At 40.9% G+C, this 43,265-nt stretch carries 45 protein-coding genes and 1 riboswitch (1 of these 46 running past the window's edge); of the genes, 19 read left to right on the top strand and 26 right to left on the bottom strand.

Features of this window, described 5'->3' with window-relative positions; genetic code table 11:
- From B1K52_RS06445 to B1K52_RS06410, 8 genes are all read right to left on the bottom strand, one after another.
- A partial coding sequence (locus B1K52_RS06445) for a LamB/YcsF family protein (RefSeq protein ID WP_077306494.1) occupies positions 1-691 on the bottom strand: 691 nt, incomplete at its 3' end.
- Between the two features lie 12 nt (positions 692-703).
- Positions 704-1,426, bottom strand: a complete 723-nt coding sequence (gene pxpB / locus B1K52_RS06440; RefSeq protein ID WP_077306492.1) for a 5-oxoprolinase subunit PxpB — start codon at positions 1,424-1,426, stop codon at positions 704-706.
- Positions 1,427-1,447: 21 nt separating this feature from the next.
- Entirely contained in the window at positions 1,448-2,674 is a 1,227-nt protein-coding gene (locus B1K52_RS06435; protein WP_077306490.1) for an NRAMP family divalent metal transporter, read from the bottom strand.
- Positions 2,675-2,866: 192 nt separating this feature from the next.
- Entirely contained in the window at positions 2,867-4,396 is a 1,530-nt protein-coding gene (locus B1K52_RS06430) for a glycoside hydrolase family 32 protein (protein WP_077310522.1), read from the bottom strand.
- A 107-nt stretch (positions 4,397-4,503) separates the two neighbouring features.
- The gene (locus tag B1K52_RS06425; RefSeq protein ID WP_077306488.1) at positions 4,504-5,979 is read right to left on the bottom strand and encodes a glycoside hydrolase family 68 protein; all 1,476 of its coding nucleotides are present in this window, start codon (positions 5,977-5,979) and stop codon (positions 4,504-4,506) included.
- 174 nt (positions 5,980-6,153) lie between these two features.
- The gene (locus tag B1K52_RS06420) at positions 6,154-7,413 is read right to left on the bottom strand and encodes an ABC transporter substrate-binding protein (RefSeq protein WP_077306486.1); all 1,260 of its coding nucleotides are present in this window, start codon (positions 7,411-7,413) and stop codon (positions 6,154-6,156) included.
- Positions 7,413-8,579: a response regulator gene (locus B1K52_RS06415; protein ID WP_077306484.1), complete on the bottom strand. Its 1,167-nt coding sequence runs from the start codon at positions 8,577-8,579 to the stop codon at positions 7,413-7,415. The genes B1K52_RS06420 and B1K52_RS06415 overlap by 1 nt, the downstream gene beginning before the upstream one ends.
- A gap of 12 nt (positions 8,580-8,591) precedes the next feature.
- Positions 8,592-10,301, bottom strand: coding sequence for a cache domain-containing sensor histidine kinase (locus B1K52_RS06410; protein WP_077306482.1), 1,710 nt, complete (start codon positions 10,299-10,301; stop codon positions 8,592-8,594).
- A 252-nt stretch (positions 10,302-10,553) separates the two neighbouring features.
- Here B1K52_RS06410 and B1K52_RS06405 point away from each other — a divergent pair, with 252 nt between their 5' ends.
- Positions 10,554-11,447 (top strand): fructose bisphosphate aldolase, encoded by an 894-nt coding sequence (locus tag B1K52_RS06405; protein WP_077306480.1) that lies wholly within the window; start codon positions 10,554-10,556, stop codon positions 11,445-11,447.
- Between the two features lie 263 nt (positions 11,448-11,710).
- Positions 11,711-12,757, top strand: coding sequence for a hypothetical protein (locus B1K52_RS06400; RefSeq protein ID WP_077306478.1), 1,047 nt, complete (start codon positions 11,711-11,713; stop codon positions 12,755-12,757).
- A gap of 22 nt (positions 12,758-12,779) precedes the next feature.
- Here the strand turns inward: B1K52_RS06400 and B1K52_RS06395 are convergent, their stop codons facing one another.
- Complete coding sequence (locus B1K52_RS06395) at positions 12,780-13,385, bottom strand: Bax inhibitor-1/YccA family protein (protein WP_143588917.1); 606 nt, start codon at positions 13,383-13,385, stop codon at positions 12,780-12,782.
- A gap of 299 nt (positions 13,386-13,684) precedes the next feature.
- On the opposite strand from B1K52_RS06395, the gene B1K52_RS06390 reads away from it, so the two are divergent.
- The gene (locus B1K52_RS06390) at positions 13,685-13,999 is read left to right on the top strand and encodes a hypothetical protein (protein WP_077306474.1); all 315 of its coding nucleotides are present in this window, start codon (positions 13,685-13,687) and stop codon (positions 13,997-13,999) included.
- 74 nt (positions 14,000-14,073) lie between these two features.
- On the opposite strand, the gene B1K52_RS06385 is transcribed toward B1K52_RS06390, so the two are convergent.
- The 3 genes from B1K52_RS06385 to B1K52_RS06375 all read right to left on the bottom strand — a co-directional run bounded on the left by B1K52_RS06385 (position 14,074) and on the right by B1K52_RS06375 (position 15,357).
- Positions 14,074-14,346, bottom strand: coding sequence for a YwqI/YxiC family protein (locus B1K52_RS06385; RefSeq protein ID WP_077306472.1), 273 nt, complete (start codon positions 14,344-14,346; stop codon positions 14,074-14,076).
- Positions 14,339-14,758: a YwqH-like family protein gene (locus tag B1K52_RS06380; RefSeq protein WP_077306470.1), complete on the bottom strand. Its 420-nt coding sequence runs from the start codon at positions 14,756-14,758 to the stop codon at positions 14,339-14,341. The genes B1K52_RS06385 and B1K52_RS06380 overlap by 8 nt, the downstream gene beginning before the upstream one ends.
- Positions 14,759-14,913: 155 nt before the next feature.
- Complete coding sequence (locus tag B1K52_RS06375) at positions 14,914-15,357, bottom strand: hypothetical protein (RefSeq protein WP_077306468.1); 444 nt, start codon at positions 15,355-15,357, stop codon at positions 14,914-14,916.
- A gap of 316 nt (positions 15,358-15,673) precedes the next feature.
- On the opposite strand from B1K52_RS06375, the gene B1K52_RS06370 reads away from it, so the two are divergent.
- The 10 genes from B1K52_RS06370 (at position 15,674) to B1K52_RS06325 (ending at position 22,535) form a co-directional block, all read left to right on the top strand.
- Positions 15,674-15,952, top strand: coding sequence for a YwqI/YxiC family protein (locus B1K52_RS06370; RefSeq protein ID WP_077306466.1), 279 nt, complete (start codon positions 15,674-15,676; stop codon positions 15,950-15,952).
- Positions 15,953-15,971: 19 nt separating this feature from the next.
- Positions 15,972-17,567: an LXG domain-containing protein gene (locus tag B1K52_RS06365; protein ID WP_179106484.1), complete on the top strand. Its 1,596-nt coding sequence runs from the start codon at positions 15,972-15,974 to the stop codon at positions 17,565-17,567.
- Positions 17,568-17,569: 2 nt separating this feature from the next.
- Positions 17,570-18,217: a DUF443 family protein gene (locus B1K52_RS06360; protein ID WP_077306462.1), complete on the top strand. Its 648-nt coding sequence runs from the start codon at positions 17,570-17,572 to the stop codon at positions 18,215-18,217.
- A 54-nt stretch (positions 18,218-18,271) separates the two neighbouring features.
- Positions 18,272-18,568, top strand: coding sequence for a DUF4176 domain-containing protein (locus B1K52_RS06355; RefSeq protein ID WP_077306460.1), 297 nt, complete (start codon positions 18,272-18,274; stop codon positions 18,566-18,568).
- A 123-nt stretch (positions 18,569-18,691) separates the two neighbouring features.
- Positions 18,692-19,477, top strand: a complete 786-nt coding sequence (locus tag B1K52_RS06350) for an LXG domain-containing protein (RefSeq protein WP_077306458.1) — start codon at positions 18,692-18,694, stop codon at positions 19,475-19,477.
- A 91-nt stretch (positions 19,478-19,568) separates the two neighbouring features.
- Positions 19,569-20,177: a hypothetical protein gene (locus B1K52_RS06345; protein WP_077306456.1), complete on the top strand. Its 609-nt coding sequence runs from the start codon at positions 19,569-19,571 to the stop codon at positions 20,175-20,177.
- Positions 20,178-20,180: 3 nt separating this feature from the next.
- Positions 20,181-20,744, top strand: coding sequence for a DUF443 family protein (locus B1K52_RS06340; RefSeq protein ID WP_077306454.1), 564 nt, complete (start codon positions 20,181-20,183; stop codon positions 20,742-20,744).
- Positions 20,737-20,928 (top strand): DUF4176 domain-containing protein, encoded by a 192-nt coding sequence (locus tag B1K52_RS06335; RefSeq protein WP_077306452.1) that lies wholly within the window; start codon positions 20,737-20,739, stop codon positions 20,926-20,928. The genes B1K52_RS06340 and B1K52_RS06335 overlap by 8 nt, the downstream gene beginning before the upstream one ends.
- 138 nt (positions 20,929-21,066) lie before the next feature.
- Positions 21,067-21,717, top strand: coding sequence for a DUF443 family protein (locus B1K52_RS06330; RefSeq protein WP_077306450.1), 651 nt, complete (start codon positions 21,067-21,069; stop codon positions 21,715-21,717).
- Between the two features lie 167 nt (positions 21,718-21,884).
- Positions 21,885-22,535, top strand: a complete 651-nt coding sequence (locus B1K52_RS06325) for a DUF443 family protein (protein ID WP_077306448.1) — start codon at positions 21,885-21,887, stop codon at positions 22,533-22,535.
- Positions 22,536-22,628: 93 nt separating this feature from the next.
- Here B1K52_RS06325 and B1K52_RS06320 read toward each other — a convergent pair whose 3' ends face one another.
- From B1K52_RS06320 to codB, 7 genes are all read right to left on the bottom strand, one after another.
- On the bottom strand, positions 22,629-23,474 hold the full coding sequence (locus B1K52_RS06320) for a chitosanase (RefSeq protein WP_179106483.1): 846 nt from the start codon (positions 23,472-23,474) through the stop codon (positions 22,629-22,631).
- A 113-nt stretch (positions 23,475-23,587) separates the two neighbouring features.
- Positions 23,588-24,277: an ABC transporter permease gene (locus tag B1K52_RS06315; protein WP_077306444.1), complete on the bottom strand. Its 690-nt coding sequence runs from the start codon at positions 24,275-24,277 to the stop codon at positions 23,588-23,590.
- Positions 24,270-25,196 (bottom strand): ABC transporter ATP-binding protein, encoded by a 927-nt coding sequence (locus B1K52_RS06310; RefSeq protein WP_077306442.1) that lies wholly within the window; start codon positions 25,194-25,196, stop codon positions 24,270-24,272. The genes B1K52_RS06315 and B1K52_RS06310 overlap by 8 nt, the downstream gene beginning before the upstream one ends.
- Before the next feature lie 57 nt (positions 25,197-25,253).
- Positions 25,254-26,228: a sensor histidine kinase gene (locus tag B1K52_RS06305; RefSeq protein ID WP_077306440.1), complete on the bottom strand. Its 975-nt coding sequence runs from the start codon at positions 26,226-26,228 to the stop codon at positions 25,254-25,256.
- Complete coding sequence (locus tag B1K52_RS06300) at positions 26,225-26,923, bottom strand: response regulator transcription factor (protein ID WP_077310521.1); 699 nt, start codon at positions 26,921-26,923, stop codon at positions 26,225-26,227. Before B1K52_RS06300 ends, B1K52_RS06305 begins: the two co-directional genes overlap by 4 nt.
- Before the next feature lie 156 nt (positions 26,924-27,079).
- Entirely contained in the window at positions 27,080-28,348 is a 1,269-nt protein-coding gene (locus B1K52_RS06295) for a cytosine deaminase (protein ID WP_077306438.1), read from the bottom strand.
- Complete coding sequence (gene codB, locus B1K52_RS06290; RefSeq protein ID WP_077306436.1) at positions 28,345-29,619, bottom strand: cytosine permease; 1,275 nt, start codon at positions 29,617-29,619, stop codon at positions 28,345-28,347. Before codB ends, B1K52_RS06295 begins: the two co-directional genes overlap by 4 nt.
- Positions 29,620-29,952: 333 nt before the next feature.
- On the opposite strand from codB, the gene B1K52_RS06285 reads away from it, so the two are divergent.
- Both B1K52_RS06285 and B1K52_RS06280 read left to right on the top strand, forming a co-directional pair.
- Positions 29,953-30,492: a sigma-70 family RNA polymerase sigma factor gene (locus tag B1K52_RS06285; RefSeq protein WP_077306434.1), complete on the top strand. Its 540-nt coding sequence runs from the start codon at positions 29,953-29,955 to the stop codon at positions 30,490-30,492.
- A complete protein-coding gene (locus tag B1K52_RS06280) occupies positions 30,470-31,882 on the top strand; it encodes a DUF4179 domain-containing protein (RefSeq protein WP_077306432.1) in 1,413 nt (470 codons plus the stop codon). The genes B1K52_RS06285 and B1K52_RS06280 overlap by 23 nt, the downstream gene beginning before the upstream one ends.
- 118 nt (positions 31,883-32,000) lie before the next feature.
- Here B1K52_RS06280 and B1K52_RS06275 read toward each other — a convergent pair whose 3' ends face one another.
- From B1K52_RS06275 to B1K52_RS06260, 4 genes are all read right to left on the bottom strand, one after another.
- Positions 32,001-32,588: a serine hydrolase domain-containing protein gene (locus B1K52_RS06275; RefSeq protein WP_077306430.1), complete on the bottom strand. Its 588-nt coding sequence runs from the start codon at positions 32,586-32,588 to the stop codon at positions 32,001-32,003.
- An 850-nt stretch (positions 32,589-33,438) separates the two neighbouring features.
- Positions 33,439-34,590 (bottom strand): glycerate kinase, encoded by a 1,152-nt coding sequence (locus B1K52_RS06270; protein ID WP_077306428.1) that lies wholly within the window; start codon positions 34,588-34,590, stop codon positions 33,439-33,441.
- A gap of 63 nt (positions 34,591-34,653) precedes the next feature.
- Positions 34,654-35,922, bottom strand: a complete 1,269-nt coding sequence (locus tag B1K52_RS06265) for a GntP family permease (RefSeq protein WP_077306426.1) — start codon at positions 35,920-35,922, stop codon at positions 34,654-34,656.
- 126 nt (positions 35,923-36,048) lie between these two features.
- Positions 36,049-37,158: a CdaR family transcriptional regulator gene (locus B1K52_RS06260; RefSeq protein WP_077306424.1), complete on the bottom strand. Its 1,110-nt coding sequence runs from the start codon at positions 37,156-37,158 to the stop codon at positions 36,049-36,051.
- A 201-nt stretch (positions 37,159-37,359) separates the two neighbouring features.
- Here B1K52_RS06260 and B1K52_RS06255 point away from each other — a divergent pair, with 201 nt between their 5' ends.
- Positions 37,360-37,668, top strand: coding sequence for a hypothetical protein (locus tag B1K52_RS06255; protein ID WP_077306422.1), 309 nt, complete (start codon positions 37,360-37,362; stop codon positions 37,666-37,668).
- 125 nt (positions 37,669-37,793) lie between these two features.
- Here the strand turns inward: B1K52_RS06255 and B1K52_RS06250 are convergent, their stop codons facing one another.
- On the bottom strand, positions 37,794-39,143 hold the full coding sequence (locus tag B1K52_RS06250) for an amino acid permease (RefSeq protein WP_077306420.1): 1,350 nt from the start codon (positions 39,141-39,143) through the stop codon (positions 37,794-37,796).
- A 117-nt stretch (positions 39,144-39,260) separates the two neighbouring features.
- A riboswitch (glycine riboswitch) is annotated at positions 39,261-39,339 on the bottom strand.
- 300 nt (positions 39,340-39,639) lie between these two features.
- Between B1K52_RS06250 and B1K52_RS06245 the strand changes: the two genes are divergently transcribed.
- Positions 39,640-39,909, top strand: coding sequence for a hypothetical protein (locus B1K52_RS06245; protein WP_077306418.1), 270 nt, complete (start codon positions 39,640-39,642; stop codon positions 39,907-39,909).
- Between the two features lie 101 nt (positions 39,910-40,010).
- Here the strand turns inward: B1K52_RS06245 and B1K52_RS06240 are convergent, their stop codons facing one another.
- A complete protein-coding gene (locus tag B1K52_RS06240; protein WP_077306416.1) occupies positions 40,011-40,775 on the bottom strand; it encodes a DUF2268 domain-containing putative Zn-dependent protease in 765 nt (254 codons plus the stop codon).
- A gap of 139 nt (positions 40,776-40,914) precedes the next feature.
- Between B1K52_RS06240 and B1K52_RS06235 the strand changes: the two genes are divergently transcribed.
- The gene (locus B1K52_RS06235) at positions 40,915-41,625 is read left to right on the top strand and encodes a class I SAM-dependent methyltransferase (RefSeq protein ID WP_077306414.1); all 711 of its coding nucleotides are present in this window, start codon (positions 40,915-40,917) and stop codon (positions 41,623-41,625) included.
- Positions 41,626-41,798: 173 nt separating this feature from the next.
- On the opposite strand, the gene B1K52_RS06230 is transcribed toward B1K52_RS06235, so the two are convergent.
- Positions 41,799-42,182 carry an immunity 22 family protein gene (locus B1K52_RS06230; protein WP_077306412.1) on the bottom strand — a complete coding sequence of 128 codons (384 nt, stop codon included), beginning with the start codon at positions 42,180-42,182 and terminating at the stop codon, positions 41,799-41,801.
- Positions 42,183-42,701: 519 nt separating this feature from the next.
- Here B1K52_RS06230 and istA point away from each other — a divergent pair.
- Positions 42,702-43,265, top strand: partial view of an IS21 family transposase gene (gene istA, locus B1K52_RS06220; RefSeq protein WP_143588798.1) — the start only. Its footprint extends 978 nt past the window's final position; only the first 564 of its 1,542 coding nucleotides appear in the window; the start codon lies at positions 42,702-42,704; its stop codon lies off the right edge, out of view.

Here is a 43,265-nt window from a genome sequence, read left to right as displayed (position 1 = left end):
GCTTTCTTTTATACCCATCGAGTTGTGTAAAAGAGACACCCTGAAGGAAACCCCCCCCCCCACCACCCGCCGTTACTTTTCCTTCCTGAATCATACGAACAACACGATCCACCGCAATCGCCACATCATGAATCATCGCATTCGGTTGGGTACGAGGCGTTAGTGTGCCATCAGCCTGATAAGTTCTATCCGCAAATACTTCTTGCGCCACACGTAAGCCCACTTTCTCTCCTGCATGAACAAGTTGACTGCCTGCCAAACCGAAAAGTACCAACTCAGGGTCAACCGCATGCACAGCTGCAGCAATTGCTTCCGCCATCGCGGCATCCTTAGATGCCATATTGTAAAGTGCACCGTGCGGCTTCACATGCTGAACCTGCGTCCCGCAAGCTTTAGCTGCACCTTGTATAGCACCAACTTGGTAAACAACCATATTATAAATCTCTTTAGGCGAGAGATTCATATTACGACGACCAAAGCCTGCCAGATCAGGGAAGCCCGGATGCGCACCAATTCCCACTCCTAGCTCTGCTGCTGTTTTAACAGTTTCCACCATGACATTGGGGTCACCCGCGTGAAATCCGCAAGCAATATTGGCGGATGATATGTACTTCAAGACTTCTGCATCGTTTCCAATTGTATAAGCACCAAAGCTTTCGCCCAAATCACTATTCAAGTCAATTGTCTGCATATCCGTTCCTCCTTACTTTTCCTTGCTGTTTATCTTATATTCCCCGGCTCGTACTGCTTCTGCGATTGCATCGTACTCACTTTTAGAAACCGGTACAAAACGCAAATAATGTCCAGAAGACAGTAAGATTGGCTGTTTGCTTTCTGGATCATACAATTTTACCGGCGTCTTTCCGATAATTTGCCATCCGCCAGGTGATTCCAGTGAATAAATGCCTGTTTGCGAAGCTGCTATCCCAACAGACCCCGCCTCTATTTTCGCACGCGGATTTTCCCGGCGCGGTGTAGCAATCTCTTCCGGCATACCGCCTAAGTATGGAAAACCCGGAACAAATCCCATCATATAAATCAAATAATCTTGTCCCGAATGAATTCGGATTACTTCCTCTTCTGACAGACCATTATGTTCGGCAACAAAAGCCAGGTCAGCACCTGTCTCACCGCCATAATAAGTTGGAATCTCATAAACAAGAGAAGCAGCATCCGCCACTCCTCCTTGAATCCTATCATATAGTTGCTCCAGCCGCTCCTTGAGCACTTGATAGCGAATTTTCTCAGGTCGGTAGAAAATGGTTAAGGTCGTATAGGCCGGTACCCATTCGATAATGCCATCAATTTGCTCCGACTTGAGGCGCGCAGCAAACAGCCGAATATTTTGATTCGTTTCCGCTGAGATTGTCTGTCCGAAAACGAGCTGAATGCCTGTATCTCCTAAAGGATGATAAGTAAGCGTCATTTTGTGGACCTCCTTCTCGAATTAGAACAATTGCGGCACTTTATCTATAAGTGTAACAACTGCCAAGTAAGCTGTAGCAAGGAAGACAATGGCACCGAAAATGGTCAGCCATATCGGATGCTTGTAGTCATCGCCAACAACAGACTTTTTGTAAGCTCCAATTAGCAAGACACCCAAAGCAACTGGTAAAATTAAGCCGTTAACTGCACCTGCAAGCACAAGCAATGTTGCGGGTTGTCCGACTAAAACCATGATAATCGTTGAAATAACGATAAAACCGATTGTCACCAGTTTCTGATGCCGTTCGATACTTTTAGATAAAGTCTTCAGGAAGGAAACAGATGTATATGCCGCCCCAACAACAGACGTGATTCCGGCAGCCCAAAGGATAAGCCCAAACATTTTATATCCAATTGTTCCGGCAGCTTCCAAGAAAACAGACGCAGCTGGGTTATTCGCATCCAATTTCACACCAGTAACAACAACACCTAATACGGCAAGGAACAAGAAAATACGCATAATGGAAGCGATTAATATTCCAGTAACCGAGCTTCGTGTCACATACCGAAGATTCTCTTTTCCAGATATTCCAGCATCCAATAAACGGTGACCGCCGGCAAACGTAATATAACCGCCGACTGTACCACCTACAAGTGTAATAATAGCAAATAAATCAAGATCCGTTGGCGCAAATGTACGCGCTACTGCTTGTCCGACTGGCGGATCACTCTGAAAGGCTACATATATGGTGAGCGCAATCATAACAATACCAAGAATACGTGCAATCTGATCCATCGCTGCACCTGCTTCTTTGGATAGGAAGATACCAATTGCGATAATACCAGTAATAATTGCACCAATACGAGCATCCATTCCAAAGATAACATTCAGACCAAGACCAGCACCGCCGACATTTCCGATGTTAAATGCCAAGCCACCTAACGCCACAGCAAATGCCAGGAAGTAACCAAGACCAGGCAGCACTTTATTAGCGATATCCTGACCGCGCATCCTCGATACTGCGATAATTCGCCATATATTCAACTGTACGCCAATATCTAATATTATTGACATAAGAATAACAAAGCCAAAACTGGCTAATAATTGCTCTGTGAAGACAGCTGTCTGCGTCAGGAAACCTGGACCGACTGCTGATGAACCCATCAAAAAGGCTGCTCCTAACAAAACACCTAATTTTCCTTTAGAAGAAGACTGCTTCTGATGTAAGTCTTTCTCTCTTGATGCCATACAAATCCCCCTTATGTAACGATTCTTACAAATCGTTTGTAGTATGCACTGCTTCCCTTACATTATCACAAATTTTTAATAAATAATAATCATTATAACGCACGAAATTATAATAACACAAGATGTAAGTTAATCTAACATAGACAGACGGCATAAAAAGAGGATCTGTTGTAGATCCTCTTTGCTTAGCGTCTATTTTGTATACCTTCTGACTGTCACGTTTGCAAACGTTGCCTCTCCATCTTCCGCAAACAACCTAATTCCTTTGTCTGCTGGCAGTGGAAATGCCAAATTACTATGCACTACTTTACCATCATTGACGAACACTTCTGCACTCATCTTGTCAATAAGAATAGTTAAATGCACCTGTTTCTTCTTTGCATCAAAAGGTGCTCGACTTTCTTGATACATCCCATCTTGAGTAGGATTAGCTGTAAGCCTCCTATTCACATAGGAATAGCCTCCATCTGCAGCAACACCTACATCCAAGTGACGGGAGCCATCTGTTGATTCCCTTAGCCGAAAACCAACATTCGAGCTATCCGTCCAAGAGATGTCTGCGTCTATTCGATATGTCTCAGCCTCTATGTTCAGGCTTTCAGATGCATCGTTTAACGTAATATTTTTAACAGTGTCTGTTTTTTGAACAAACTGATCTAATGCAGAGACCGGCGCAGATGCAAGATAGTAACTACTCTTCCCTTGTTGCAGGGTAATTTCTCTGACAACTGAATCCATGCCATTGAATCCATCTGTTTCCACGGAAGGCGTCTCATCCGCATACGACCAATTGTTCATCCAAGCCAGTGCATATCGTTTTGTTTTTTTATCTCTAGCTAAACCATCTTCAAAAGTTACACCACCATACCAGTCAAAGCCATAATCCAGCCATTTGGGCTGTTCATTATCCGGATGGAATTCAGTGCCATCAAAGTCGCCCGTCCAATACGCATATGTCTTCGGTTCTCCATTATTTTCTCCGTTCGCACTCATTCCAAGCACATACTTGACGGTACCATCAGGCGCACGCAGCTGGAATAAATCTGGGCATTCCAGTACACCAATACCTTTTGTTTGAAAATCACCAACAAAGTTCCAGCTTTTCAAATCGTTTGATTTATAGAACCCTATTTTTTCACCTTCTGCCAGTAACATCAGCCATGCGTTATTCTTTTCATCCCAAATTACTTTTGGATCTCGAAAGTCAGGTGTTCCTGGGTTAGCAAGTACAGGCTCCTCACTTCCTACCTGAAATGTATTGCCTTCATCCGTGCTGAACCACAGATACTGCTCTTGCTGACCTGTCGAACCTGTTGGCTGAGTGACAATCGCAATAAGCGCATCCTTACCAAACCCGGCTGTATTGTTTTGATCATGCACAACAGAACCTGACCAAGGATCACCATTTTCCGTCGTGTATTTGGGAATGCTAACGCCATGGTCTTCCCAATGAATCAAATCCTCTGAAGTTGCATGCCGCCATTCTGTACCATTTCCATTGGGGTAATCTTTATTGTAGAGATAATAATAGTGGTATTTTCCTTGATAATAAATCGGTTTTTGTGGATCATTCTTCCACTTATCAGGTGAGCTAAAGTGGAAAACAGGACGGTAAGTAACTGCTTGTGCCTTCCCGGCATTATGTTGTTCTGCTGATTCCCGGTTTATTAATAGAAATACTGTAACTACTACCAAAGCGAGCAATAGGGAGATGACAAGCATCTTCGACTTTGTGTTCACAATCTTTTTCACTTTATCTTCACCACATTTTTCTAAGATGAACGAAAAGGAAATGCCATCACCCTGACATTTCCTTTTCTAGTCCTTTTTTATTCTTCTTCGTATGTGATTTGCCCTTGATCCAAGATGCCATTTTTAACGACGGAAGAACGTTTGCCATCGATATCTAGCAAGAATGAAGGAGCAAATGTAGACTTGTGATCCTGGAAGAAACCACGGTTTGTCATATAGCTTGTTACAACAAACTCATCTGATTCTTTCTGAGGAATCACATAATGCGCGTATGTCCAAGTCAGATCATTCGGATCTAGATCCTGATGAAGTACAATACCCGTCTTGTTCATCGGCTTATATGGACCAGTAAGATTGTTGGCAACATAGCCAAGCATATAAATATCTTGATCATCAATTCCATCGATTGTCATTTTAGAACCGCGTGTGCTCGTGAACAAGTAGAACTTACCATCTTTCTTGAAGATATTCGGACGCTCAATTTCATCCGTCACAGTATTGGAAACGATTAGTGGTTTCATTTCTTTTTTGATTGTGTAATCGTCATTAATTTCGATTATACCGATTGCACCATTCGCCAGTTCTGCTGTGTCTTTATTTCCGCTGTTTTGAAGCTGACTGAATTCTTCACGGAAGTAATTCATGCCATTTCCGTAGTACGCACGATTGTATAAAGATTCCTCACCAGAGTAGCCATATTCTGTACCAGTATTTGCTTCGAAGACTAGATATTTCTTCCCTTTATCTTCGATATAATGTGGGTCACGGAGTGTATGGTTGTTAGCGAAGTTGCGGTCTTCAAAGGCTTTTTCCATATTCTCATATGTCTCGCTATCGCCACCGCTGTAAATAGTTTTATGATCTTCTACCCCATCAACCTGCAATGTACCTTGGCTCTTTTCAGATACATTTACTTGTGCTGTTGTCAGGGACTGTCTGCCGAAGATACCTTCTGCTTCATTCCAGCCGCCACGGTTTGTGTAGAATAAACGTACTTCTCCGTCTTCAGTGAAGGTAGCAGAACCAGACCATTCTTCTTGCTGACCAGCTAACGTTTTATCACCTTTATACTTATCTTCATCCTCGAAAACACGCCCTGCATTTTTCCATGCATCAACAGAGCTATCGTCTGCTTTCTTATAGAAAAGGTAAATGAATGTATCACTGGCATCTTTCGGGTCACCAGCAAGACCGAATACGAGGTGATAGCCGTTGTACTCTGCTACTGTGCCGTCTGTATTTTGAAGCGGCCATGTATCCCAAACATCCATTTTAATCTCATTACCGTTTTCATCTATCTTCGTAGCTGATTCGATATTTTTAATAGAAGAAGCATCAAAACTAGGAACAGTAAACTGTTTGTTCCCGTGCTGGCCGATCATTTGCTCCATGTCCTGACGAGTAATTGGTGATGCACCATACGTCTCTTTAAACGGTTTTACATCCCCGTCTACATGTGTTTTTGCTGAAGCAACTGTCAGACTGCTTCCAATTATCAATGCTGCACTTAAAGAAGCAACACTAGCTTTTAAAACTCGTTTCTGAAATTTCATCCCGTATTCCTCCTATATATAATTGCTAATCCCATATAAGACATGCCTTGGCACGTCCGTTATAAGCTCAGTATAGGACAGCAGCGAGAAAACAGGGATGGCTTGTTTTGATCTCCTTTTCGTCTAAATTTGATATTTATTAGAATAGTCCCTTACCTCCGAGGGACTTCTTCACTATTTTGAAGAAACACGTTGCCTCCAAGCATGATCTAAGTCCTGTAATGCATCACGCTTGGACGTTTCTTCGTTCACATACTGCTTCAAAACTTGTCCAAATGCTTCTTTAAGTGGCGGAGAATAGGAAGACCAGTTGAAACTTTGCCCTTCTTGCTGTTGATACTGTTTCCACACACTTCCACTAAGTCCCGATTCGGAAGGTTGAATCGATTGGAATGCTGGTATAAAATGCAGCTGCTCTGTTTGAAATTCACGACCTTCTGCAGATTCAACCATCCAGCGCAGGAAACGCTTTGCCTCCCGTATCTCCGCTTCTCCAGATTGCTTATTCACGACCCAATAACTCGGCACACCTGCAACTAACTGTGCATCTCCATCGTCATCAAGCGGTATCGGGAACATCCCCACTTCCAGCTTGGGCACTTCATTCTCAAGCAGCGGCTCAACCCAATTCCCTTGAACAATCATTGCCGCTTTTCCATTTCGGAATGCATCCATTTCTGTATAATAATCTGCAGTCGCCGCATGCGGGTTGCCGTATGCAAGTGTCAAATCAACAAATCGTAACAGATTACGAAAACCGTCACTATCCGCAAAGCTTGTCCGATTGTCAGATAGACTTTCTATAAAAGCCTCCGGACTTGATTGTTCAGCAAATGCCAAACTCGTCAAATGGTGGCCCAGCTTCCATTCTTCATAATAGCCATTTGCAAATGGCGTAACTCCGTTCTGGTTTAGCTTTTGTGCCGCTGCTTCCAGTTCCTTAAACGTTCTTGGAGGCTGGTCCACGCCAGCTTTTTTGAATAGCTCTTTATTATAAATAATTCCAAAACCTTCAATGTTCATCGGCATCCCATATACTTTTCCTTCCAACGTCACAGGAGCAAGTGTATCTGGACGCGCATCCTCTATCCACGATTCGCCGCTCAAGTCCTCCAAATAATGCAGCCACTCATCCGTGGAAGCATAACCGACATTTGTAAAGATGTCCGGTCCCTGGCCTATTGCCATTTGTGTTTTCAAGTCAGAGAAGTCATCTGAAATCCCGCCAACTGTCTCTGTTTGAATACGAACATGCGGGTGCGACTTCTCGTATAACGAAGCCATCTTTTCAAATTGACCTGCTATTTCAACTTTTGGGTTTCTGACTGTAATTGTAACAATTTTCTCGGTATCGTTATTCACAGTCTTTTGCATCGGAAGACAGCTAGCTGACAAGCCAAGCAAGAGAAGAAATAGAAGTAATCGCTTCCCCATTATGTTGCCTCCTGCATCTTCTTTTTCACCCGATAAGCAGAAGGCGTAAGACCCGCTTCCTTCTTAAAAAGCTTCGAGAAATATTTTTCATCTTGATAGCCCAGCAATCGTGCAATGTCGTATGACGTCTTATCTGTTTGTTCCAGCCACTCCCTCGCCTGCTTCATTCGGCAGTCGGTGACGAACTTGGAAAGCGTCATCCCGGTTTCCTGCTTGAATTTACGTGATATATGCTCCTTTGTCAGGAAAAAAAGCTTGGAAAGACGTTCCAAGCTTACGTCCTCCATATAGTAATCCTTCACATAAGTGACAATATCTTGACCCCTCTGCTCCGATTCAAGCTCATCAAGTCGCTTGATTGTACGATAGCGATGTGCAGCCAGCTCACTTCTAAGCTGACTGAAAACACTTGCTATATCATCCAGTTCCTGGAGCTGCTGCTGTACCAGCCTAACTGGTATATGAAGATGCTTGCGAAGCCAATTTTCAATCTCCAGCCAATGTCCAGCCGCTGACAGCACGATATACAGATGTTCATCAGACTGCAAGCGGAATACATCTCCACATGCTGTCCTCCTAAGTTCGTCAGCTAATGTATCCATGCACGCTGCAGGCTGATGCATGTGATAAAAAGATAGTAATGTCAGGTCAAGATGCTCCACTTGCGGCAGCGCCTCCTCTAGAAGAGACAAATCTTTCGTTTCATTTTTACAAAGCGCCGTCACTAGCTGCTCAAGCCGCAGCCGCTTGGCGTCCTCCAGCATAACCGCTTCCTCTGTGTAGATATTTTTATCAGATTGCACGGCTTGCGTCACTTTCTCCAACACTTTCGTAAAGCTATCACATTCTATTGGTTTCAAAAGATAGTCGAAGCTATTGAATTGAATCGCTTTTCGCATAAATTGATAATCATCATATCCTGACACCAGAATACATTTTGCTCTATCCCCTGCCGCATGAAGCCGTTCCATTAACTGAATGCCATCCATGCGAGGCATCTTGATATCGGTAAAGACAATCTCCGGCTGCTCTGCTGCAATCAATTGCAGCGCCTCTTCTCCATTGCTTGCCTCCAAGAGCTTTGTTATGCCGTTCTCCTCCCAGTTGCCGAGCATCCTCAGCACATCACGCCCATTTCTTTCATCATCCACAAGTAGCGCCTTCATGCTGTCAACCTCCTAATTTCTAAGCGGAATGCGTATCGTTACCTCAAATCCTTCTCCATTCAAGTTATCTAAATGAAAGGCTGCCTCTCCATCGTAATGCAGCCGCAGTCGTTCGGCTATATTACGCAAGCCTGTCCCGCCTGCTTCCTGCTTTCGGAGTAACTGCAGCCTTTCTAAGTTAACTTGCACACCATAACTCCTTGCCCTAAAAACCATTTCTCCGTTAGACTCCGATCCCTTTAAGACAAATCTGCTAGCTTGCTGGACATGCTCAAAACTATGCTTAAAATAATTCTCCACAAGCGGCTGCAGCAGCATACTCGGTATGCGGAATTCTTGCATCTTCTCTTCGACTTGGATAGCAACGTCCATGCCAGAACCGAAGCGCTCTCGCTGCAGCATGACATAAGAATCTACATATGCCAACTCCTCCCGCACAGGTACAAGTTGATCGGCTTGGAGTGCATAGCGCATCATCTTAGACAATGAAACAAGCAGTTTGTATACATCCCGATCACCCGAGCGAAGTGCGACAGCTCCGATGGATTGAATCGCATTAAAAAGAAAATGCGGGTTAACTTGTGATTTGAGCATACGCAGCTGACTTTCTTTCACTTCCAGCTCCAGCTTATATTCCCGCTCAATATGAGCATCTACACGATTTAACATATCCTGGATATGTGCTGACAAATAACCAATCTCATCCTGACGATCTGTTCTGAGCTCTACATGCATTTGCCCACCTTCAATAGAACGTACTTTATCACTCAATTCGATGATAGGCTTTGTGAACACACGAGAAATAACGATTACCAGCACAACCCCCAATGCCACAACACCGACCCCGAGCATCACGCTCGTCCAAGCTGCAGCCTTTGCATTGCGGAATAATACCTCCTTTGACGTTAACTTAATTAGTCTCCAGTCAGTTAAGGGGTCTCCTAATTCTTCATTTAACACTATGTTATCCTCAGAGGATTTCAACTGCTCTTTTTGCAGTCGTTTCCCCACCTGTTTCGTCTCCTCACTGTACATAACCCTTCCGCTACCGTTGACTAGAAGTACTTGTGTACCTGCCTCTTTTGTGATGGCATCCAGAAGCGGAGCAAACGATGACAATTCTACGTCTGTAGTCAGAAATCCTAAGAATTCTCCGCTTAGAACATCGGTTATTTTATGGTTTATTGGCAATACAACGGTGTCCTCCGACGCTGGTACAATTGCTACATTATCCTCATTTTTTAGTACATGCGGCACGCCAAGCGTGTAAGCATCTTCTGCGCTATACAGAGAACGGAATATTGGATTCTCCATATAATCCGGCGCCGGCTTGGGTGCACTGACATTTGCTTTATAAATAGTTAAAGACTGTTGATCCTGCTCAAAGTAAAACCGCAACTGCCGAATATCTGGCCGTGTTGCAGCATATGTCTCGACTCTATTTTCGAAAGCCTGTATATGATCTGTACTTTCAGCAAGCAATCCATTTTCCAGTACTGTTTGCACTTCCGGCATATTAAACAAACTGTACGGAAGCTGAGTCATCCCTTCGATATACTGCTCCAGGTTCTCTCCACTTTCCCGCAAATCATCTCGGCTTTTCGCCAAGTCCCGTTCTTCAATTGCTGATTTGCTATTTTCATAAATAAAAATAACCGAAAGAAAATATGGCAGAATGATCATCACGAGCAGCATGATGAATAACCGATTACGAATACTCACTGTGCCTCTTCCTTCCGTTCCGTCCTTCACATGGTCAAAATTAACCCTATACCATGCCCCTAAACGCCGTCAATCCAACTTTAGTTCCAACAAAAAACCATATTTTCACGACAGGAAGTACAGCTGCTATAGAAAACAACAGAAATCCCTAAAAAAATCTCTATCAAGATTTGATGTTAAAAACAAAGATAAAAGGGAAAAGTGAACGTGGAACACTTTTTGAGAATAAAAAGATTAAAGGAGTGGCAGAACATGAATAACAAGCAACTCGATCTTATTAAAAACGGTAAAGGCTTCATCGCAGCACTGGACCAAAGCGGCGGCAGCACACCGAAAGCTTTGGCGGAATACGGTGTATCCGAAGATTCCTACCAGAACGAAGAGGAAATGTTCAAGCTTGTACACGATATGCGTACGCGCATCATCACTTCCCCTGCCTTTACATCTGATCAGATTTTAGGGGCGATTCTTTTCGAACAAACAATGGACCGGGATATCAAGGGAAAATATACAGCTGATTATCTATGGGAAGAAAAAGGTGTCGTACCATTTCTTAAAGTAGATAAAGGACTAGATGAAGAAAAAGATGGCGTCCAGCTTATGAAACCAATTGAGGATCTAAATGAAACACTCGGACGCGCAACAGAACGCAATATCTTTGGTACAAAAATGCGTTCCGTTATTAAGGAACCAAACGTCAGCGGTATTAAAGCAGTAGTTGACCAGCAATTTGAAATTGGCAAAAGCATCATCGCTGCAGGACTTGTACCAATCATTGAACCCGAAGTGAATATTCACAGCGAAGAAAAAGCGAAGTGTGAAGAAATTCTTCGCGATGAAATCTTCCGTCACCTGAACGACCTTTCCGAGGAAGAAAACGTCATGCTGAAGCTCTCTATTCCAACACAAGCAAATCTGTATAAAGAGCTTACAGAACACCCTCGTGTCGTACGCGTGGTCGTGTTATCCGGCGGCTACTCCCGCGACGTGGCAAATGAGAAATTGAGAGAGAATGAAGGCCTGATCGCCAGCTTCTCCAGAGCGCTCTCTGCTGACTTGAACGCAAGTCAGTCTGAGGAAGAATTCGACGCGGCTCTGAAAGATGCTGTTGATACAATTTATGATGCATCGGTAAATAAGAAGTAAGAGAAAAAGGCGAGCTTACCATAATGGAAGCTCGCCTTTATTATGTTTTGCTTACAGTACTAATGACGAAAAAGCGAAATCCTTTAAAAAACCTGTCGTTAAACGATAAATATTATTCGCACAAAACTCGAATAAAGGAGCTGATTTCTAAATATTAATCTTTAGCAGGGCTGCCCCCCTCCCCCCATAATCTACTTTGACGAAAATCCATCTATCTCTTACACTAGTTCTTGATATAAACTGGAAGTTCATAGGAGACACCAATGAAAAGAACTAAGATTATTACACTCCATTTTGCATTACCTATCCTATCTCTTGTTTGCTTAGCATTCCTTGTGAATGAATCTATCAATCTGTGTACACTCATCCATAAACACCAGACAGAAACAGAAAAGGTAACCGTTGAAGGAAAAACCATATCCAGTGATCTCTATGGCAATTTAGAGTACTACGCAGTTCTAGAAAAAGACGCCGAATCAAGGGTGACACATCTAACCGACGATGGAGACTTAACTGAAGTATCACGCCAGGAATTCAGCCAGTTGAATCAAGGAGATACCATTGATATAAACAAGAATGACTCCACCACTGAACGTACTGTTATGTATCAATCTATCGCTTTGATTGCTGTTTATATGATTGCCCCAATTTATTACATCTGTTTCCTAATTGCTCGTTACCAGAACATCAAGACTTGGAAGTGGCTCAGCTGGCCACTCCTCCGCACAGTTCAATTTGGTTTCTTCGGTATTCTAGCAGCGATTTTAATTTATGGTTATGGTTCAATGGGGAAAATAATATATAATACTTTTCAAGCATACACTGGCGGCCAATATGAAACAAAAGCTATTGTGACCGATAGAGAAGCAGATATTAACGGCGGTCGTTTCGAAAGCAATTATTACTACCTCTCTATTATGTACAGAGATCAGGACAGCAACACTATATATATGACAAAAGAAGTCAGACCAAGCGTGTATAATGACAGTCTGATAGACGCAACCATTAGCTTTCCTGAAGATAATCCATACCATATTCATGTGAAAGGCTTCTCAGGGTCGGATATACTCTTTTACTTCAACAAATTATGGCTGTATGTCATCGTAATTATTCTTACTAGTTTACTGACCTTGGTAGTAAGATTTATACTAGGAAATTCCTCTCATTGGAGACACAGAAGAAAGAGGAGAATCCAGAGCCGAAAACAAAGTCTGAGAGATAGAAAAAAACATCGCACAAAGATGAAACACAAGCGATATCAAGAAAAAGAACGCAAACGCAGAAACAAAAATAAGACCAGAGATGCTTAGTAATCTCTCTGGTCTCTTCTAGTTAGTCTTTCGACAAAATGCCGAGGAATCTCAAGATATTCAAGAACAAGTTAATGAAATCCAAGTACAAGTTCAGCGCCATCAACGGAATCATCTCTTCCGTCACTTGACTTCTTGCCATCTGATTGAAATCATACAGAATGTAAAGAGAGAATACGACAGAGCCTATTCCCGAGATACCAAGCATTGTTGCATCACTATAGGGAACAAAGATGCCGATTAAACCTGTAACGATTAATGCAATCAAAGCAATCAATAAGAATCCTCCCAGGAAAGAGAAATCCTTTTTCGATTTAACTCCTACCAGCGCCATTGCCCCGAATATAACAAACGTCGTTGTGAATGCATACAGCACGACATTCGCACCAGCAGTCGACGCATAATAAGCAACTGCCGGGTATGTCGTAATACCAGAAATGGCAGCAAAAAGATAGATGAATGTGTAGCTGACAGCCTTCTTCCTTCTAAGCCAAAATGCTGCAATCAGCATGCCCAATTCCACTATAATCAACGGCAGCATGAGCGCCGGCGGTACAAAATGACCTGCATAAATTCCGATTGACGCTATTAACAGCGTCATCAAGAAGGTCTGCAGCACCTTTTGCATGATTGTCTTTTGATTATCTATCGCGTATTCCACTTTCATCGCTCCTAAAGATTCGAAATATATTATGATGATATACGCTTTCCGTCTTTTAAAGGTTTCATATTCTTAATAAATTTATTCAATACGAACAAAACATATAAGATAAACATCGGATTCTTAATAAGTAATTTCCAAAAAAGGAAATTTTGTATCTCTTTTTTAATTATTATTGTAAAATAGTATATAGGACATAGGTCGTAGATAAATTTTCAATTTAACATCCCCTATCTCCTTAGAACAACAGAAAGGAGGTCATCAAAATGAAAGCAGTATTAAAGAACTCTGGCGGTTTAACAAAACAGGTCAAAGTTGGTTTCAGTTGGACAACATTCTTCTTCGGTTTTTTAACTCCTCTATTCCGCGGGGATTTGAAGTGGGCAATTATTCTTATTCTTATTGAAGCAGTAGTTGGTTCTTTCACATTCGGGATCGGTTCATTCGTAACTGGAATTGTCTTCTCGTTTGTCTACAACAAGATTTACATAAAAGAACTGATTGAAAAAGGCTATCAGCCGGCTGATCAGGAGTCTAGAGCTCTATTGGAAGAACAAGATATCCTATCAAGAACAGCATAAAAAAACAAAGGCCGACTGACAGTCGGCCTTTTGTAGTATGAGAAAAAGAGTAATAGCCTCTAAATAATTCACCTTCATGCACGCATCATATTGGCCACTGTTCGTTCTAAATTCTCCAAAGAATCAACTGCATCACTGCTTGCTTCTACATGCTGCAATGCCATTTTCTGATAATCTTGAATAAGGTTATTTAGAGATTCATTCAAATCGTTTATCTTTACTTGAAAATCCAGTATCTCCCGGCCGCTGCCTGAATCTGGATTATCAGCTTGGAAATCGGCTAGGGAAGCTTTAAGGTCTGTCAGTTTCTGCTGAACAAGACTTGCTTGTAATTTAATTTCACCCATTACGCATTTCCTGCTTTTTATCTGCATGCAGTCTATCCAGCGAACTTTGTTTGTAAGCGATTTGCATCTGGCAGTTATCGACCTCTGCTACAAGGAGACTCTTCGCCTGCTGCAATTCATCCAGCACACGCTCTACCTCCGTCTCCGAAACATCTCGGAAACTAGCAGCCAGCTCCCCATCTCGAAAAGCCTCAAACTTATCAGCCAGCTCCCCTTTCCACGTACTTGCCGACAGCTGTACATCTTGCCAGTGTCTTCTGCTTTCCTCATAATCTCCCTGCAGACCCTCAATCTCCGTAATTGCACGGTTAAGCCGATCAATTTCATCCTGTTTCAAACCTACCTGCGTGTTCAGGCTATTGATTGATTGCTGGGTGTTTCTGATTTGACTATTAATAGATGCTAACGACATTTTCACCACTCCTTACATTAATCCATACCGCGCTAGAACTTCGTTACTATATACAGTAAATGATTTACAGCAGAAAATCTGTAAGACTTCTGCCTTGTTTTTCCATAAAGTGACTGAATAGTAATGGTAAAAAGGTTGTGGATTCTTACAAGACTCTATTCCAGCACGTTGTTTAACCTTTCTGCTAAACCTACCGTTAAATAGTTTAGATTCTGCTCTTGGTTAGGAAGATTTTTAGGACTTCGTTTCCTTATTTGAAAAACATAATCCCCATCATTCCCTTCACTCTTTAAAGTGATTGTAGCGTTTAGCCATCCATCTTTTAACTTGAGGTGCTCTACACCCGAAAAACCGAAATACCACGCTGCAACTGCTTTGTCTGCTCTAAATAAATGCATCAGCACAACTAAAAGTCCGCCTTCTTCTACGTCCATCACACAGTTTATGGATGATTTTTCTCCGTCTGCCTTTCTTATAATCCCCATCAGAGGGTGCGTCATTTTAAAGTCAGGTATTGGTCCTGAGGTGTCATCGGAATTATGCAAAACTAATTCTCGGAATGCTTCTTTTACTATTGGTTCTGTGTATCTAAATTTCATAAAAGTGTTCCTCCTCAGGCGAGTACAGCTGTCATAAAGTCAGAATAAAGATGTGATATGCAAAGTGGCATCAAACAGTTACAAAGCTATTCCCCTTCAAAGTGAAATTTAAATCAAAATTATGTAATTATATGTAATATTAATCCAATAAAAAGGGTAATAGGTAAGCGTTCCAAGATGAATAATGAGCATATAAAACTATTTCCCTAGTTGCAGAACACAAAAGATGAGGAAAAAGGTACTTAATACTCTACAAAATGGAAAAAGGTTTCGTTAGGGTAGAATGAGCAGCTTTTATGGAAAGGAGCTCCCGTAGATGAGCGGAGAAATTAAAATCAAACAAGCCGAAGCACAAAAAGGCATTCAAGAGATGAGCGCAGCGATACAGGCATTGAAAAAAGAAATCGGCGAAACAATGGACGGCAACTACGGAATAAAAATGAGTGATGCATACAATGAAATCAAAGCCGAATACGAAGCAGTTCTCACCCAGTTCATTGCACTATTCCAAGACAATATAACAGCAACAGAAGCAGCAGTACAAGACCTGGTTGAATTAGATCAAGCGTTAGGCAATCAGATATCATTGCAATAAACAGGAAGGAGGAAATACATTGAAGGAACTCGCGGTAAAAGAAATTCACAAAGGTACCGAAACATCCAAAATAGATTTAGATACTATCTTTGAACAGCTATCTACCCTCCAACAAAAAGTCCGCAATTTTAACAATATGGAGGATGCTTTAAAAGGCAAAACCGGTAAAGCAATTCGCTCCTTTTACAACGAAATACATACCCCTTTCCTCACTTTCCTGCTGCAATCAATGGAAGATTACAAAGGCAGACTGGAAGACATGAAGAACGACGTACAATCCTTTGAATCCAGCCATCAAGGATTTATAAGTGAAAGCTTCCTAAGAGACGAACTAACACTTGGATTGGATAATGCGAAATTAAAAGCCGGAATCGTCACAGATAAAGCAAATCAGACTTTATCCAGCGTAGCAGATATCGTATCTGTCAAAAATATTAATCAATCAGACTTCGAAGCTGGCATAGACAAAGGCAACCGCCAAATAGCCACTGTCGTGAACAATTTGAATGAGCTTGACAGCAAACACGCGGCAAAGCTAGAAGAAACACAAAGCGACTTGCAAACGCTGAAAAAGTACCTGTCTGAAATGACTACTGGATTAAATAGCGGGGCTATATCGATAAGTGACTTTGATGCAGCATCCCTGGAGGATATCGACGCTTATCAAAATGTCATTCAGAAGAGTTATGGGAACAAAAATGGGGATATCGAGGTTACCGAGGAAAATGTTGAGCATCTTCCTATGGCAGCCATTGCTGCTGCCACAAAGAAAGCGGAAAAAGGGATGGATGAGGGGCCTCTCACTATCTTACAGCATGCTTACAAGAGCCTTGAGAAAGGTGATATAACTAGAAAAGAATATAATGCAATTCTTTCTACAGCTACCAATAAGGATGAGCCAGATTTAGAGAAGACCGATACTTTTATAGATTACACCAACAAAAATTGGGATAAAATTGGACTTGATGCTGCAAAGGATGGTATAGCCAATGGATTTGAACAACTTGGTATATACATTAGACAATCTGCGCTCTCTGATGGCATAGAATTAGTTAGAGATATCACAGCAGGCTCATTAGCAGCGGGCTCTAGAACTGCTAGGGGTAGAGCTGATAGAATTAACAGGAAGTTCACTTTAAGTGGTAAGCTTGCTCGCGGTGGCTCAGCTTTAGGAAAGGCGCTACCATACTTAAATGCTAGTTATGGTTTTGTTGATGATTTCTGGATAAAAAAAGATAAGACTGTTGGTGAAGCCCTTACTCATAATGTCTCTTCTTTGGCTTTTGGTATGGGGGCCGGTGCTGCAGGCACGGCTATTACAACTGGAGCATTAACATTTCTAGGAGTTTCGAATCCTGCAGGTTGGGCTGTCTTAGGCACTATAGCTGTCGGCGCGGCAGCAGGACACTTTTTCAATTGGGCCTATGATGAAAACTTTATGGGATTACAGGATGGATTAGATTATGTCGGAAATAAAATAGACGATGGTTTTGATTATGTAGGTGATAAGCTGAATGACTTTGGAACAAATGTAAGTAATACAGTAGATAAAACAGGAGAGGCTATTAAATCAGGTATAGAATCACTAAATCCAATAAATTGGAGTTGGAACTAAGAATGAACTCAGAGGTATTTATTATTTTAAAAAACTTTAGATATCAACTTATTAAGATAGAGAATAAATTTTATATCATTGATAAGGATAAACCATATCTTCTCGTTTATCTTTTACCATTTTTATATTGGATATTCCCTAAAAAGATTAATCAAATTAGCGAGGAATCTGCAAACCTTCTGCAGACTATCCCTAATAAAGATACAAAAAACGCCAAATTAAGTCTTTTTGCTGTTGGAATATCTATGACTCTAGCAAGCTTACTACGACCTATTACAGATTATTTTTCTATCCCAATATCTACTTTTGTTGCTAGTTTGATTGCTGCATTATTTGCAGTAATCTTAATTTATTTTAGATTTCTCATAGGTATACAAAATAAGAAATCTATTCTTAAGCAGATAGATTTAAATACAGAAAATAACTATTTAAACGTATACGTTTTTCCATCCCCCCTAAAAAAAATGTTCTCTTTCGCATTAATGATCTTATTCACATTGATTGTAGCTGTAGGAGCCATGATTGCGTTTATTGTTTCCGGAAATATAATTATTTTAATTACCTACATCATATTCTCTTTCATGCTATTATTCTTTAATATATTAACTTTGCCACATGGAAGAAATACTATTAAGATTATTGTAAAATAAAAGCTTTTTGCATTAATGTAAGGATTCTAAGACTCAAGTTAAGGAGGAATATGTATGCTGCCAATCGGTTCAATAGTCTATCTTAAAGAAGGAACAAGTAAATTAATGATACTTAACCGCGGCCCTATCATAGAACTTGATGGAGAACAAAAAATGTTTGATTACTCGGCTTGTGTTTATCCACAAGGGTTGGTCGCTGATAGCGTCCTTTACTTTAATGAAGAGAACATTGATGAAGTAATTTTTGAGGGATTCAAAGATAGTGATGAGGATCGATTCCATTCCTTGTATAAGCAATGGCTTGAAGAGAATGAAATCGAAAAAGGTGTAGTTAGTGGTCCTTTAAAATAAGAATTCGATGTTAGGCATCAAGATATGGCACGTACTAAATCTTGATGCCTATTCTACTATAACAATTTTGTAGGGTTTCTTATGGGACTAACTAATTAACTCAAAGGCACAGAAACATCCAAAATAGACTTAGATACTTTTTTTGAACAGCTATCTACCCTCCAACAAAAAAGTCCGCAATTTTACAATATGGAGGATGCTTTAAAAGGCAAAACCGGTAAAGCAATTCGCTCCTTTTACAACGAAATACATACCCCCTTCCTCGCTTTCCTGCTGCAATCGATGGAAGATTACAAAGGAAGACTGGAAGACATGAAGAACGACGTACAATCCTTTGAATCCAGCCATCAAGGGCTTATAAGCGAAAGCTTCCTTAGAGACGAGCTAACACTTGGATTGGACAATGCGAAATTAAAAGCCGGAATCGTCACAGATAAAGCAAATCAGACTCTATCTAGCGTGGCAGATATTGTATCTGTCAAAAGCATTAATCAATCAGACTTCGAAGCTGGCATAGACAAAGGCAACCGTCAAATAGCCACTGTCGTGAACAATCTGAATGAGCTTGACAGCAAACACGCGGCAAAGCTAGAAGAAACACAAAGCGACTTGCAAACACTGAAAAAATATCTGGCTGAGATGACTACTGGATTAAGTAGCGGGGCTATATCGATAAGTGACTTCGATGCTGAATCTCTGAAGGGTATGGATACCTACCAAAATGTCATTCAGCAGAGTTATGGGAACGGAAGTATTGAGATAACCGAGCAAAATATTCAATATTTGCCTATGGCGGCAATTGCTGCTGCCAGGAAAGACGCAGAAAAAGGGTTAGATAAAGGTATTCGTGTAATCATAAGCCATGCTTACAGGGATTTGGAGAAAGGGAATATAACACGAAAAGACTGACACTTTTATAGAGTATATTGAGAAAAATGTTGATAAAATTACCCAAGATGTTTCTAAAGATGTACTTCACAACAGCGTCCAACAAGTAGGATTGGAAGGAAAACGTATAGGTAAATTCCTTCAAAAACAAGCGTATAAGAGAGGTATTGTCGGCCCACCAGGACCTAATGGTTTTGTAATGCTCGATTCAAAGGGTGCAAAGTTAGCTCATACATGGAATAAGTATGGTAATAGGATAGAATCTAGTGGCAAAGTGTTAGGGAAATTTTTAGCATTCGGAAGTGCTGGGTGGGGCTGGTACGAAGATGTAACTAAAAAGGATAAAACCAATGGAGAGGCGTTTACCCACAATGGTGCTTCTTTACTTGCAGGGATGGCAGGAGGAGCTGCCGGTTCAGGGCTTACAACTATAGCATTGACAGCCTTAGGTGTTTCAAATCCAGCAGGTTGGGCAGTCCTAGGGTCAATAGCTGTTGGTACTTTTGCATCTACATTCTTTAATTGGGCATATGACGAGAATATTTTAGGGTTGCAAGACGGTTTGGATTACGTTGGAAACAAAATAGGCGAGGGAGTTAGTTATGTAGGTGACCAGTTAAGTGATTTAGGATCCAGTGTGAATAATACTATTGATCAAACAGGTGAAGCAATTAAGTCAGGAATAGAATCACTCAATCCAATGAATTGGGGATGGAGTTAAAATATGAGTACGGAAGCTTTTATTATATTAAAGAATTTTAGATACCAACTTATTAAAATAGATAATAACTTTTACATTATTGATAAAGACAAGCCATTTGTGTTCACTTTTCTATTTCCATTTATATATTGGTATTTCCCTAAAAAAGTTGTACAGATCAGTGAAGAGTCTGCTAATATTCTGCAAACAATACCGAATAAAGATATAAAGAGTGCCAAATTGAGTATGTTTGGAGTCGGTATTTCTTTAGTACTTGCTAATCTAATTGAGCCTACACTAGACTATTTTCTTATTCCAATATCACCTGTATTGGCCAGCTCAATTATTTTCTTGATTACAGTAATTTTATTCTATCTTAGATTTCAAATCAGTTTACGCAATAAGAGGTCTATTTCTAAACAGATAAAATTGGATAGTAACTTTACCACTAACTCTTTAAATATATGGGTTTTCCCAAAGTCAATAAAGAATTGGATTAGTCTTACTTTTTTAATGGTATTCATAGGAACATTTGCTGCAGGAGCTATGTATGGTTTTATAATTTCTGGTAGAACAAAAAATGTTTGATTACTCGGCTTGTGTTTATCCACAAGGATTGGTCGCTGATAGCGTCCTTTACTTTAATGAAGAAAACATTGATGAAGTAATTTTTGAAGGATTCAAAGATAGTGACGAGGATCGTTTCCATTCCTTGTATAAGCAATGGCTAAAAGAGAACGAGGTCCAAAAAGGCATTGTCGTGGGCCATTGAAATAAATAACAAGCCAAGCATCAAGATTTCTTCATTTATCTTGGTGCATAATTATGTTACAACAAATCATTTTTTCATCGGTACTATACATAATTGGCTTTCACATATGAAACATATGGAACTTAAGGTGTTGATATTATGGGTCGTTTAAAAAGCGGAGAAATTAGAAGAGTCCAGGGAAATTTAAGATATAGAATACTATCTATTGATAAAGATTATTTTCTAATAGATACAGGAAATTCTCTATGGATAAGATTGTTACCCTATCTTTTTTGGATACTTCCGAATCCAGGATATCAAATTGACAGAAAAACAGCTTATGATCTTATTTCTTCACATAAGGGAAACCCACGTAAGGGTGTTCAATATGGCATGATAGGGGGAGGTATAGCGATATCTTTATCAGGTTCTCTTGTCCCATTAGTTGATCAAACAAATTTTAGTGACTCTTTATTATTAAATATCATAATCACAATAATATCCCTCACTTTAATAAGCTTATTTTTCTTATTGTTTGTAAAAAATCAAAAAAAACGCCTTAAAGAGGTTGTAGACTATACCAAGTTACCCAAAGAGGAAATTAGAATAAGTAGACCAAAATTCAAGCACATTATAAGAAGCACCTTTGCTCACTTATTTCCCTTGTCCCTCTCTGTCTTATTTTTTGCGGCATTTATAGTTGAAGGCAACTTATTTATATTAATTTGCGGATTATTAATGGTATTAATATTTTTTATGGCAAACGGACTGGCAGTAGACCATGGCAGCTACACTATCAATATAAAGTAGGAGGAATTCACATGTTACCTATCGGTTCAATTGTCTGTTTATCCACAAGGATTGGTCGCTGATAGCGTCATTCATTTATCTTGGTGCTTTATTATGTTTCACGAATTTTAGAACCTATCTTATTTCGCTTCCCAGAATAAATATAAGAAACTAAAGGTGTTGTTTTTATGGAACCGACAAATAGAGGTGAAATCAGAAGACTAAAGGGAAATTTAAGATACAGAGTCTTGATTATTAATGAAGAGTATTACCTCATAGACATTGGGGCCTCTCCTTGGAAAGTAGTATTCCCTTTCCTTTTTTGGATATTTAAAAACCCTGGCTACAAGATTGATAAAGAAACCGCCTTACAACTTATAACAAATCCCAAAGTTAAAACGGGTCAAAGTGCTATATATGGGTTGATAGGAGGAGGAATTTCTATAACATTCTCCAGTTATCTAACTACAATAACGGATCGGTTACACATTGATACTACAATACCAATTAATACGATCATTACCATCATTTTAACTACTCTTATCATTCTTTCTTTTTTGTTTATACTAATTAAACTAAAGAAAAAAGTAGAAAAGACTATAAATTATAGCGTACTACCAAGGCAAGAATTCAAAATATATTCACCGAAATTATCCCACTTCATAAAAATTTCAATTGTAAGTCTTTCTCTTGGTGCTATATCAGTCATCTTCTTGATAGTATTTATTCAATACAATAATCTTTTTATACTTCTTACGGGATTAGCTATGTTACTACTATTCCTGCTTGTAGGAGGAGCAGCTTTAGATCACGGTAAGTATAAGATAAAAATTAAGTAGTAAAAAATACAAAGAAACAGAGTCAGTAATCACTACGACTCTGTTTCGTATTCATCAGCTATAACCAATTACTTTAATCAAGCACATCAGCAACTACTGTTCAACAACATCCTCTTCCGCCAACCTAAATTCATCCCCATACATCTCCCAACTAATCGGCAGCTCAAGCTCATAATTCCTCTCATCAATCAACTGCTCTTGGAAACGTATTCTGGATAAGTCTTCGTGCGCTTCTTCTTTGAGCATAATTTTTGTTCTGGCTTTTAAGAAGGCTTTTAGATAATCTGCTTCGTTGCCCGCTTTAGATGGTGCGTTACTGTTTTGCAGGGCTTCTTTTCGGATACCATTAAAACTATCAGGGTCTTCGCCTGGTCCGTGAACAACGAGTGCGTCGTAATAAATATATTGGCCTAACAGGCTCAAGTGATCTTTTTCTGCGAATGCTACAGCGGGGTTCAGATACATGTTATCGACAATGTTGTCTTGTGCTTGTGTCATCTCAGTTGTCTGGCCAACTTGTCTCCAGTCTTCTACAAATGACTTTCCTAACCCTTCATGTGAATCTGTTCCATTCACTGCTTCTAAAGTTTCTATGTATGGCTCCAACATATTGTTGTCTGGTTTTAACTTTCGGTATTCATTTATTACTTCCAATAAGTCTCCTGTTCCAGAGGTAAATCCGATAATGCCAGCTGTATAACCTCGGCCGTCTTGGATGTCTTCTATGTATGCATATTGATTCTGATAATCAATAGAGGAGTTTTCAGCGCTCGAAACAAAAGCATAAACAATCTTACGGTAATGATCGTCTGCTATCGTTTGGCTGGCAGTCTGTTCATTTGCATTAACGTTGAAGATATCACTCTTGTATTGGAAAAAGCATACGCCTCCAACGATTAATAATAATGGAATTACGAACACGATTATTCTCTTTTTCAACATGGCACTTCTTTTCTATATGATTTACATTTATTATAGCAAGGTTATAAATTATATTAGCCACAACTAAAAATCAGAGCCGCAATAAACGGACTCTGATCTTGTTTCCTTATTTAAAAATCTTTCTTAACTGCCTTATTGATCACCATATATGCAATCCCAAACCCAATGACTCCAAGTGCTACCGGCACCGCTGTGAATGCGAACAAATTTGTTCCTTCGTTAACGGAAGATGAAAGAATAGCGACGATTAAGATGGAAGATGTGATTGTTGCAGGCACCGAGTACTTCATCATGCCAAAGAATAATGGAATCAGTGACAGCCCTCCCGCAGCAATTGCCGTTAGAAGTAAGTGCGTTGCATTTTCCCATAAATAACTGATAGGGAAAGAAAAGCTCAGAATCTCAAAATTCGTGTTCAATATGCTGAATACATACGTTATCAAGCTGACCGATAAAACAACGAGCAAGAAGGTCACTAAGCTAATGACAGTTACTTTGGCTAGAAGCAGCTGCCTTCTGCTGACTGGCGTAGTGAACAGGACGGTAATCGTTTTGTTCTTGAACTCTTCAATAATCATGCCCGCCAGCATCGATGCTGCGTGAATGACAAATGCTGCTACGACAAGCGTTTCGATAAACATCATGATTTGATCTGCATCGTTAAATGACTCCCCAGTCAGAGCTGGATCAATACCAAGCAATAGGAGAATTCCTATAATGCCAAGATTAATTGAGACTGCACTTATTCCGATTGATAGGAAATTCATCCGCTTCATTTCTAACTTCATTAAGTTAAGCATGTTTTTTTCCTCCTTCCATGCGCTGCAGGAAGTAGCTTTCTAGAGTAAGATTCCGATTATTGATCGTATTAATTTCCACACCATTCCGAACCATAGCAAGAATGATATCATTTTGCGTAAGAGCTCCATCATAAACGTTAATCAGTCCTTCCTCTTCCTTCACTTGGAAGTTGGCCGTATTTAGTTCATGCTCCAAAACAAAGGCAGCTTTTGCAAAATCTGATACAGATACTTCAATATGCTCGGTATGATTGCCGCGGATGTCGGCCATAGCTGTTTCTTCCACTAACTTTCCAGATTTGATAATGCCAATTGTATCGGCAATATGCTCGATTTCTCCAAGAATATGGCTGGAGATAAGCAGCGTAATTCCATACTGCCGGCTAAGCTTATAAAATAGATCGCGCAGTTCCTGCATGCCTATTGGATCCAGGCCGTTTACAGGTTCATCTAAGATTAACAGCTCTGGTTTGGTCACAATTGCTCGGGCAATTGCCAGCCTTTGTTTCATCCCTAGCGAGAACTCCCGAACTGGTACATCATCTACATTTTTAAGATTTACTAACTGCATGGATTCTTTGATAGCTTCTTTATTGTAATAGCCCATATAATCACAATAGATTTCCAAGTTCTTTCGGGCAGACAGCTTTTCATAAAAGATTGGGTATTCAATAATACAGCCGATTCGTTTCAATACTTCATGTGATTTACTTCGCACGCTCGTTCCCAGTATTTCCATATCTCCGCCTGTCGGTTTAATCAGACCGGTCATCATTTTCATGATTGTTGTTTTCCCCGCTCCGTTTGGCCCCAGGAATCCATAAATTTCGCCGCGTTTCACATTCATACTGACACTGGAAACGACATCTTTCCCTCGATATACTTTCGTTAGCTCGTGCGTTCGGATCGCATATGTCATACGCTAGCCCCTTTTCGTTTGTTTCCTCTACTTTAGCAAAGCAATCTGTCATCCTGCTTACGGAATCCTTACGACTTTCTTAAGTTCAGCATAGTTGTCTATTTTTGGTTTCGGAAACGTCAGCGTAAAGGTCGTCTTTGTATAAGGGATGCTCGTGAAGTGTATAGTTCCTCTCATTTGCTCGGTCAGCCGCTTGGCTATCATTAAACCCAGACCGCTGCCTTTCACCGAAGCAGTTCGTGCATCTGTCCCGGTATAAAGACGTTCAAATATTCGGTCACTATCTTTTTCTTGGATGCCTTTTCCCTTATCCCAAATATCAATATAAACATGTGCTTCATCTTGATGCAGATGCAAGCCCATCGTTTTGCCGTCTTTTCCGTAGCGGATGCTATTCGAAATTAGATTTTCCAGTATTCGTGTCAGTGCAGCTGCATCTGCTTCAATTTGAATCGAGGTATCAGGTATATCTATATGTACATCAAAACCTTTACTCGCAAGTGTATCGTAAAATCCTAGAATCGTTTTACGGCATACTTCATTCACTTGGACACCGCCCATCTCCAGCTGCCAGTCCTCTGCTTCAAGCTTTGCTAAATCAAAAAATGTATTAATCAAACCAGCCACATCCATTACTTTTGTCTGCACTTTGGCCAGCATCACTTGCTTTTCTTCAGGGCTTACATGTTCGGCATGCTGCATCGTTTCCATATAGCCCGATATAACAGTCAGCGGTGTTTTCAAATCATGGGACACATTAGAAAGCATCCGATTTGTACTAATTCGCAAGCGTGCTAATTCTGCCAGTGACTCCTGGTGATAATCTAATAATCCATTAATCTCTGTTAACAATTTGCGCAGCTCTTTGTCATCAGTTACTACTAATAAACGCTCAGCAGAACGCATAGCTGTTATATGATGGAGCTTCTCCGTCATGTACTGCAAGTGCTTTTTTATTTGCCGCTTGGAGTACAGATGAAAAACGAGAAGTCCAACGAAAAAGAAAGCGAGGACCGCAACTAGATAGATCATGTCTGAAGCTCCATCTTATAACCAATTCCCCATATCGTTTTTATATAGGTTGGAGCAGATGCATCATCTTCAATTTTGCCTCGCAGCCTCCGGACGTGGACATTAATGACATTATCATCGCCGTAATATGCTTCCTTCCACACACTTTCGTACAGCTGCCCTTTCGTAAATACTTGATTCGGATTTGCAGCTAGTAAGCGTAAAATCTCAAATTCCTTCGCCGTTAAATTAAGGGTCTTCCCTCTCTTGCTTACTGAGAAGTTTTTCAAATCTATTTCTAAATCTTGCACGTTCACTACCTGTTCGGTATCTTCTTTCTGCTGACTGTATTGCTTCGATCGCCGCAGCGCTGCTTTTACTCGGGCTGTTAGCTCAATCAGCGAGAACGGCTTGCCGATATAGTCGTCCGCCCCAAACCCAAGTCCCAATGCTTTGTCCACGTCACTATCTTTGGCGGACATAATCAAAATCGGCAGCGTATTTTCCTGTCTAATCAGCTGCAGAATATCCAGCCCATTGTACTCGGGCAGCATCAAATCCAAAATAATCAAATCAACAGACTCCCTAGCAAACAGATCCAATGCAGCTTTCCCATCAAATGCCGAAAAGACTGTATATCCTTCTCGCTTTAAATGAGACGTTACCATCTCATTAATTTGCGCATCATCTTCTACTAACAATATCGATTCATTCATTCCGCTCACTTCTTTCATCCAGTATCCATATCTTCTAAGAATAGTATACGGCAAATAGTAATGGGTGTTTTGTTTAATTTTGGATAGAATTCCGCGAAATAAAAAAAAGCCTCCCCTGACTTTGCAGAGGAGGCTGTACAATTCTATTTGATTTCCTTACTTCGTGAACGTAATATTCTCGAAAGTCTCACCAAGCTTTATCATTGTTTCTCTCGGCTTCGTCTCCGCAATGATGTTTCCGTTCCGAATCGAATACAAAACGCTGGCCTGTTTACGAATTGCTTCGTATTCATTCTCTGCGTCTAGCACGATCAGATTAGCCGGCTTGCCTTCTTCAATACCGTATTGTTCTTCTATGTGCAGCGTTTTGGCACTATTTGTTGTGATCAAATCAACTGAATTCACGATTTGATCATAGCCCATTAATTGTGTCACATGAATGCCCATGTGCAGTACTTGCAGCATATTACCAGTACCTAGCGGATACCACGGATCAAAGATGTCGTCATGGCCGAAAGCAACATTAATTCCTGCTTCTTGCAGTTCTTTTACTCGTGTAATGCCTCTGCGTTTCGGATAGGTATCAAAGCGTCCTTGCAAGTGAATATTGACGAGCGGATTTGCCACCATGTTAATATTGGATAGCTTCAGCAAGCGGAACAGCTTAGATGTATACGCATCATTATAAGATCCCATCGCTGTCGTGTGACTAGCGGTAACGCGCTCCCCCATACCAAGACGGTGGGCTTCCGCAGCTACTACTTCCACAAAACGAGATTGCTCATCATCGATTTCATCACAGTGGATATCTACGAGTCGGTCGTATTTCTCTGCCAGCTTGAAGGCCGTTTTAAGCGAATCAACGCCGTACTCTCTTGTAAACTCATAATGCGGAATACCGCCGACAACATCTGCTCCCATGCGCAGCGCTTCTTCCAACAGCTCCTCGCCATTCGGATAAGAGAGAATTCCTTCTTGCGGGAAGGCTACGAGCTGCAAGTCTACGAATGGTGCCATTTCTTCTTTTACTTCCAACAAGGCTTTTAAAGCCGTCAAATCCGGATCTGTAACGTCAACATGTGTCCGAACATGTTGAATGCCTTGTGCAATCTGCCATTTCAACGCTTTTTTGGAACGAGTCTTTACATCTTCCAAGGTGAGCGACTCTTTTCTTTCCGACCAGCGCTGAATCCCTTCAAATAATGTTCCGCTTTCATTCCAGTGCGGCTCGCCAGCTGTCAGCGTTGTATCCAAGTGAATATGTGGCTCAATGAAAGGCGGCAAAACGAAGTTTCCCTGTACATCCATAATGTCCTGATCTGCAGTGACGTCAATCGTTGGTGCAATCTTTTCAATTTTTCCTTCATGAATCAAAATTTGCCAAAGACCTTCTCTATTTCTAAGTTTCGCATTTCGTATAATCATGATTCTGTCACCTTTTCTACTTCTAGATTTAAGTTCGCTTCTGCTGCCTTGGCAGCAATGATGGAAAGTACGACATAAACAACTGCTGCTCCAATTAGACCGTTAAGCGGCGGGATGCCCGGCAAGAACTTCGCTGCTCCTGCTCCAAGAACCCACGCAGCAATCGCATTCCAGTTCACCGCTTTGAATGTCATCTTCTCAAACGCTGGATATTTGCCACGACGTATAATGAAGTAATCTGCGATCAGAATAGCTCCAATTGGCGGCAGCACCGAGCCTAGCGTTGTAAGAAAGCCGACAAAATTGTTGTACAGCCACATAGCAAATATTGTTCCGATAATACCGTTGATAATAACTACTTTGTTTTTCTTGATTTTCGTAATGTTCGAGATGCCTAGACTAGCTGCATAGATAGCATTATCATTTGTCGTCCAAATGTTTAGACCCAAGACAATAACCGCCGGAATGATTAGCCCCTGGACAAACATCACCTCAGATATATCCGATTGGCCTGTAACAATGGCGCCAATTGCTCCAAACGCGAACATGAGCGAGTTGCCGATGAGGAATGCAATAACCGTCGTCGATACGCCAACTTTCGGGCTTTTCGCAAATCGCGTGAAGTCAGGCGTTAACGTACCGCCGCTGATAAACGATCCCACACCAATGGTTAATGCTGCCGCTACACCAAGCGTTTCTGTTGGCTGATATTGCATTAAACCATCGATACCGCCAAGTCCATCCACTGCTTCCAAGGCAGAAAATCCACCAAGCGCAATAATTGCTGGTACTGCGACAAAACTTAATATAGTCAGTGCCTTCATTCCGAAGAAAGCTGTTGCTGTCATCAAAACGCCAAAGATAAGAATCAATACCGTCGTATCCATGCCGGTTACCTTTTGCACGGGAACAGCAAACATTGCCACCCCAACTCCAAACCAGCCAATTTGTGTGGCGCTCAGCAAGAAGGAGGAAAGATAAGAACCTTTTTCGCCAAATGCGTAACGTGTTAATAGGTGTGTGGAAAGCCCCGTCTTCGCCGAGATATAAGCGAGCGTTCCTGTATAAGCTCCTAAAATCAAGTTACCCGCTAGCACAATACCGATGAACTGCATCATACTTAACCCTAAACCAAGTGTCCCGCCAGCCACCATACTCGCTGAGAAGAAAGTAAATCCAAGCATCAGCATCAGCATCTTCCAAAACCCATTCCGATGTGATTGCGGCACCGCCTGTAAAGAAAAATCATGATCGATTCGTTTCTGTTCCATTGCTATTCCTCCTGTTTTAGTTAGACTAAAACTGGTACCAGAGGAGTAAAAAAAAGAGGCTTCCTGCCATCACTGACAGGAAGCCTCCTTTAACATGCAGATAAAAGGGTATAGACCTCCCCTGTTTATCTGCAACGTTTCCGAATGTCCTTGTCAGCCTCACGGGACTGAATTAAAGGTACCAGTATTCAAATTACAGTTATTATTGCAATAATAGTGAGAAAAGTCAACATCTTGTATTGCCGCCATACGTTACCGCATTGAATTTTTCATAGATATCTTGAAACTTTATCACTCTATTACGTCTCTAACATTTAGAAAGGAGGTCTTGATTTGAAAGATAAAGTAAAGCTTGTAAGAAAAGCCGTAAAGGGTAACGAAAGGGCCTTTGAACAGCTTATTAAGAACGAAAGTGAAAAATTATATAAAACCGCTTTTCTATATGTAAAGAATAAAGAGGATGCACTAGATGTACTGCAGGAAACTATTTACAAGGCTTTTGTGTCAATTGAACAAGTAAAACAACCTGAATTCTTTACAACCTGGCTAACAAAGATCTTAATCCGCACTTCTTATGATTTCCTCGACAAGAAGAATAAACTTGTCTTAGATGAAGATTTTTTAAAGCACCAAGCTTCGGAAGATACGTCTAATATAGAAGAAAAACTAGACTTATTAGCAGCAATATCTGCATTAAGCAAAACTTATCAAACCGTCATTATCTTATTTTATTATCACGATCTCTCTATACAATCAATCGGTAACACGCTTGAAATGTCCGAGAATACTGTTAAAACTAATCTTCGGCGCGCAAAACTGGAATTAAAAAAACATTTGGGTGGGATAGCGTATGAACAAACAGCGTTTCAATGAGGAATTGAGTAAGATAGAATTTCCGGAACATGAAGTAATGGAAACAATAAGAAACGGTATCAAAAAAGCTAAAAAAGGCTCTGAACGAAAGAAGAGGGTTAGAGTTAAGAGACTTGCAATCACTTCATCCATTGCCGCATCTGCCTTCTTGGCATCTGGATTACTGTTTGCACCAATAACCAATGTACTTGCTTCTGTGCCAATTATCGGTTCCATATATGATAGATTTAGCATGCAGATTGGGGATGAATTGTTTGAAAGCAACCTTGTTACGCAGCTCAATCAAACAGCAAGCAGCAATGCGATAGACGTGACCATTACAAGCGCTTATTACGATGGAAATGTTATCGGTTTAACATTTCTAGCAAAAGGAGATCGAATCTCTTTAGATAAAATGGAGGAGAGAGGACCTGAAGTTGGTTATAGTTCTTACCTTTTTGATGGTGATGAGCAAAAGCAATGGGCTGGCAGTATGACTAGTTTGGAGAAATCAGACGATGGTTATGTTGGTGCAATCGAGTTTTATAACACAAGCACTGACTTACCTAAGAACTATACACTTCCTTTAACCTTCACCTCTATTACAGGAGTAAAAGGGAAATGGCAATTCGATATTCCAGTCACACAAGTTCCTTCCCAAACAATCTCTGCTAAAGAGCAGATGATTTCTACAATCGAGACAGATCATGCTATTCAAATAGAATCTGTGACGAAAGGAAAAGCCACTACTTTCATCAACTATAAAACAACCTTACCTGCTGAAGGTGAGAATGATGAGATTAACATCACGGTATTTGATAACTTGGGGAATCAGTTATCAAAAAGTTCGGCGGATGTACTAGCCACAGAGCAACATAATGGCGTAGTAGTAAATGATACACGAGAGTTATTTACGTCCAAGATCTCGGAAGATGCACAGTATTTAACCATACAACCCGAGTTAAGGAAAGACGAGCAGCAAACCATAAGTTCTTTAGATCAGAGCGCACCTTTCACGGTGGAAAGCAGTCGATTTGACTATAAAATAAAAGTGAATTCAATCAAGCAGGACAAGAACCAGATTATAATAGACTATGATGTGCAAAATATAAGCTCTGGAGCACTTAGAGACGACATTATCCAAAACTTTGCTGATTTCATCACGCTAATAAAATCGGAAAATATTAGGAAAGATGATAATGGGCAGCTGGATATGAATCATATAATCGGCGATCAAATCCGTAGTACGCAAACAACCGCATTAGACGAAAACTATCATTTTCAATCCGTATATACTCTTAGCACTTCAAATGATACTGACACCGCCAACTACTCGCTCATGGTCCCATTCGGAACATTAAGCTTGAACCAACCAATCGAAATGGATCCTGTTAGATTTGAATTAAAGTAATACACATGAGGGACTATTTATTATTTATAGTCCCTTTTCCTATAACATACGATTTCTCCTACCATATTACGAATTCATCATCTTATATTGCCTAGCGCAAGCGGATACGTCATCGCCTCTAGTGGATCATACATGGTTCGGTTATACCTAAAGGCTCCAGTACATATTCTTTCACCAGCTCTGCGAATAATTTCCCACATACATGCTGCGCAACGTATCCAGCGATGTTGAAGTTATGATTGCTGTAACTGTAAAGCGCGCCAGGCGGATTCACAAGATCTAAGTTCGGAACTGTTTCGTTTATATAGCCCTCCCAACCCGACTGATCTCGCGGTCCCTCTATGTCTCCTCCATTAGGAAGACCTGCCGTATGGCTTAGGAGCATACGCAGTGTAAGCGTCTTCGCATATGCTTCGTTCTGCAGCTTGAATGTATCGACATACTTGTAAATCGGGAAGTCTAGATCCAATTTGCCTTTCTCTACAAGACTCATGATTAAAGTGGCAGTCAGTGTTTTGCTGACAGATCCAATACGAAACACTGTATCTGGTGTAATAGCTTGGCCCTTCTCTTCCCAATTTGTGTAACCAAGTGTTTTTTCATAGAGTATATCGGTCTCATTGAAAATAGACACCGCCATAGCAGGAACTTCTATGTTATCTATTAACTCTATCAGCTGGTCTTCTACCTCCCGTATTTCTAGCATCCCTTATCCCCCCTGTCTTCTTCGCTATATCTCGCAGTCTATTGATGCCCTGCCATAACTTCCTATCTGTTATAATAAACTACATTATATTCCACTTATTACATAAACGCCCACTAGAAAGAACAGAGATTTTCCCCCGTAAGTACGTATCCTCGTACTAAAATCATCGCAGCAACACATGACCTTGAACTTATCGATAAATTAGCAGCTGCATATGAGAACTACCACTTTAATGAACAGATTGTAAATGATGAAGTTATATTTGATTACCTCATAAAGCACGGTCCTTCTGATACTCGAAATGCGATTGAGCTGCTAAGAATTACCAGGTTTCCCAATAAGGTGTATGATGACGCATTACGTTATTCGAAACAGCAGCTTAAGTAAACAAAGAGAGCGGAACAAAACAAGATTAATTCATCCTAAAAGCGAACGATAACTAGATTAGTACTTTTTAATGCAGCTCTCTGACGACTGCTGCTTTCCAACTTTAGCTGTTATCGTCGGACAAGAATGGCTTTTGAAGTAGACACCGACAAGAAAATCGCTATCTTTTTCGAGGAGTCTACGTACTCTGCCTACACGAGTGAAGATTTCCTATAACACAAATCAGCGTAGGAAATACACGGAGACTCCCGCGGGAGGAAGGCTAGGTTAGACCCCGCAGTGCGTTAGCACGAGGAGACTCACCAGCCGCCCGCAGGAAAGCGGAGTGTATTTCCGAAGCGATGCTCTCATCTTCGTATCCCATGCAAAAATCAAAACAATGCTGCAGTTGATTGCAGCATTGTTTTGATTTTTATATAGCTTAAACAGTTATGTCCAAGCCTCTTTTCGTTTGTAAAAAGACTCACTTGATTATATTTCCATACTGCACAGTTTTCATAGAAGCTGCAATATTCCTTGCTGTTCGCTCCATGTATTCTGCCGCGTGTTCAAACGCATCTGGAAGTGATACAACACCTGGTACGATGCTGAAAAGCGCATCAATTCCGTGGTCGTGTACGACATCGGCATCTTCAGATAAGGAACCAGCAAGCCCAATAACAGGCACATCATATTTTTTAGCTGCTTTTGCCACGCCGATCGGGGTTTTGCCATAAATCGTTTGGCTATCAATCCGTCCCTCACCTGTAATTACTAAATCTGCATCTTTGACTACATCTTCAAAGTTGACAGCTTCCAAGACGATTTCGATTCCTCTTTTTAAATCTGCATGAAGGAAAGCCAGCAGACTTGCACCTAAACCTCCAGCTGCGCCGGCACCTTCTATATCCCGAAACGACCTCCCCACTGCTTTTTCTGCAACGTCAGCAAAGTGGGAGAGATTTTTATCCAGCAATTCAACTATATCAGGCGTAGCACCCTTTTGAGGTCCAAAAATAGCGGAAGCGCCTCTTGATCCTGTTAATGGATTATCCACGTCACAAGCTACTTCAATCTGCACATCTTGCAATCTATCATCAAGTCTGCCCAGATCTATGGTCGCTATCTTACCTAGCGCTCCGCCTCCATCACCAATATCCTTACCGTTTTCGTCGAGCAGTTTTCCACCTAAAACTTGCACCATTCCGGCTCCAGCATCGTTTGTCGCACTGCCGCCAATGCCAATAATAATATGCTCTACACCCAAATCAAGTGCTGCTACTATTAATTCACCCGTCCCTCTTGTAGAAGTAACAAGTGGATTTCTGCTTTCCACAGGAACGAGATGTAATCCAGAGGCAGCAGCCATTTCTATAACAGCTGTTTTCCCATTTCCAATTAATCCAAAGAACGCTTTAACAGAATCACCTAAAGGACCTGTTACATATCGCTCCACTACTTTTCCGTCCGTAGCATCGACAAGTGACTGGACCGTTCCTTCTCCACCATCCGCCATCGGCATTTTGTAGTACGCAGCATCTGGAAGAACCTGTTTGAAACCTCGCTCAATTGCATTGGCAGCCTCAAGCGCAGATAAACTTTCTTTATAAGAGTCTGGAGCAATTACAATTTTCATCGTTTTCCATCTACCTTCTATATAAGATTTAACTCTTCCATAAACCACGGGGACAAAATCTTTTTAACCAAAGAGCTGCAAGACACCAAATATAAGTGTTGAAACTATCGCAAGTGTTAAACCGACTAAGGACTCGTATGGCATCAGTTTCAAACGTTCTTTAATACCCATATTGACACTTCCGGCAGTTGCGTGGAAAAAGCTGCCGTGCGGCATATGATCTATTACGGTAGCGCCAGCATGAATCATTGCAGCTCCTCCCAGCGCGGATACACCCAATCCTAAAATGGTGCTGCTGAAAACGCTGCTTGCTACGGCTGTACCAGCTGTTGTGGAAGCAGTGGCAGCTGACATGAAAATCCCGGACATAGGCGCCAGTAAGTATGCAGGCATACCTGTAGCATTTAACGTATTGATCAGCACATCTTTCAAGCCAGAATTAGCTATGATTCCTGCCAACGTTCCAGTACCCAATAACATGATGGCTACCCCAGACATCTTGCTCAAACCTGAAATAGCATACTCGTTTATTTTCTTCGTCTTCTTCATTGCAATTGCCCCGATGATTCCTCCAATAGGCAGCGCAATCATCGGATCAATATTGATATCAAATAATGGCCGCAACGCGAGTAAGATGATTGTAACTAACGGTGCAATCAACGCTGTTACAAATACCGGCAGTTTTGTGTTGTCCGTCATCTCAACATCCTGACTTACTACTGCAGAACCCTTGTTGACAAGCTTCTTCGCTAGCAGATACGTAACTGCCAAGCCGAATATAGCTGGTATAATTCCTGCAGCCATTACAGAAGTAAGCGGTACACCAAAAGCATCAGAGGCAGCAATTGCATTCGGGTTCGGAGACATAATATTTCCGGCCTTACCGCCCCCAACCATTGCTAGCAAGATGGCTGTTTTGGATAAGTTAGCACGCTTGGCGATTGCCAAAGCAATTGGTGATACCGTAATAACAGCTACATCGACGAACACCCCAACCGTTGTTAGAATCATCGTGGCAATAGCTAAAGCCAATAGCGCACGTGTTTCGCCCATTTTTTTGACGATTGTCTCGGCAATCGAGGATGCAGCTCCCGATTCTATAAGAACCCCGGCTAAAACCCCCGCAGCCAAAATTCGCAGCACCGCTGGAATAATATCTTTTGCGCCCTCCATCATCAGCGTAACGGTGTCGGTAATATTTACGCCGCCAATCAGCCCGCCGATTAAAGCTCCGGCAACCATGCCATATGCAGGCGGCACTTTTTTCAAGATGAGTACAATTGCTATAATTAAGGCACTAACAGCCCCTAATGCGCTTACAGTAATCTCCATGGTGATTTCCCCCTAGATTGCATTTATCTATGTACCCTTATTGTAAGCGTTTTCCTTAAGGCGCGCATTGTACGTACAGATAGATATTTTAGATAGAAACCATTTAATAATTGTGCATTTGCACAATTATTGAGTGTCATGCACGAGCTTTGCCAAGTATAGCTCCATCAAATCTTTTGCATGTCGCAGGTCTTTTCCTGTTAACTCTGTTATTTTTTCGAGACGGTATCTCAACGTATTTCGATGGATAAAGAGCGTTTCTGCAATCTTGTTCAATTCTCCACCCTCTCGAATATATGCTTCAAGCGTTTGCACCAGTTCCCCTTTCTTATCTTGATCTAATAGCTGCTGGTAATAAGCAAACGCACGTAAATCCTCCTCTTCAACAGCTTTTGTTAACAGTATTTCAAACTGGTACTCCTCATAGCTGTAAGCGCTCCGTTCAGGATGCAGCTTACCTCCTACTATAGTTGCATTTTTAGCTCGGCAAAATGATTGTTTATATGCTTGTACGTTTCCTGCCAGATCCCCACATCCAATAAGAACGTTGCCTCCTATTACTTTTGACAAACGCTTCAAAAAAGAGAGTAATTCTGTTTTTGGTTCGTTCACCGCTTTAAGAATAACGATTTCATCATTAAACGTAGCACCCACTAAATCAGCCTTACCAATTTCATATTGTATTGTCCGAACTAGTTTTTGCATGGACATGTCTGAGTGGTCTGTTTTCTTAACATAAACAGCAGTTCTCGGATATTCTAAATTAATCCCCAGGAATCCTGCACGTTCTTTTAGTAACGCTTCATCCAAACTGTCTTCTGAGATAAGCTGATTCACAATCTCACTTTGCAGCCTTTGTCTCCATTGCACCCGCTCCAACAAGACAGACTGCTCTAACACTAACTCTGCCGCCATCTTTACAAGCTCCGCATAATTACGGATTTGCGCAGGCTCGCCCGTAATTCCAACCACCCCAACAATCTGGTTACGAAACTGAATGGGTAAATTAATCCCGGATCTTGCTCCCTCCATACTCCCAACGCTAGCATCATCTATCTCCACACTTTCTCCTTGCTCAAGGACAACAAGTGCACCAGCATGAAACTGATTAATTCTCTCCTTATCACCAGATCCTATGATGATTCCTTCGTCATTCATTACATTTATATTTTGATTTAATATCTTCATCGTACGCTCCACTATTTCCTGTGCCAGTTCATAAGTTAAAAATTGCATGCCTCTTTACCTGCCTTCCGCCCAATTACGTGCATTATTTATAAAATAAAGATAAAACAAGCTATGTAGTTAGCATGCTAGCAGTCTATGACATCATATTCTATTAAAAGAATACTACTTGTCAGGATATAACAAACAACACACGAAAGACACAAGTGAGTTGTAACTTATTATAAGTGAAAATCAAAAAGAGGTGATCAAATGTGTTATATATGTCCAGTGTGTGGGTTTGAGGGATTACCCGAACCTGCTTACAACGAATACAATGAGGCATCGTATGAGCTTTGCTCCTGCTGTTTCTTTCAATTTGGCGTGGACGATGATGTAGAGATAAAAGAGGACGTTTATATGGAAAGAGAAGATACACACAAGTTATACAGAAAACAGTGGATTGATGATGGAGCTATACTATTGATTCCTCTGCATTATCCTGCTGGCAGACAGCTGCATGGTAAAGTAAAACCCGAGGCTTTATCAAAACAGCTTAAGAATATAAACGTTACATTATAACAAACTAATGAGGCCAGGTTTAAAGAAGCTTTCAAATATCCCTACATACATAAAACAGCCTCCATCTCCTGGAGGCCGTTTTCTTTCATTTGTAAAACTTCCAATCACAAGTCTTACTTCTTGCTTTAATTGGAGCCTTTTCTATTTCTGCCCCAGTACAATCCAAACAGCAATACAAACCACAACGGCGTCAGCAGCAGCGCTGGCCGTGTCTCATCTGCCACCACCATTATCACAAGAACTCCAGCAAACAAAGCCAGCACAACGTAATTCACAAACGGTGTGAGTGGTGCTTTGAACGTTGATCTCGCATGCAGGTCTTTGCGTGTTTTCTTGTATTTGATGTGACAAATCAGAATAATGCTCCATACCCAAATAAAGCAAATGGCACTAATGGTCGTTACAATACTAAAAGCTTGGTCTGGGATGAGTTTGCTTAACAGTGCTCCGACAGAGATAACAATGGCAGATAACCAAAGTGCATTCCCAGGAACATGTCTTTCGTTCAGTTTAGCCAGACTCGCTGGTCCTTGGTCTTGCTTACTAAGATTATATAATGTCCTGCTTGTCGAGAACATGCCGCTATTCCCAGCAGATGCAGCAGATGTTAACACAACAAAGTTAATGATGCCTGCAGCAATCGGGATTCCGACTAATGTAAAAGTTTTCACGAACGGGCTTTCCGCTGCGCTCAGCTCTGTCCATGGGTTTATCATTAATAGAACAAGCAGCGCACCGACATAAAAGAATAAAATCCGTAATGGAATTTTATTAATGGCTGACGGAATGTTTTTAGCAGGATCAGCTGTTTCAGCAGCCGATACACCAATTAGCTCTACGCCAACATAGGCGAAGACAACCATTTGGAAAGCGAGCAGGAAGCCAGAGATGCCATTCGGAAACAGTCCGCCATGTTCCCACAGGTTTGTGACCGACACAGTTCCGGAATCTGTTTGGAAGCCAATAATCACTAAGACAATGCCAATACCAATCAGTGCTAATATCGTCACAATCTTAATCAATGCAAACCAAAACTCCAATTCTCCGAATAGCTTCACCGTTAATAGATTCAATCCCAACAACACAATGACGCAAATAAGTGCAGGAATCCATTGCGGGATATCAAACCAATAATTCACATACACACCAACAGCAATCACGTCCGCCATTGCTGTCATTATCCAGCAAAACCAGTATGTCCATCCGGTTACAAACGATGCCCATGGACCAAGATAGTCTTCCGCAATATCTGTTATCGATGCGTAGCCTGCTTTTGACAACAGCAGCTCTCCCAGCGCACGCATCACGAAAAATAGGGCGATACCGACGATTAAATAAGCAAAGATAATAGAGGGACCGGCCAGCTGTATCGCTTTACCCGAACCTAGAAATAAGCCCGTCCCGATTGTTCCGCCAATGGCAATCAGCTGCACATGTCTATTTGATAAATCTCGCTTTAATTCTTGTTGTGCCAATTCTAATCCTCCTCCATTAAACCCATAAAAAAAGAGACTGGAGGCTCTCCAATCTCTTGATCACAAGAATAACAAATACTATTGATTATGCATGCGCAGCACAACCCCAATAGATATCGATACTCTTCTGTCCTTTTGCCTGAGATTGTGAACCCTTCGGCGCCGCAGTTATAGCGGTCTCTCCAGAAGCTGCTCCTGCTATAGTGTGACCCATAGCATTCATAGCTTTATTTATTAAGTTTATTAGATTTCTGTTGAATGTAGATAATTTTAAAGTTTGTAAGATTATTTGTCAACTTGCTTGCAGATAAAACGTACGGGAAATCCTGGCACTGCATATGATTACCCTGTTCTTCCGTCCACTTCATTTTCTAACAAGAGCGGCCCTCCACCATTTGGCAAGAATCCACGAATCCCCTAAGTTATTTGTACCGTGCGATAATACATATGGGACATATAATACCGTGTATCTTCACAAAGATATGGAGGTGACAGTATGTCAGTTGGACAATATCATTCCCTTTGCCAGAGATACAGAGGCAAAGCAGTGGAAATCAGATGTAATGATGGAAAAGTGCATAGAGGTGTCATTCAGCGCGTGGACCGCAATCGTGTTTATTTACAGCCACTCAATCGTTCCAGGAATTTAGGCGGCTTCGGTTATGGCGGCTATGGCAGATATGGCGGCGGTTATGGTTATGGAGGCTGGGGAGTAGCATTAGGAGCAATTGCAGGTATTGCTTTACTTTCCCTATTTTTTATTTAATTTTCTGCAATTCATGGAGATGTGGGTATAACAATTGCTATCAATTTAAACGCTATCATACCCACAGCATCTCCATGATAATAGCCAACACGATGGTGTCCCTAATTCTCGCCTACAATTTCACTAGTCTCAACGAACAGCAGATCTTCACTCGATATGCTGTTTTTTTCCATGTAACGTTTCACTAAGTAATATCCTGTACAGTAACCGAGCATCTTTGGGTAGCGGCGAAATCCATACAGAATGGCTTGATACTCTCGACTTTGAGGCAGGATCCGCTTCTTGGGTAAAATATATTTGGCTAACGTTTTTTCCAACTCCTCATCCGAATAGAAGGAGACCCAATTGGCAGTACATGCTTCCCCAAATCTTTCTCTGACAGCATTTTCAGCCAAGCCCTCTAAAACGATGGTATCCAGCAGCGTGTATTCCTCTTCACGCTTCTCAAAGTTATTCAACCGGCAAACATGATTGTATTCATGGGTAAAGATCGCTTTTATTTCCTCTTCTGTGTTCTTTGCTGAGACAAATAAAAACAACTTATCTCGAAACGCAAGACCGGATCTGCCGTTAAAGTGGGTTTGGATCTCTTTATTTGTTATATCTGAAGGAAAAATATAGACAGGTATATCCGGTCCGCTCCACTTTTCCTGCAGAAGGTCTTGATCATGCTGCACAATCTCCCACACCGCTTTGTCCGGCACCATCCTATCCTTCTTCAATGGGTGGTACATGCCATGCTGCTTAAAATGATGGTATATCTCATCCGCAGACGCACCTTCAAAGTGCTTTACCAGCTTCTCGCATATTGCTAGCGGGTCGTAATAGGCATCTTCCAGCCATTCATCCGTTCTTATCACGCTCATTCAAGTCCTCCTCCTTCTATCTTAGACTATTCAGCAAAAGCCACATCGGAGCATGCAGCGAAAGAAAGATTTACGCACAAATCCTTCCTGTCTTCATAGCATATTGCATGCATGTCATACGAAAGCAGAGGCTATTATTATGAATTACTCCTATCTAGACTTTTTAGCACTATTTGGCGTTGGAGGTGCACATCCAGGAGGGCTGAAGCTAACGAAACAGCTCTTAGCAGAGGAAAAAGTCACGAAACAAACCTCACTTCTGGATGTTGGCTGCGGTACAGGGCAAACTTCCGCCTACATCGCGCATCATTACGGCTGCAGTGTGCACGCTTTAGACTGCAACGAAATTGTGGTAGAAAAAGCCCAACAAAGATTTTCAACATTGAAATTACCGATTGATGTAAAAGTAGGAGATACGGAGAGCCTTCCCTATCCCGATGCATCTTTTGATATGATTATTTCCGAATCTGTCACGTCCTTTACGAACATCGCTGCAACCATTCCCGAATTCAAAAGGACCCTTAGACCAAATGGTGTACTATTGGCGATTGAAACTGTTCTAGAACAGCCCATCTCCGACGAAGAGAAAAATCAAATTATGACTTTTTACCGATTCCCGCAATTATTAACAGAAGCGGAATGGCACACAGCGTTTACACATGCTGGATTCAAACAGATAGAGATATCGACATATCAGCCATCAACGGATCAAACTGATGAACAGCATGCTGCTGATTTCACACTGTCAGCGGATATTGATGAGGAGCTACTAGATATTATGGAAGAACATGAGGAGATAACGAAGCGGTATGAAGGGAAAATAGGTTATCGGGTATTTAGGTGTAGTTAACTTACCTAAATCAAGGGTGCTCAACTATAGTTTTGCACCCTTGGTTATACTGAAAGGACTTTTATGTAAGTACTCACATTTCCTTCAACTAGCTAATCTTACACGCATTTACACAATAAAACACCCTTTGTTTTAACAACCAAGTGCCTGATAGTACCAAAAAGAGTATTAATCTAGTCTACATATTTAGCTGTACCTATAAAATTAAGTTCGTATTCACAATCGCTTACTGAAGTTATTGCTCTACCATCGTTAACATAATTGTAATTGTAAATCATAATAATGGCATTATACTTAGAAATTAATTTAACATCTGTAAACTGTTTTATCAGCTGACCATCATATGAAAAATCTATTAAAAGCTTTTCTATATCATCTTCAGCATCTGGTATGCAATCCTTCTCTATTAAATCTCTATCATAATAGCCTAATTTAAATTCCTTTTCAAAAGTTGAAGGAATACTATCTCCATCCTCATCATATTTTACTTCAGTATACTTTTCTAGCTCATCAAAGTTTTGAAAGTTTCCTAACCACAAAGAAACATCATTTTTCATAACTTATTACCTCCTTAAGCCTTCTGGTAAATTCATAACACCATTCTTCATTCTGTTTGGCACATTCTGTCCAAATAGATATACATTATAAAAATAAGCACTTGTTGCCGAATATGCAATCAAGTGCTTAAGTCACAAAATCGTATACTATTATTATTCCTCGAATATACTTTACTTTCTATTCTCTCTTTCCATATTAACATTAACTCTAAAAATCCCTCGGTGTCTATTGTACTCTCAAAGGGTTCTTTAATCCGATAATGATGCTCAGCTATAGTTAGATCTTTCTTTATACTTACACTCGTAGCATTTAACGTGATTTCAAAGTCTTGATATTCTCCATCTGTGGGGGTTGGTGTGCGGGCGTCGGGGAATGTTGCGAGAGTTGTGTAAACGCTAGAATAAAGTTGACACTTTTTGCTCGATAGGAATTTACACTTTTGCTCAATCAACCTACTACTTTAGTAAAATAGATTTGACGTTATTTTACTGGAGGTTAGTATTTTGGAGGAGAAGTTAGTGTTATATATTAAGATTAAGGAATTACATAAGAGAAAGTTTAAAGTAGCACAAATCTCTAAGGAGCTTAAGATCTCAAGACCGACTGTCTATAAGTATTTAGAAATGACATTCGATGAGGCAAAGGCCTATACTGAACAGCCCTCGAGAAAGATGAAAAAATTAGATCACTATAAGGACTGGATACTGGCCTGGCTAGAAGAGTATCCCCACCTAAGCAGTGCTCAGATCCATGATTGGCTTTTAGAAAGATACCCCGACCTAGTGGTCGGCGGAAGTACTGTAAGAACATATGTAAGGGATATTCGAGAAGTCTATCAGATTGAGAAAAAGATGATTGTTCGTCAATACGAAGCAGTTCCTGAGCAGCCAATGGGTAAACAACTCCAGGTAGATTGGGGAGAAACAAAACAGAAAAACGTGAACAATAAGGAAATCAAACTATACTTTATTGCCTTTGTACTCGCTAACTCACGACACAAATATATGGAATGGCAAGCACGTCCATTCACTACAAGAGATGCGATTCGTTGTCACGAAAACGCATTCCAGTTCTATGGGGGA

This window comes from Terribacillus halophilus (genome assembly GCF_900162685.1).
Lineage (GTDB): Bacteria > Bacillota > Bacilli > Bacillales > Amphibacillaceae > Terribacillus > Terribacillus halophilus_A.
Note: the sequence above shows the minus strand (reverse complement) of the source record. Positions and strands in the feature narration are given on the sequence as shown.

Bases quoted from the DNA above. Each gene is read 5' to 3' on its own strand.
- B1K52_RS06275 (WP_077306430.1), bottom strand. From the start codon at position 32,588: ATGCTAGAAATACGGGAGGTAGAAGACCAGCTGATAGAGTTAATAGAT.
- pxpB (WP_077306492.1), bottom strand. From the start codon at position 1,426: ATGACGCTTACTTATCATCCTTTAGGAGATACAGGCATTCAGCTCGTT.
- B1K52_RS06280 (WP_077306432.1), top strand. From the start codon at position 30,470: ATGAACAAACAGCGTTTCAATGAGGAATTGAGTAAGATAGAATTTCCG.
- B1K52_RS06415 (WP_077306484.1), bottom strand. From the start codon at position 8,579: ATGAAGGCGCTACTTGTGGATGATGAAAGAAATGGGCGTGATGTGCTG.
- B1K52_RS06305 (WP_077306440.1), bottom strand. From the start codon at position 26,228: ATGATCTATCTAGTTGCGGTCCTCGCTTTCTTTTTCGTTGGACTTCTC.
- B1K52_RS06355 (WP_077306460.1), top strand. From the start codon at position 18,272: ATGCTGCCAATCGGTTCAATAGTCTATCTTAAAGAAGGAACAAGTAAA.
- B1K52_RS06360 (WP_077306462.1), top strand. From the start codon at position 17,570: ATGAACTCAGAGGTATTTATTATTTTAAAAAACTTTAGATATCAACTT.
- B1K52_RS06405 (WP_077306480.1), top strand. From the start codon at position 10,554: ATGAATAACAAGCAACTCGATCTTATTAAAAACGGTAAAGGCTTCATC.
- B1K52_RS06335 (WP_077306452.1), top strand. From the start codon at position 20,737: ATGTTTGATTACTCGGCTTGTGTTTATCCACAAGGATTGGTCGCTGAT.
- B1K52_RS06270 (WP_077306428.1), bottom strand. From the start codon at position 34,590: ATGAAAATTGTAATTGCTCCAGACTCTTATAAAGAAAGTTTATCTGCG.
- B1K52_RS06255 (WP_077306422.1), top strand. From the start codon at position 37,360: ATGTGTTATATATGTCCAGTGTGTGGGTTTGAGGGATTACCCGAACCT.
- B1K52_RS06395 (WP_143588917.1), bottom strand. From the start codon at position 13,385: ATGCAAAAGGTGCTGCAGACCTTCTTGATGACGCTGTTAATAGCGTCA.
- B1K52_RS06230 (WP_077306412.1), bottom strand. From the start codon at position 42,182: ATGAAAAATGATGTTTCTTTGTGGTTAGGAAACTTTCAAAACTTTGAT.
- B1K52_RS06325 (WP_077306448.1), top strand. From the start codon at position 21,885: ATGGAACCGACAAATAGAGGTGAAATCAGAAGACTAAAGGGAAATTTA.
- B1K52_RS06370 (WP_077306466.1), top strand. From the start codon at position 15,674: ATGAGCGGAGAAATTAAAATCAAACAAGCCGAAGCACAAAAAGGCATT.
- B1K52_RS06260 (WP_077306424.1), bottom strand. From the start codon at position 37,158: ATGCAATTTTTAACTTATGAACTGGCACAGGAAATAGTGGAGCGTACG.
- B1K52_RS06240 (WP_077306416.1), bottom strand. From the start codon at position 40,775: ATGAGCGTGATAAGAACGGATGAATGGCTGGAAGATGCCTATTACGAC.
- B1K52_RS06380 (WP_077306470.1), bottom strand. From the start codon at position 14,758: ATGTCGTTAGCATCTATTAATAGTCAAATCAGAAACACCCAGCAATCA.
- B1K52_RS06315 (WP_077306444.1), bottom strand. From the start codon at position 24,277: ATGCTTAACTTAATGAAGTTAGAAATGAAGCGGATGAATTTCCTATCA.
- B1K52_RS06340 (WP_077306454.1), top strand. From the start codon at position 20,181: ATGAGTACGGAAGCTTTTATTATATTAAAGAATTTTAGATACCAACTT.
- B1K52_RS06400 (WP_077306478.1), top strand. From the start codon at position 11,711: ATGAAAAGAACTAAGATTATTACACTCCATTTTGCATTACCTATCCTA.
- B1K52_RS06390 (WP_077306474.1), top strand. From the start codon at position 13,685: ATGAAAGCAGTATTAAAGAACTCTGGCGGTTTAACAAAACAGGTCAAA.
- B1K52_RS06330 (WP_077306450.1), top strand. From the start codon at position 21,067: ATGGGTCGTTTAAAAAGCGGAGAAATTAGAAGAGTCCAGGGAAATTTA.
- B1K52_RS06435 (WP_077306490.1), bottom strand. From the start codon at position 2,674: ATGGCATCAAGAGAGAAAGACTTACATCAGAAGCAGTCTTCTTCTAAA.
- B1K52_RS06245 (WP_077306418.1), top strand. From the start codon at position 39,640: ATGTCAGTTGGACAATATCATTCCCTTTGCCAGAGATACAGAGGCAAA.
- B1K52_RS06235 (WP_077306414.1), top strand. From the start codon at position 40,915: ATGAATTACTCCTATCTAGACTTTTTAGCACTATTTGGCGTTGGAGGT.
- codB (WP_077306436.1), bottom strand. From the start codon at position 29,619: ATGGAACAGAAACGAATCGATCATGATTTTTCTTTACAGGCGGTGCCG.
- B1K52_RS06295 (WP_077306438.1), bottom strand. From the start codon at position 28,348: ATGATTATACGAAATGCGAAACTTAGAAATAGAGAAGGTCTTTGGCAA.
- B1K52_RS06430 (WP_077310522.1), bottom strand. From the start codon at position 4,396: ATGCTTGTCATCTCCCTATTGCTCGCTTTGGTAGTAGTTACAGTATTT.
- B1K52_RS06300 (WP_077310521.1), bottom strand. From the start codon at position 26,923: ATGAATGAATCGATATTGTTAGTAGAAGATGATGCGCAAATTAATGAG.
- B1K52_RS06420 (WP_077306486.1), bottom strand. From the start codon at position 7,413: ATGGGGAAGCGATTACTTCTATTTCTTCTCTTGCTTGGCTTGTCAGCT.
- B1K52_RS06375 (WP_077306468.1), bottom strand. From the start codon at position 15,357: ATGAAATTTAGATACACAGAACCAATAGTAAAAGAAGCATTCCGAGAA.
- B1K52_RS06425 (WP_077306488.1), bottom strand. From the start codon at position 5,979: ATGAAATTTCAGAAACGAGTTTTAAAAGCTAGTGTTGCTTCTTTAAGT.
- B1K52_RS06310 (WP_077306442.1), bottom strand. From the start codon at position 25,196: ATGACATATGCGATCCGAACGCACGAGCTAACGAAAGTATATCGAGGG.
- B1K52_RS06265 (WP_077306426.1), bottom strand. From the start codon at position 35,922: ATGGAGATTACTGTAAGCGCATTAGGGGCTGTTAGTGCCTTAATTATA.
- B1K52_RS06385 (WP_077306472.1), bottom strand. From the start codon at position 14,346: ATGGGTGAAATTAAATTACAAGCAAGTCTTGTTCAGCAGAAACTGACA.